The organism is Xenorhabdus indica (genome assembly GCF_014467235.1).
Classification (GTDB): Bacteria; Pseudomonadota; Gammaproteobacteria; order Enterobacterales; family Enterobacteriaceae; genus Xenorhabdus; species Xenorhabdus indica.
Map to the genome: position 1 here is coordinate 1 of NZ_NKHP01000025.1, position 56724 is coordinate 56724.

The following is a 56724-nucleotide window of genomic DNA, read 5'->3' on the forward strand; positions in this document are numbered from 1 at the left end:
TCAGTCCATTTTGGGATTTTTTTGATTTGGCGATTAATCAGATCGCAAAAATTGGACTGAGTTCCCTCCAAGTGATCTACTATTTTGAAAGCTTATTTATATCACAATGATCATGTTCATCATCAAGCTCATTAGTTTCCATTATTGAGCTGCTTTTAATATAACCACGTTATCATGATTACCCGCTAATAGATCCAGTCGCTCGCACCACTGGTTTAAAGCAACTCGTTTTTCTGGTAGGTATTGGCTCTTGTTGTATATCGCCATGACGCCCGGCAAGATATGGCCTAAAAGTTGATCTACGATATGTGGAGCTACTTTCATATCATTTAATTTTGTGGAAAAAGTGCGCCTTAAATCATGCAGAGACCATTTATCTACATGGCCTAATCTTCTCCATATCTTCGTTCCATACTCAGATACTGTTTCGGTGCTTTTAAGTTCTCCTAATAGGTAATCATTTTTATTATTTTGATAAACAAGGTTTTCTAAGAATGATTTCATACACTCAGGTATCGGGCGAATAATTCGTTCACCTGTCTTGCTATTTTCTTTTGGGACAATCCATAACATAGAATTCAAATTCCATTCTGAACATTTAGATAATCTGATCTCTCTCGTTCGGCAACCAAATACAATCAAAATTTTCAATAAATTATTATAATAGGGCAGGTAGCTTCCTGATCTTATAGATTCCCATAATTGACCAAGTTCATTATCTTCTAAATAACGCTGGCCTTTAGTTTGTTTTTTTCCGACATCAGAAATAGTCAAATCATCCAATACATGGCTAATTGCATATCTTCTTACACGGCAAAATTTTAGAGCTTGTTTGCATAATTGAAGCATCCCACCAGCAGCCACCGGCGCTTCCTTTTTCATTTTATCAAAGCATTGTAGCCAATATGTTATTTCACAGTCAGATAATGCCATTTCACCAATATAGAGATAAATATGCTTTTCTAATTGGCGAATGAGGGCATCAATATTGGCTCGATTGTCTCTGCCATAGTGTTCAATCCAATACTCAATGGCGTCTTTTACGGTGACTGGTTTTAATGATTCCTGCATCGTTAAATTAAATTGCAGCTTTGGATCTTTACCGGATGCCAACCAGTTACGGCATTTATCCCGTGTTTCACGGGCTTGCTTGAGGGGCATATCAGGGTAGCGCCCAATGGTGAGACGGTTTAACTTTTTACCATCAAGTCGGTAGGTAAAGACCCAACTAATACCACCAACTTTAGATGCTTTTGCACTCAATCCAGCGCCATCGGCAAAAAATTCAATTTTATTCCTTTCTTTTCCGTGTAGGGTTTTAAGTTTTTTATCACTGAGCTTGTTTAATTCGGCAGCCATGATCATTAAAGATATTTATATAATTGTTTATACATAGTGTGCTGCAAGAGAGGTAAAACGTCAATAAGCACTGGAACAATATACAGGTAGGTAAATAATTAATCATTTGATTTTAAAATAAAAACAATAATCATAGACAAACATCGAAACATTAAACTAATATATATTAGGTATATTCATTTCTGCTTTCATTCTGGTTAGTTTATGACGATAGGCAGTATATCTGTTAGTATCAATGAACGCATTTTCATATTGATTCCAAAATGAAAGTAGTGATTATTGTCATTGAACCAATTGCTTATTAAACAGGCTGGCTAACTATGGAAATTAGGCTATTTCGTCAAGAAGATTTTGAAGCCGTTATCACACTTTGGGAGCGTTGTGATTTGATTAATTCTGGCGATGATCCAGAACTCGATATTGAGCGTAAATTAACTCATGGTGCTGATTTATTTCTGGTTGCTGAAGTGGCAGGAGAGGTCGTTGGAACAGTGATGGGAGGGTATGACGGGCACCGTGGTCATGCTTATTATTTGGGTGTTCATCCTGAATTTAGAGGCAGAGGAATTGCCAATGCTTTAGTTTCCCGCCTTGAAAAGAAATTATTGGCGAGAGGTTGCCCCAGTATTTTAATCATGGTTACAGAGGAAAATGATGCAACAATTTGTATGTGTGAAAAAATGGAATATGATTATTGGGGACAAGAGCACACTGTTTTTAATAAACGTTTAATTATTGATTAAATGTTAAAGGTAAGTGGCTGAGAAAAGTTATTTCATTCGGCCATGAACCAAATTTATTTAAATGAATCTCTTTTTAAAAAATGTATTAGTTTTCTGGCCGCTTTTTTTATTAAGTGATGAAATTTCCTCTGGTATTTATTTTTTGTAATAAAGAGATCTTTTGACATTAAGAAAGAACGATGTCCAGTTACAGTAATAACTTTAACATTAATAACGCCATTTTTGTCTTTTGAAAAATAATAGTGATCGTGAATCTGTGATTCATTTTTACTTTCGAGTACCCTACAATTTTGTACGGAATAATTCTGTGCGGAATAAACGTGGGGTAAGTCTATTTGTTTATTTTTTATTACTGTATGGGAAGGGTTTTTCACATATTTCTGTACCTTGTTGATATTAGTCTGGGAAGCTAACTGATAGCATGGTGTTTTTGCAATAGTATCTATTACCATAACATCCGTTATAGTTGTAGAATTTAAAAAAATTACAAATACCGTAATCATTGTGGCTACCATGAATCTTTGCCATTGATTTCAATGTTTTTTATAATCCAGTTGTGTTTTGATATGATATCGACCTGTTTGTAAACAATTACACAATGATGTTTATATAGTTGTGCTAAATAATCAGACCAGAAAATAAGGTAAAAAAAAGTCATGAAAAGAAGTTTTATATTTAGTTTATTGTTTAAAAAGAGAGTTATGACAATCAGTGGCTTAATGAGTGGTTCATTATTATTGACTGCTTGTGCAGGAACATCTGAATTTTCATGGTCTTCCATATCACCTTTAAACTGGTTTTCGAGTCACTTCGAGGTATCTGACCAAGGTGTAGGGGGGATCAACCAGCAAACAGATATGAATTTATCTGCGATTCAACAGAGGTTGGAAGGCAAGTATCACCTGCGTAATGGCATGGAGATGCAGAATGGAAAACTAGTCAATATCGTACAGGGAATGGAAGGTAATCAAGTCAAAATTGAATTATCTGGTTTGAATAATGGCAAGGTAGATCATATTGATATCTTCGATGAAAACATTAAAACAGTCTGGGGAACAAAAATCGGAATACCTTTTTCTGAACTGTATGACAAAGCTTATGGTGCTTGTCAGCGTTCCGGCAGTTTAGCTATGCAACCGGCAGTTGTTTGCGTTGCACCACAAAGCCAGCATATCAGTTATATATTTACAGGATCATGGAATGGCCCAGAAGAGTTAATGCCTTCAGATGATGTACTGAGAACGTGGAAAATCTCTCGTATTATCTGGAAAGCTGAATGATAAATATAAAATAGAAAGTGTGGGGAAGAATTTTGCTGATAGTGATTGTTTAACATTATGCAACTAAGAGAGCTGTAAAGAGGAGCGCTTTCTATAGCTTATCTCGTTTCATCATTTCTCATAAAAATTCGGTATATAAAACAGAGGGCAGTAACCTATCCTGTTATAAATATTCTGGATACAGTATGGAGCAATCGTTGTTAAATGGTGTGACAGATAAGGTGTTGAATGAAGACAGTGGTAAATAAAAAGCTATGGAGCAGATTGTTTTCCGAATCACTATTTACTGTATCCCTTATAGGGAATTTCAACGCCTATATTGCCAATGCAGATATAGGCGTATTGCAGGAGCATTCGGGTGAAAACCTATGTCAACTTGGACAGTATGCTGGCTCAATCATTGATGGAAGGGCATGAGCCATGTTTGTTTCATCCAGTAAACGTGTATTACCCGGATTTGGGTTGAGTTTGGGCTGTAGCCTCTTTTATACCTGTCTGATCCTGTTATTGCCATTGAGCGCTCTGGTCATACAACTTTCCAGCATGAGTTGGGCAGAATATTGGCAGGTGATTGCAAATCCTCAGGTTGTTGCAGCCTATCAGGTCACTTTGTTGGCTGCTGCAATTGCCAGTCTGTTCAATATGGTTTTTGGCATGTTAATGGCCTGGATACTGACCCGCTATCGTTTTCCCGGACGCAATCTGCTTGATGGGTTGATAGATTTACCCTTTGCTTTACCAACCGCAGTTGCGGGGTTAACGCTGGCAACACTATTTTCTGCAACCGGATGGTATGGCTCCTGGCTTGGTAATTTTGATATTAAGGTCGCGAATACCTGGTTGGGTATTGCGGTTGCAATGGCATTCACTAGTCTGCCTTTCGTTGTCCGTACCGTTCAACCCGTACTCGAGGAATTAGGCCCGGAATATGAGGAAGCAGCCCAGACATTAGGAGCAAGTCGCTGGCAGACGTTCAGGCAAGTGATTTTGCCGGAACTCTCACCTGCATTGATAGCAGGCACGGTACTTTCTTTCACGCGAAGTCTGGGGGAATTTGGTGCGGTCATTTTTATTGCAGGCAACATCGCGTGGCAAACTGAGGTGGTTTCTCTGATGATCTTTGTACGATTGCAAGAATTTGATTATCCGGCAGCCAGTGCGATTGCTTCAATGATCCTGGCAGTATCACTGCTGTTGCTATTTAGCGTCAATTTATTGCAAAGCCGCTTTGGTAAACGGATCGGAGGGTATTAATGGCTGAATTTTTCGGATATACACTGATGCCGCGCTCCTCAATAAATTGGGGTAAATGGGTATTGATTAGTACGGGGATAATTGTTTCTGCCTTGTTATTGGTAATTCCGATAGCGTGGATTTTTCTGACCGCTTTTTCACAAGGGCTCGATATCCTCTCACTGAATCTTATTGATCCCGATATGCTCCATGCCATCTGGTTAACCGTATTGATTGCATTGATCACAGTACCCATCAATCTGGTTTTTGGTGTGGTAACAGCGTGGCTGGTAACCCGGTTCCAGTTTCCCGGCAGGCAATTATTACTGACATTAATCGATATTCCGTTTGCAGTTTCCCCTGTTGTAGCGGGATTACTTTATCTGCTGTTTTACGGTTCTAATGGCTGGATGGGTGAATGGCTTGGGACTTATGACATCCAGTTAATGTTTTCATGGACGGGTATGGTATTGGTTACGGTATTTGTGACGTGCCCGTTTGTTGTCCGTGAATTGGTGCCGGTGATGTTGAGTCAGGGTAATCAGGAAGATGAAGCCGCAATATTATTGGGGGCTTCTGGCTGGAAGATGTTCTGGCGTGTGACATTGCCGAATATTCGCTGGGCGTTGCTGTATGGCATTGTTTTGACTAATGCGCGAGCAATTGGTGAATTCGGGGCTGTGTCTGTGGTATCGGGTGCGATCAGAGGAGAAACCTACACATTGCCTTTGCAGGTTGAACTGCTGTATCAGGATTACAACACGGTTGGTGCATTTGTGGCGGCGGCTTTATTGGCAGTAATGGCGATTATTACGCTGATTGTCAAAAGTGCTTTGCAGTGGCGTTTAAGCCGTCAGTAAATGGGCGTCATAAGTGGAGGTCAATGGCAGAATATGAGTATTGAAATCAGCAAAATCAGTAAATCTTTTGGTCGGGTTCAAATACTGCATAATATTTCTCTGGATATTGAATCCGGTGAAATGATTGCTCTGCTTGGCCCGTCAGGCTCCGGTAAGACGACATTGTTGAGGATCATTGCAGGGCTTGAGCAGCAAAGTGCAGGGCAGTTGAAGTTTCATGGTCAGGATGTCAGCCTGGTACATGCAAAAGATCGGCGGGTGGGTTTTGTTTTTCAGCATTATGCCCTGTTTCGTCATATGAGCGTATTTGATAATGTTGCTTTTGGTCTGACGGTTCTTCCCCGCCGTCAGCGTCCCAGTGGCGAGACACTTCGCAGTAAGGTAATGTCTTTACTCGATATGGTTCAGTTATCTCATCTTGCAAAACGTTATCCATCACAACTTTCTGGTGGTCAAAAACAGCGAGTGGCTTTAGCTAGGGCATTGGCTGTTGAGCCACAAATTCTCTTATTAGATGAGCCTTTCGGTGCTTTGGATGCTCAGGTTCGGATGGAATTGCGTCGTTGGTTACGTGAGCTGCATGAAGAATTAAAATTTACCGGCGTATTTGTCACTCATGATCAGGAAGAAGCAATGGAAGTGGCGGATCGGGTTGTGGTGATGAATCAAGGTGCGATAGAGCAGGTTGGCACTCCACCGCAAATATGGAAAGAACCGGAAAGCCGTTTTGTACTGGAATTTATGGGCGAAGTGAATCAGTTACATGGTGAGATCAAAGGCTCACAGTTATGGGTTGGAGGAAAAATTTTCCCATTGGAGGTGATGCCATTACATCAAGGGAATGTTGATGTTTTCTTTCGTCCGTGGGAAATGCATCTAAGTACACAACAAACGTCATCTTGCCCTTTGCCGGTTAAGATTGTGGAAGTGAGTCCACGAGGACATTTTTCCCTGTTATCTGTTCAGCCTATAGGGTGGGGGGAAGAGAGTTTGTCGGTTGTCTGGCCGGATAATTCTTTGATTCCGGCGAGAGGAAGTCAATATTTTATTGGTGGAAAGAATGCCCGTTTGTATGAAGGTAATTCATCATTAAAGGTACTGAAACTTGCTGAGTCCGCCTGATTTTTTCATTACTCGCACACCCTGGGTTTCCCCTGTTGTCTTGAAGGATACAGGGGTTTTTTTGCTTAAGAGCTTGCGACAGTTTTCTGAATACGATTATTCTGTTGTTTATTCTCATATGATTCAGGTAGTGCTGTGGCAAGCTTAGAAAAATTTATCGGTAATACCCCGTTGGTTAAATTACAACGAATTACTGAAGGAGTAGATGCGGAGATTTGGGTAAAACTGGAAGGCAACAATCCTGCTGGCTCTGTAAAAGACAGAGCAGCACTCTCAATGATCCAGCAGGCGGAATTACGGGGAGAAATCTCACCGGGAGATGTGCTTATTGAAGCAACGAGCGGCAACACAGGCATTGCGTTGGCGATGATTGCTGCGGTAAAGGGTTATCGGCTTAAGTTGCTGATGCCTGAAAATATGAGCCTTGAACGTCAGGCGTCTATGCAAGCTTACGGCGCTGAACTGATTCTGGTCAGCCAAGCGTTGGGAATGGAAGGTGCACGGGATTTGGCGCAACAAATGGAACTGAATGGTGAAGGAAAAGTTCTTGATCAGTTTAATAATCCTGATAATACACTGGCGCATTTTAAGACAACAGGACCGGAAATTTGGCAGCAAACACAGGGGCGTATTACCCATTTTGTTTCCAGTATGGGAACAACCGGCACAATTACAGGTGTGAGCCGCTATCTGAAATCTCAATCAAATAAGGTACAGACGACGGGGCTACAGCCAACAGAAAACAGTCATATTCCCGGTATCCGCCGTTGGTCCCCTGCTTATATGCCGGGTATTTATCAGAAATATCTGGTGGATAAAATCTTAGATATTACGCAACAAGAAGCAGAAGCAATGATGCGATTACTGGCCCAGAAAGAAGGGATTTTTTGTGGTGTTAGCTCTGGAGGTGCTGTTTCTGGAGCACTGCGTATTGCGGCTGAAAATCCAGGTGCAGTTATTGTTGCGATCATTTGTGATCGTGGAGACAGGTATTTGTCTACCGGGGTATTTAGTTAGCTCTCTTTTCATCCTTTATCTTCTTCATCTATCTTTTTTTATACTCAAGCTGTAGTTTTGTGGGTCATGCTACAGCTTTAAATCAGTTGAACATTTTCCACGCCCCATCAATAACCTCTTATCAAGAAGAGTGAGAATGTAAGTGAGTTTTTATTAATGCGATAATGCTGATTAATTGTACTTTAAAATGATTGGATGCATAACGATATTAATTGCTCTTATTAATTTTTGTGTTGCCAAAAAACACGTTTAAATAGATTTTTTAGTGTTCAACTATTACCTTCTTATTAATAATGATTTAATTAATATTTTATATTATGGAAAAAGAGGTTCATTATTATTAACCTGCTTTTAACTGTCTGCTTTATTAGATGTATATTCTGGTTTTTTATTATTGGGGGTGATTACATTCCCGTGCGGTAGCTATAAATTTTATATTTAACCTGAAAATTAACCCATTACGTAAATCATCCAGATAAATATTACGAACCAAAGACTAATGAAGTGAAGCTTACAAAGGGAAGTCGTGATGAATGTATCTGAACGTAAGAAGTTATTATCTGAATATCGCTGTAAATTTTCGGGTAAGCAAGATCTGGGGGATAACGTTAATATTTTCAAAATTAAAGTCGAAATTGATTATCTTGATAATGCCAATTTTTTCCAGTATTGAAGCTGTCTGTAATTTCTTAGACAGAAAGGTGATAACAAATGTTTGATCGTTTTGTATCACTTGAACGGAAAGCGATCGCCCAAAATATGCGAACTCTTTTTTTTAATCAAAACGAGGGGTCACATCATGAATCATCGATCAATTTTTAGATTGGCCCGGTCACAACAGGCTATTTTCAAAATGGAGATGTATAACCTCTCCGGGTATCAATTTTATTTTGGCGGGCTTACTCGTTTACGGGGAGAAATTTCACTGCATCGGATTGCGTGTGCTGCTGAACACATCCGCAATACGCAAGATGTTTTTCGCATCGGATTTATTAATAAAGCATTGCATGGACAACAAACAGCAACCGACGCAACAGAAATGGAATGGTTCGGTATTCGGCACGATAGTCCCCAGGCAGAAGTAGAGAAAGCCGATTTCAGTAAATATCCCAATCCTAAGGAAGCGTTTGAATCTTGGGTAGAGCGCCAATTATTGATGGAAGAGGATTTATCACTCACACCAGTAAAGATCTTTGCTGTACGTTTTCAGCCTGATCAATCAGGTTGGTTTTTGAAAGCCCATCACGCTGCGCTGGATGGGATAGGTGTGGCTATGTTGCAGAGTTGTCTGATCAATGAATTGGAACAAGAAAACCCGGATTCAATAATCGGACAAACTGAATCCTTTTTATTCTCCACCAATGCTGAGGAAGAGCAAAATTATGAGCATTCCCGGCGTATTGAAAGAGATGCCGCGTATTGGCAGGGGCTTTTTGGAAAAACTTCGTCAATAGATGTTCGAAAAATATCTCGCCGTTATCCGATAGGTGATTATCGTGGGCTGGAGCCACGCTCCATGCGTATAAAAGCAACTGTGGCCCAATCGCAAAATGAAATATTACTCCGATTTAAAAACAGTGGTGGTTCTATTTTCAGGTTGTTTTTCACTGCGGTTGCTTATACGCAAATGGTGATTGAAGACAGCAATTGTGTGTTATTACAGGCACCTATTGGTAATCGTTGGAGCAGGGAAGAGAAACAGACTATCTCAATGGGAGTGGCTCCTATCCTGGTGCCTGTGTTTCGTCAGGATGGGCAGACAGCAGCAGATTGCTACCAGATCCTACAAAAACATTTGCAAAAAGCACTTATCCATTCACGTTATGCGCCCGCGACCCGTTGGGGAGAATTAGCCTCACCGGATTGGAAACGGATTATTCCCGCTTTTGGTGTTTCCTACCAAACAGGTAAATTTCAGAAAACCAGCAGTTATACAGAAACAATAATTGAACACCGCCAGGCCGTCGAATCTCTGTTTGCTTCCATCCATCTTCATGACCGCTTTGCAGATGGTTATTTAGCGATTGAAGCTGATTTCCGCAGAATATGGTCATCCGAACAATGCCATGCTTTTCTGCAAACTGTGCTTCATTATGCAGTAGATATTGCGGTTGAGGTTATAGCACAAGAACATACCGATCATCATCCGAAAGAGCATCATACCTCTGACAAATGTTCGGCGGAACCAATAGGTGTTCATTTACTTAAAGCATTTGAATGTCATACAAACAACGTTTTATTTAGGCTAAGTGGGGAAAATAGTGCGTTTACTTACCATGAGGGATTACAATGGATGCACCGTTTCAGTATGCGATTGCATGATATGTATACTGAGAATAAACCTGTACTCATTCTGGGCAGGCGTACCCCTGAAACAGTACTGGCTTATCTGGCATGTCTGATTAAAAACGTGACGGTTGTGCCTGTTTGCCCTACGACAACTCCAACAGAAAGATTATTAACCATCATTCGTAATTCCGGGGCTTCTTTGTGTATTTACACCGAAGCTGAGCAAAACTTAGCTGAAACACTGAGTTTACCTTTGTTGCGGGTTTCTTTATATAAGGAAGACAGTACTCAGAAAGGGATTGTTCAGGAACAGATTGCTTCGACGTTGTATTCTTCGACATCGTATTCTGAAGTTCAGCATACATCTTGTAACCCAGCTTATATTCTATATACCTCCGGTTCAACAGGAGAACCGAAAGGCGTTGCCATTTCTTCTGTTGCATTGGCTAACTATGTGCTGGCAGCGAAAGCAGCATATGCTGCTGAAATTCCATTTAACACGCCTCTGTTTACTTCCTTTGGGTTTGACCTGACGCAAACCGCTATCTTAGTGCCCATTTTGTCAGGGGGATTTATCCAACCTCATGAACAAGATATTCGTGATAATCCTGCATTGTTACGTACTCTGCTCGCTGATGAATCCCTGACAGGTGTTAAATGCACACCATCCCATCTGTCTTTGTTGATCGAACATGGCATCGGATCTACCAGACAACACTCGCTGACTTTTATTGTAGGCGGTGAAAACCTGCCAGCTTCACTGGTGAACAAAGCTTTGGATTGTTTGCCGTCAGGCAGTGAGATTATTAATGAATACGGGCCAACGGAGGCTACAGTTGGTTGCTGTATTTATTCAGTAAACGGTATTTATTCGAAAAACAATATCACTAAAAGTATTGAGGGAGAAAAAAACACGTCTGCTCTTATTACGCCGATTGGTACAGCATTGGGTAAAGCAGAAATATCGATCAGGGATAGCTGGGGCCAAATTATGCCCCGTGGTTTTCATGGGGAAATCTGGATTAGTGGGCCTGTACTGGCAGATGGCTATCTGAACGATAGTGTCCAGACAGAAGCAAAATTTGTGTTCAGTGCGGATAAACAATGCCGTTGGTATCGTACAGGGGATTTAGGGTTGCAGGATGAACAGGGTATATTCCATTGTCTCGGACGTATTGATGATGAATTTAAAGTACGTGGTCATCGTATCCATCCGGTGGAAATTGAAAAAGCCGTGGAAGATGTGCTGGTACAGCTTGGTCAATCAAAGGATCATAATCGGCAGTTGAAGGCATTGAAATTAGTCATTGATGAAACCGAAGGCATAACGGGTTATGAAACGATTGCCTTGTGCAGTAACCAACCAATTCCGCATGAAAGTCAGCAATTCCAAAATAAATTAAAAGAAAAAATAACTGAATCCTGGTTGCCGAATCTGTATTGTACTGTGCAACCCTGGCCAATAAACAGTAACGGTAAGGTTGATATAGCGTTGCTTACCTCCGCTGCTGAAACTTACCGCAGGTCATTTATTGATGTTACACATTGTGCCTTAACTGATAAGCAGGCAGCCGATAAAAAAACGCAGCAACAGGCCAAAAATTATAATCTGCCTTTATGGCTGAATGAGGAATTTCTCAGGCCAATTTGGCCTCAGTCTGTGGATCTGACGGCTTCATTTCTTGCACAAGGCGGAGATTCGATCAAAGCAATTCGCCTTGTCGCATTATTAGCGAAAAGAGGCGTTAAACTAGAAATCAAGAAATTGCTGACTTTGACAGCACTAGGTGCAGTATTGGAGGCGGCCTGTACTGAACAACTAGCAGATTGTGCAACAAATACCGCAGTATTGGAAAAACCATTAAACCAGAAATGATGTTATTCATGGCAACCACTGTCGCTATTCAATATATTGCGTCAGCATTGTGGATTAGTGGTTGGAGATTTTGAAGCAAACGGAAATCGCCCTGTTTTATCAGATATCGTTATTGCTTAACCCGATAAAACAGAGGCGATTCACATATAACTCATCAATGGCATTGTTACTTTTTGATGCGCATGATGACAGATTCACCGACAATCACAGAGCCATTCACTTTAGATAACTCTTTGATTTCATCCATATTAGAAATAACAACAGGAGTTAAGGTTGATTTAGCTCTTTCCTCCAGAAATGCCAAATCAAATTCTAAAACCAGATCACCTTTTTGCACACGTTGACCTTCTTCGGCAATACGTTTAAAACCCTCGCCTTTCAGTTCAACGGTATCAATACCGAAATGAACGAACAGTTCTATCCCACTATCGGATTCGATAGAAAAAGCGTGATTAGTTTCGAAGATTTTACCAATGGTGCCATCAACAGGAGAGACAATCTTATTGCCTGTAGGTTTAATGGCGATACCATCACCTACAATTTTTTCAGCAAAAACAACATCTGGAACATCTTCGATATTAACTATCTCACCTGATAACGGGGCGATAATTTCAATACTGCCGCTATTTTTTTTATCATCTGAAACCAAAGATTTCAGTTTATCAAGCAGACCCATAAATCTTCTCCTAATTGTTTTAATGGGACCGTGTTCTGGCTAACGTGCTATTTTGGTTAACATACTTAGCAGAGCGTTTTTTCTCTGATGAACGTGTCAACCAACTCCATCAATTCCTGTGCAGTTGGCTGAGCCAACGCTTGCTCTGCCAGTGCTTTTGCATCATCGTAATTTGCATTACGGATGATTTTCTTAATACGTGGAATTGATATTGCACTCATACTGAATTCATCCAATCCCATGCCTAAGAGCAATAGTGTAGCGCGTTCATCTCCAGCCAGCTCACCACACATGCCCGTCCATTTACCTTCTGCGTGTGAGGCGTCAATAACCTGTTTGATAAGACTCAACACTGCTGGTGACATTGGGTTATAAAGATGAGAGATCAGTTCATTACCACGGTCTACCGCAAGAGTATACTGAGTTAGATCGTTTGTCCCAATACTAAAAAAGTCAACTTCTTTTGCAAGATGTTTAGCAATGGTTGCAGCAGCAGGCGTTTCTACCATGATGCCGACTTCAATCGATTCATCAAACGCCTTATTTTCATTGCGTAACCGATCTTTGAGCAATATCAGTTCTGCTTTCAGCTCCCGGATTTCTTCAACGGAAATAATCATAGGGAACATGATGCGGAGTTTACCAAACGCAGAAGCTCGCAGGATAGCACGCAATTGAGAATGTAAGATTTCTTTACGATCAAGGCAAATTCGGATTGCACGCCAGCCAAGGAATGGGTTCTCTTCTTTGGGCAAATTCATGTAAGGCAGATCTTTATCACCACCGATATCCATAGTGCGGATAATAACCGCCTGATTACCAACGGTTTCTGCGACTGCTTTATAGGCTTCAAACTGCTCTTCTTCCGTCGGCAGAGAATCTCGATCCATAAACAAGAATTCAGTGCGGTATAAACCTACACCTTCTGCACCGTTGCGCTCTGCTCCTTTAGTATCGCGAACTGTACCAATATTGGCGCAAACTTCGACTTGATGACCATCCAGCGTGATAGCAGGCAGATCTTTCAGTTTTGCCAGCTCTGCTTTTTCTGACAGATATTCACTTTTGGTTTTTTTTAGTTGTTCAATTTCGGTGTCAGATGGATCTACGTAGATGTGATTATTGACAGCATCTAAGATAAGGTAATTACCATTTTTTATTTGGGTCGTAGCGTTAGTTGTTCCTACAATTGCGGGTAATTCCAACGAGCGTGCCATGATTGAGGTATGAGATGTGCGCCCACCTAAGTCAGTAATAAAACCTAGCACTTTATCCAGATTAAGTTGTGCGGTTTCTGAAGGTGTTAAATCATTGGCAACCAGAATAACTTCTTCTGTGATCGAGCCTAAGTCAATAATCGGCATATCCAGAATATTTTTCAGCAGGCGTTTACCGATATCACGAACATCGGCAGCACGCTCTTTCAAATATTCATCATCCAGCTCTTCCAGTGCTTTGGCCTGATCTTCGATCACTGAATAAACAGCGGCATCTGCTGTAGTCAGATTTTTCTTGATCAGGGTAATGATTTCCTGTTCCAGTTCTTCATCTTCCAGCAACATAATGTGGCCTTCGAAGATTTCAGCTTTTTCTGCCCCCAAATTTTTTTCTGCTGTATTTCTAATGACTTCTAATTGAGCAGAGGCTTTGTCGCGCCCTTGTTTAAAGCGTGAGATCTCTTGTTCGACTTGTTCAGGAATGATTTTTTTGTGATTGATAATAATGGGATCTTCTTTCAGTAATAATGCTTTACCGAAAGCAATACCTGGTGATACTAAGATGCCTGAAATCATATTATATGACCTTAACTGCGGGTGATTATATTTCTTCATTGCGCCTTTAGAGGGCAGGCTCTAAATATCCCCAGATTTTATTTTTCTGGGGATAGAACTGGAATGATATGAAATAGACTGGCTTTACAAGCAGATGATTATTCCAATTCACCCATCAGCTTAACTAAATGTTCAACAGCTTGTTGTTCATCTTCACCTTCAGCAGAGATTGTTACAACAGTTCCTTGAGTCAGTCCCAGAGTTTGCAACTTAAACAGACTTTTCGCACTGGCTGATTTGCCGCCGGAAGTAAGAGTGATATCGGAAGAAAAACCTTTTGCTTCTTTGACGAACTGTGCAGCAGGGCGGGTGTGAAGGCCATTTGGTGCAGTAATAGTAACTTCTTGCTGGAACATAGTATTTCCTCAATAACTTAAATTTTTGTTGATAAGCCAAGAGAATGCTAAAGCGAGTTTAGCCGGATTATTTCTGACTTGTACAACCGTTAAACCGATAATGATATATACCTTTTTCTTTCAAGTTGTTTCTTTGTTGTTGGTCGCATTCATTTACGACCTTGATACAACTCGAAATTTATTGGGTTAAAGTGTATTAAATCATTATCAAAAAATTAACAAACTTGATGCCATTCAATTGTTGATTGAATGTTAACACACGCCAACCGAATATGAGTTGAACCGAACAGAATTCTTTGTGGTTGTCTGCGATTAATTTCGTGCATCAAAATAATTACTGGTTAAATACTAAAGCTACTTGAATAAATCATCTAGGAAAGTTTTAAACTTTGATCTGATGCACAAAAAAGCACCCTCGTGGTGCTTTTTTATCAATAAAATTGAAAAAATAATGAGGTGATAAATTAGTCAGTGACCAAATCAGCAAATAGTGCTGTGCTCAGGTAACGCTCAGCAGAAGAAGGTAGGATGACAATAATATTTTTATCCTTGTATTCATCTTCTTGAGATAATTTGATGGCAGCGGCAACGGCAGCACCTGAAGATATACCAGAAAGAATTCCTTCTTTTTCAGTGAGTTCGCGTGCAACTTTAATTGCTTCCTCATTGCTGATTTTAAACACACGGTCAACTAATGTTAAATCCAGGTTATCAGGGATAAAACCTGCACCGATCCCCTGAATTTTGTGTGGGCCTGGTTTAAGTTCTTCGCCAGCAAGTTTTTGGCTGATCACAGGCGAATCTTCCGGCTCTACGGCAACAATAGTTACCTGTTTGCCCTGCGTATTTTTCAGATAACGGGCAACTCCTGTAATCGTGCCTCCTGTACCTACGCCAGCGACGAAAACATCGACATCACCATCGGTATCTTCCCAAATTTCTGGCCCGGTGGTTTTTTCGTGAATTTCAGGGTTTGCCGGGTTACTGAACTGTTGCAGCAGAACATAACGCTCCGGCGCATTGTCATGGATCTCATTCGCTTTATCGATAGCCCCTTTCATGCCTTTAGCCCCTTCGGTCAACACTAAGTTAGCCCCCAATGCTCTTAGCAGCTTACGACGTTCTAAGCTCATGGTTTCCGGCATCGTTAATGTCAGCTTATAGCCGCGGGCTGCTGCGACATAGGCAAGTGCAATACCTGTATTACCACTGGTTGGTTCGATAAGCTCTTTGCCTTTTGTCAGAATGCCACGCTTCTCTGCATCCCAAATCATGTTGGCGCCGATGCGGCATTTCACACTGAAACTTGGGTTACGAGACTCTACTTTTGCCAGAATGCGGCCATTCCCGAAATTTTTTAAGCGTACAAGTGGAGTGTGACCGATGGTTAACGAATTATCTTCATAAATTTTGCTCATTGTCCGATTGCCCCTAAGATACTCTTAACTTCTGATTAATTAACCATACGCGAACATCTTATTAATGGAAATAAGGTTTAAATCTATTCTTATTATATAAAAGAATATTTAGCAATTTATTGTATTACTCCCCTGTATTTTCATTCTATTTCGTTATTCCAGTTTATTTTTATATTAATAAATTATTGATGAGAAGAATGGTTATTCATAACATGTTGTGCGTGATAACGGTCAACCCACATAGCGGTAGCACCACAAACGGCAACAGGCATAATAAACAGATTAATGATCGGGATCATGGTTAATACACTGACTGCGGCCCCAAACTGGAGATTGTCAATTTTGTCTTGACGTAGGGTATTACGCATATTGGCAAAGCTGACTTTATGGTTATCAAACGGGTAATCACAGTATTGGATAGCCAGCATCCATGCACTGAAAATAAACCAGATAACCGGAGCCACAGTCTGTCCGATCCCCGGAATAAAGTACAACAATAAAAGGGCGATAGCGCGAGGAATGTAGTAGAGAATTTTGACTATTTCACGTTGCAGAATACGGGGCGTATCTTTTATTAGGTCAAAAACACCCGTGTCTGGCGCAGAAATACCCGTCAACTGAGATTCTAATTTTTCTGCTAATAATCCATTAAACGGAGAAGCGATAAAATTCGCCAATATACTGAAAAAGTAGGTAAAAATCAGTAGCACAGAAATAACAGCCAGTGGCCACAACAAATAACTGAGCCATTGCATCCAATCTGGTATTTTATTGAGCACCCATTGTATCCAGCCCTCCAGCCTTTGGTATAACCACCAGAAAGCGCTGCCGAATAGTAAGATATTAGCCAGTAGAGGCAATAAAACGAATCTCTTGATGCCAGGGCGGGTTATTAAATGCCAACCTTGTACAATATAATGAAATCCGCCTAAATGTTTTGGCAATTTTTTCGAATTCGTCATATTTTCTTATTCTCTCTTAGAGGATTGAGACGGTATGATATAGGCAGGATTTTCCACTGACCAGTAGTTTTGTGTGTGAAAAACACTCGAAAAAACAGGAGATACCTCTCTTTATGATAAGAAAAGTCTGTAGAGGCTTGCACTTGTGCTATTTGACAAATACTCTTATCTAAAGAATATTCCGCCGTGGTGGCAATTAATTTAAACAACAGAGATAGCAATGATGCAGGATTTGCGTCTGATATTAATCGTTGTTGGTGCGATAGCCATAATAGCTTTGCTATTACATGGGTTGTGGACCAGCCGTAAAGAGCGTTCGTCACTCTTTCGTGATCGCCCAGTGAAACCTCATAAACAGGAGCGTCGGGAAGGGTTAGAGGATAATGATGGCGATGAGCTGTTTAATAATTCGTCAAAATCACGTGTTCAAGAGCCAGTTAAGTCTCGTCATGAACATCGTGAAGAGCCGATTATTGAGCGCGATGCACCTGATTTATCAGAAGTCATATCTGATGATGGAGTTGATCCTTTACTTTCAAAGCAGCAACCTGAAACATCTGTGGCAAAGGTGAAAGCGATTGACGAAAGTCAGAAAGAATCACAACTTGGCCTGTTTGAATCTGTTGAGAAAAATGGTGCAGAAGGTGCGGAAACGGAAGCTGTTCAAGAGCAGTCGAAGTTGGAAAATGCAACGAAAGTTAAAACTGAGCAAACTAAAAAAGAGACTGTGTTGGTATTACATGTAGCTGCTCATCATGGTCAGGAACTAAATGGCGAAGTATTGCTTCAGAGCATTTTGCAATCAGGTTTCCGGTTTGGTGATATGAATATCTTCCATCGTCACTTAAACCCATCGGGTAGTGGTGCGGTACTGTTCAGTTTGGCTAATATGGTTAAGCCGGGGTCATTTGATCCAGAACGTATGGTAGATTTCAGCACTCCGGGGATCTCAATGTTTATGCTCGTACCTTCATATGGCGATTCTAATCAGAATTTCAAATTGATGTTGCAGGCAGCACAGCGTATTGCTTCTGATGTGGGTGGTGTGGTGTTAGATGCTGAGCGTAAAATGCTTACACCGCAAATGATCGAAACTTATAAGGCACGTATTCGTGATACGCTCAGTGTCCAAGAATAAATCCTCTTTTTAGTATTAAGCCCCCGCCTAGTCGGGGGTTTTTTCATCTCTGGTGAGAAGTCATGAAAAATATTATTCAAACAATCAACGAACTAAGAACAACATTGCGCCATCATGAGTATTTGTATCATGTTATGGATGCGCCAGAGATCCCTGATGTGGAATATGATCGCTTAATGCGTGAGTTGAAATCATTGGAAGAACAGCATCCAGAACTAGTTACAGCAGATTCTCCTACCCAACGGGTCGGGGCCGCGCCATTAACCGCATTTGAGCAAGTTCGTCACGAAATTCCGATGTTATCTCTGGATAATGTATTCGACGAAGAAAGTTATCTGGCGTTTGATAAACGTGTTCGTGATCGTCTGAAAGACAATCGGGAATTGGTATTCTGTTGTGAACTTAAACTCGATGGTCTGGCTGTCAGCCTGTTGTATGAAAATGGCGAATTAGTGCAGGCTGCGACTCGTGGAGATGGTACGACAGGAGAAAATATTACCGCCAACATTCGTACAATTCGCGCGATTCCTCTGCGTTTGAAAGGAGACAACATTCCTGCTCGTGTTGAGATTCGTGGTGAAGTCTTTATGAAACAAGTAGGTTTTGAAAAACTCAATGAAGAAGCGCGCCGTACAGGTAATAAAGTGTTTGCTAACCCTCGTAATGCAGCCGCAGGATCACTGCGCCAGCTCGACCCACGTATTACAGCCAAGCGTCCACTGACTTTTTATTGCTATGGTATTGGTGTGATTGAAGGTGGAGAATTGCCAGTAAGCCACTACGAGCGGCTGATGCAATTCAAACAATGGGGGCTGCCAGTTAGCGACAAAGTGAAATTATGTCAGGGAACCCAACAAGTATTGGATTTTTACCACGAGGTAGAACAACAGCGCCCGATTCTGGGTTTCGACATTGATGGTGTTGTTGTTAAAGTCGATTCCCTTGAGTTGCAGGAAACATTGGGATTTGTGGCCAGAGCTCCGCGTTGGGCAACCGCATTTAAGTTTCCTGCACAAGAACAGATAACTGTTGTACGTGATGTCGAATTTCAGGTAGGGCGTACAGGTGCGATTACACCAGTTGCACGTCTGGAGCCAGTACAGATTGCAGGTGTAACGGTCAGTAACGCTACATTACACAATGCAGATGAAATTGAACGTCTGGGGCTGCGTATAGGAGATACTGTCATTATTCGCCGGGCAGGTGATGTTATTCCGCAAGTTGTTGGTGTGGTGAAGGAACAAAGACCAACAGAAAGCCAGGAAATAGCTTTCCCACAGCATTGTCCTGTTTGTGGTTCTGATATCGAACGTATTGAAGGCGAGGCTGTAGCGCGTTGCACAGGTGGTTTATTTTGTGGGGCACAACGTAAAGAAGCGCTGAGACACTTTGTTTCCCGTCGTGCGATGGATGTGGATGGGATGGGAGAGAAAATTATTGAACAATTGGTTGATAAGGAATATGTCAAAACACCAGCCGATCTTTTCCGTTTAACCGCGGGGAAACTAACCGGCCTTGAACGAATGGGGCCAAAATCGGCTCAAAATGTAGTTAATGCTCTGGAAAAATCCAAGAAAACCACATTTGCCCGTTTCATCTATTCTTTAGGCATTCGTGAAGTTGGAGAAGCAACCGCGGTTAATTTAGTTGCACATTTTGGCACATTGGAAAAATTGCGTGCAGCGGATACGGAAGCATTAATTGCTGTACAAGATGTAGGTGGTGTGGTTGCCAGCCATGTAGTTAATTTCTTTAATGAACCACATAACCAGGCAGTAATTGATGATCTCGTCAATAATATTGGTATTTGTTGGGAAACAGCGGAAGTACCGCAACCAGAAGAAATCAATAGCCCATTTACGGGTAAGACCGTAGTTTTGACTGGCTCATTAAGCCGTTTATCCCGGGATGAGGCAAAAGATAAATTAGTTGCGTTGGGTGCAAAAGTCACGGGCAGTGTTTCCAAGAAAACAGATTTGGTGATTGCGGGTGAGGCCGCAGGATCTAAATTAGTCAAAGCAACAGAATTAGGCATAACTGTGATTGACGAAGAAGAAATGCTTCGTCTTTTAGATGAATAATAATAAACATACCTTTCATCTTTGTTGGCTGCGCTACTCTATTTTTTACAACTACTTTTTTACAACTACCCCCCCCCCCCGGTCACATAGTTTTCTATGCTACCGGGGATTAATGAGAGGCTCCTTCCTCTCACCGGAAGCCAGCTTTCGGCTGGACAAATTCGTTTTCTTGCCGCCGCGACGCAACTTGAAATTCATTGGGTGAAAAGAAAATATTCAGGAAAGAGTGAATTGGGGTTTTTGATCATAAACCTTAATAGTGCCTTTTAAATAAGATATTTTTGCATATTTAGTAGCCACGTTCCGGCTTAAAGTGTGATCAAGTTTGCTAAATAGGATTTTGTTGCCGCTCTATAGTCAATTAATGTGATAGTTATCACTATTTATTATCGTATGTTGCAAAAATGCGATTTTAAATTTGCATCTCGTCATGTTTGGAGTTCTTTTATGTCTCATATTTTTCATTTTGTTCTCGCTTTAGCGGTCATTGGCGGCTTGGCGATTTTTGCGAGTAATAACCGGAAAGATATTCGAATTCGGTATATTATTCAGTTAATTGCTATTGAACTTGTTCTGGCGTGGTTTTTCCTTAATTCTAATGCTGGATTAGGGATCGTCAAAGGGTTTGACAGTTTGTTTGTCCACCTGCTGTCTTATGCTGCGAAAGGTACTAGTTTTGTTTTTGGTGGTATGATCGAAGCAAATCTGGCATTTTTCTTCCTAAATGTACTTTGTCCTATCATCTTTATCTCTGCTTTGATCGGTATCCTGCAACATATAAAAATTCTGCCAATTATCATTCGTGCAATTGGTACTGTGTTGTCCAAAGTTAATGGTATGGGAAAACTGGAATCGTTCAATGCGGTTAGCTCATTGATTCTGGGGCAATCAGAGAATTTTATCGCTTATAAAGATGTATTGAACAAAATGTCTGAACGTCGGATGTACACAATGGCGGCAACCGCGATGTCTACAGTATCCATGTCTATCGTAGGTGCTTACATGACAATGCTGGATGCAAAATATGTGGTAGCAGCCTTGATACTTAACATGTTCAGTACCTTTATCGTTTTGTCTCTTATCAACCCTTACTCTGTTGAAAGTGAAGGGGATATCCATATGAACAATCTGCATGAAGGACAAAGTTTCTTTGAAATGCTGGGCGAGTACATTCTGGCTGGTTTTAAAGTCGCTTTGATTGTAGCGGCCATGCTGATCGGCTTTATTGCCTTGATTGCGGGTATCAATGCTGTTTTTGATATGGCATTTGGTATTTCTTTTCAGGAATGTCTGGGATATGTTTTCTATCCATTTGCCTGGATCATTGGCATCCCCAGTGATGAAGCACTGAAAGTAGGTAGTATCATGGCGACTAAACTGGTTTCTAATGAATTTGTTGCAATGCAGAGTTTACAGGAAATTGCAGGGCAATTGAGTGAGCGTTCAAAAGGTATCTTATCCGTATTTCTGGTTTCCTTTGCCAACTTCTCATCCATAGGAATTGTAGCTGGTGCTATTAAAGGTTTGAATGAAAAACAGGGGAATACTGTCGCACGTTTTGGACTGAAACTGCTGTTTGGTTCAACTTTGGTAAGTTTTCTGTCGGCTGCAATTACCGGACTGGTAATGAGTATTTAATTTTCTTAGCAATTTGAGTTTTAGAAAAAATGGTATCTGGGCAGATGCCATTTTATCTTTATATAAAAGCCAAAATGAAAATGGCTCAAGAGGTCGATATAATGAATAAAGAAAATTTGCTGGAGATCGCCAACACTGTCATGCCATTTGGTAAATACAAAGGACGGAAGTTAATCGATCTTCCTGAAGAGTATTTACTTTGGTTTGCCCGTAAAGAGGGATTTCCACAAGGAAAATTGGGGACATTAATGGAAATGACCCTTGCAATTAAAATTGAAGGGTTGGATTCATTGGTAAGGCCATTGAAAAAAAACGGTTAGCCGTAAAAGAATATACCTGAAGCAAATTTTATTATAGTCCATCTCTCTGAAAAAATTTTGTTATTGAGAGTAATAACTAAACTTCAGTGACTATCTTGTCTGGTGATAACTATTTTTCATTATCCAAAGGAAACAACTGTGACGACGGGCTTTATAACAAAGTTGATGTAGACTCAAATTATTCGGATGGAACTTTCAGTTTGAAAATAAAAAGTATTACGATGATTTGATGCTTTAAGAGATAGGTTGTTTTCACTATATTATCGTGTAGCCATAAGAAAAATCCCTGAAAACTTGCGCTTTCAGGGATCCAGAATCTTGGTGGAGCTAAGCGGGATCGAACCGCTGACCTCTTGCATGCCATGCAAGCGCTCTCCCGGCTGAGCTATAGCCCCACAATTGTGGTTCAGAATAAATATTTGGTGGAGCTAAGCGGGATCGAACCGCTGACCTCTTGCATGCCATGCAAGCGCTCTCCCAGCTGAGCTATAGCCCCAAATCAAAATCCTGTGGAACGGAGCGCATCATATGAAACCCGAAGAACTCTGTCAACGGATTCATTAATATTTACGGTGTAAACGTTGAAAAAGCCATCAATGCCTGGTTGGAAGAATAAAAAATAAAGGCACTACAATAAATTGTGTGCCTCTATAACTTATTTTGGCCGATTTTTTAATGCTGATTATTGTGCTTCACGCTGGGCAATATAAACCAGAGCCTTATCAATACGAGAGAGTGAACGTGCCTGATTAATAGCGTGAATAGTGACGTCAACACTCGGAGATTGACCAGCGCCAGTAACTGCAACACGTAGTGGCATACCCACTTTACCCATACCGATTTCCAATTCGTCAGCGGTTGACTGAATTGCATGGTGGATATTCTCTGGTGTCCATTCGGTAATAGCAGCTAGTTTTTCACGGACAACTTCTAATGGCTGACGAGCCACTGGTCGCAGATGTTTTTTCGCAGCATCTGCATCGAACTCAGTAAACTCTTCATAGAAATAACGACAAGCACTGGCCATTTCTTTCAATGTTTTGCAGCGTTCACCCAACAGTTTAATCAGTTCAACCAGTTCCGGGCCAGTATGTGTATCAATACCTTGTTGTTCAATATGCCACGCTAAATAAACAGCAACTTTTTCCGCAGGCAGGGTATTAATGTAATGATGGTTCAACCATTGCAGCTTTTCAGTGTTGAAGGCGCTGGCTGATTTGCTGATAGCGTCAAGGCTGAACAACTCTGTCATTTCTTCAACGCTGAAAATTTCTTGATCACCATGTGACCATCCTAAACGAACCAGATAGTTCAAAAGTGCTTCCGGCAGATAGCCATCATCACGATATTGCATCACGCTGACGGCACCATGACGTTTGGACAATTTTTTACCATCGTCACCGAGGATCATAGAAACATGAGCATATTCTGGTACTGGTGCGCCAAGCGCTTTCAGAATATTAATTTGACGCGGTGTGTTATTGATGTGATCTTCACCACGAATAACGTGAGTGATTTCCATATCCCAGTCATCAATGACAACACAGAAGTTATAAGTTGGTGAGCCATCAGTACGGCGAATAATCAAATCGTCTAACTCTTGGTTACTGAATTCAATCGGGCCACGGATGCTGTCATTAAAAATAACAGAGCCTTCTTGTGGGTTGCGGAAACGTACAACATGTGGCTCATCATGGCTATGTTGGCATTCACTATCACGACAACGACCGTCATAACGTGGTTTTTCGCTATTTGCCATCTGAGTTTCACGTAATTGTTCCAAGCGCTCTTTAGAACAATAGCAGCGATATGCTGTACCTTGTTCCAGCATTTCATCAATAACTTGATTATAACGGTCGAAACGTTTGGTCTGATAATAAGGGCCTTCATCCCAATTCAGATTTAACCAGTTCATTCCGTCCATAATCGCATCAATGGCTTCCTGAGTTGAACGTTCCAGATCAGTGTCTTCAATGCGCAGAACAAATTCACCTTTGTTATGACGGCTGTATAGCCAGGAATAAAGGGCAGTACGTGCGCCGCCAACGTGAAGATAGCCAGTAGGACTTGGCGCAAAACGGGTTTTTATTTTACTCATCGGGAATTGCCTTAATTACATTTCACTTTTCAGAGAACGTTTTGGATGATTGAAGTAACAATTTAAATAACAATAGTGGGGGTATTTTATCACTGGACTTCAATTCCTCAATGGCGTTAATGATAGGTTATTGGGAAAAGGTAAGATACATTGTCTAAATGATAACTTAATGTGACTATAATTGTTTCATTCTGTGTAATTTTGCGACGAACGGAAGTTTTAGTAATAAAAACCGTTGACTCACCTCGAACTATCCCTATAATGCGACTCCATCACGACGGGGCGATTAGCTCAGTTGGTAGAGCATCTCCCTTACAAGGAGGGGGCCATTGGTTCGAGTCCGATATCGCCCACCATTATCTCGTAGTGGTAAGCTAGAGAAAATGGCAACCGTAGTGATGAAAATGATTTTATGATTGGGCGATTAGCTCAGTTGGTAGAGCATCTCCCTTACAAGGAGGGGGTCATCAGTTCGAATCTGGTATCGCCCACCAATCATAAGTCGGTGATATTGATGTCGTTACAGTAACTTTTCAGTAATAGTCATCATGCAGTAATAGTCATCATGAAGTGGGCGATTAGCTCAGTTGGTAGAGCATCTCCCTTACAAGGAGGGGGTCATCAGTTCGAATCTGGTATCGCCCACCACTTCATTAGATTGTTCCGCAGTATCACAGTGATATTTACGATGGGTCGTTAGCTCAGTCGGTAGAGCAGTTGACTTTTAATCAATTGGTCGCAGGTTCGAATCCTGCACGACCCACCATTTTAAATATCAAAATCAAAATTATCTAATTGGGTCGTTAGCTCAGTCGGTAGAGCAGTTGACTTTTAATCAATTGGTCGCAGGTTCGAATCCTGCACGACCCACCATTTAGATGTCAAAATCAGAATTACCTAATTGGGTCGTTAGCTCAGTCGGTAGAGCAGTTGACTTTTAATCAATTGGTCGCAGGTTCGAATCCTGCACGACCCACCATTTAGGTGTCCACGATATTGAAGTGGGCGATTAGCTCAGTTGGTAGAGCATCTCCCTTACAAGGAGGGGGTCATCAGTTCGAATCTGGTATCGCCCACCACTTCATCCAGTTCCTTATAATCCAGTTATTGAGTGATATACAAACAAAATCCATGTTTGGTTTTTAATTAGGTTTTGTAAAAACAACATAGTCCCTCAATAAGATCAGAAAATGCTGCTTTTTCACTTTGTTACTGAGTTTTTAATCCGTAACTTTTAAATTTTGTCAAAATTTGTTGCATCTCTTCGGAAGGAAGTATCGGAATATTTTTTGTAACATTTCCAATATTATTTCCAACAACAGGCAGAATTTTTAAATAAAGTTTCGCCAGTATTTCCACTTCATTCGCCAGCCATAGCGCTTTTTCCAGATTGGCTTCCATCGCGAGCATGCCGTGATGTTGCATTAACAGTGCTTTACTGTGCTTAATTCCTTCTTTGACGCTCTTTGCCAGTTCAGGAGTCCCAAAGGTTGAATAGGGAATACAGGGAACATGGTCTGCCCCTGTCACCGCCACCATATAATGAATAGCAGGGATGGAATGATTGAGTATGGAAACTGCCGTTGCATTGACAGCATGGTTGTGCACAACGGCATTCAACTCAGGGCGTGCCTGATAGCAGGAGAGATGAAAATACCATTCACTTGATGGTACTTTATCCGGTTCAGCTTCCCCGTCATGCTTGATATAGACAATCTGATCTGGGGTCAATTGCTCATAAGGGACACCACTGGGAGTGATCAGAAAACCATCCTGATAGCGAGTACTGATATTTCCTGATGTTCCTTGATTTAAATCCAGTGCATTCATTTTAAGACAAGTTTCAATGATTGACTGGCAGATATGTTCTCTATTTACCATAAAAAATAGCCATTACGAATACTGTTGGTATAAATCGGGGAAAAGCATGCGCAATCCTGCCGCACTAGCATCACAGATCCCGCGTTCTGTAATTAATCCGGTAACTAATTCTGCTGGTGTGACATCAAAAGCATAATTTCTACAAAGTGTTCCTTGCGGAACGGTATTGACCCAATTGCGTTTTCCTTGCGAAGTGAGTCCATAGACATGTGATTGCTCTTCACCTGAACGTTGTTCAATAGGGATCTCTTTTACGCCATCCCAAACCGTAAAATCCAGTGTCGGTGATGGTAAAGCAACATAAAATGGCACTTGATTTGCTTTGGCTGCCAGAGCTTTAAGATAAGTACCAATCTTATTGCAAACATCCCCTCTAGCGGTTGTCCTGTCTGTACCAACAATACAAAGATCCACTTTCCCATGTTGCATCAAGTGGCCTCCTGCATTATCAGCGATTAAAGTATGTGGAACACCGTGTGAACCTAATTCAAAAGCCGTCAATCCCCCCTGATTGCGAGGACGAGTTTCATCAACCCAAACATGAACTTTAATACCTACATCATGTGCCATATAAATGGGTGATAATGCAGTACCCCAATCCACTGTTGCCAGCCATCCCGCGTTGCAGTGAGTCAATATATTTACGACTTCACCTGCTGGTTTATTCGCAGCGATCCCTTGTATGATTTTTAGGCCATTTTCACCAATCTTACGGCATAGTTCGACATCTTCATCAGCAATTTCGTTGGCAATACGATAAGCAGTCCCTTTACGCTGTAGAGGAAATGTATTTTCCAGTACTTGATATGAACGATCCAAAGCCCATTTTAAATTAATAGCAGTTGGTCGGGCCTTGACTAGCGTGTCATAAGCCAACCGCAAGTTCTCATTGCTGCTGTCCTGATGCATTGCCAGTGCCATACCATAAGCGGCAACAGCACCAATTAAAGGGGCGCCACGTACCCACATATCTTTAATCGCTGTTGCAGCATCCTGCATAGAGCTTAATTGAATGATTTGTAACTCAAAAGGTAGTTTGGTCTGATCGAAAATTTCGACGGTATATCCGTCGCCAGCAAGCCAAACAGATCGATAATGAATGCCATTAATTTTCATCTAAATCTCTTAAGCCTATATGATATAACGTTTAATTAGTGAAAAATCTTGGTGTTTATGCTTGTTGACAATTAACTCGTGTGCCAGTTTCAAGGCGTGTTTTTCACAAGTGGCGCGTAGTGTTGGATCTTCAATCTGTTTGAAATCAGCGACACAGGCAAAGCCAATAATACGGCGATTAATTTCAAGCCCGGCATAGACCAGAATTTCTTCAAATAAATTGGAGAAAAAATTATCTTGTGCTGCTTTAAGAAATAGTGAACTGAAAGCTCCCTGCTGGTAAATTTTGATAGGATAGGCTTCTCCGACACTCTTTTCATTCCATAGTTGACGAAAACGACGTACAAATATTGCCCATGTTGTTTCAATCTGTGTTAGAAGCCACGACTGATAATCAGTACATTGCTTTTTATTGTCTCGTAAAGCAGGTTGGGCAAAATAAGCTATAAACAGATTACCGATATAGTTGCCGATATCAAATGCCATTGGTCCCATGAAACTGAATTCTGGGTCTATTACTTTTGTGGAATCCGGCGTTACCATAATGGAGCCAGAGTGGAGATCACCGTGTAGTAAGGCTTGGGCTTCAGTCATGAATTTGTATTTATACTGCATCACAGTTTGGATCATTGCCTGATCCTGCCAAACAGCGTGGACGTCACTATCAAGTTGTGGAGAAGTCCAGTTGTTTCTTTCGGCATTAAAATATGGCTCTGTAAAAATCAGATCTTCGGTGATCTTACAAAGTTCGTGATTATTGGCAAAACGGCTTACCAGCTCTTTTTTTTCTTTACTGTCCATTCCGATATCAGAGGTATGGAATAGAGTATCAGCAAGAAAAATTCCAATATCTTCTGCAAGATAAGGGAGTCTCTGACCAGCGATCAACTGCTTACGCAAGATAATATGCTGATCTAAATACTCCATCACAAATAAAGACATTTCTTCATCGTAAAAATACACCTCGGGGACATACTGGCTGACAAATTTATTGATTTCTAGCAGGTTATGATATTCAAAATAGGTACGATCAAGAGAAAGTTGCCATGATTCTCCTGCTGCCCGCATATAAGGTAAGGCTTGTTTGACAACAACCGTTTTTTTAGCGCCAGAAACAATGAAAACTAAGTTGAGATTCCCATCACCCACTTCCTTTATTTGCCATGTTTCAGGCAATCCGCCGAGTGAGATTGTTGTTGGTAAATTTTTCGCAAGATAATGTGGTAAGGATTCACAAGTTTGTGGGATATATTCAGTAGGAACATAAGCAGACATTATTTTTCATCCTGATAATTTCATGAAGGGAAGTTCATAAGCTGTACAGTGATAACATATTCTGCGGTAATGGATTTTCACATTTGTTAACAATAAGTATACAAACGTAAAGTGTCTGTGATGGAAATAACGAATATAGCTTACGACGGCGAAAGTCATCAGGTTTTTGGCTCTGGCAGAGGGGGAAGGCCATAAGCAGCTCTGGCGCGATCACAGGCTTCATTGTAATCACCCGTTTCCCATGCGTGAGAAAATTCCTTACAAGGAGAAGGTCTTTTATCATAAATGGAACAGGAAACTGAGTAGCCAATTTCCCCTTGTAATTTTATACAGCGAGGATATAACTCATTCGTGCCTTTCATACAGCACATAAAGTTGTTCAGTTTTTCAGTGGCAGAGATGGGAACGGACCCTCCTCCATCTTCTGTTTCTGCCCAATAAAACGAAACACGAAAATATGCACAACAAGCGCCGCAGCTAATGCAAGGATTATTCAAAGATTGAGAATTTAACACTTGACTCATACCAGATGTCTCTATCTAATTTTTAAGATATTCACTTAGGTAAAATAGCTCTGATCTCAAGAGTTCATTTTTATATATCCTGAGTCTTTAAAGCTATAGCTTTGTTGGTTGTACTTTGAAATTCATAGGGCATATGGAAAGATTGCCTCTTTGAGAATAGATTATTTTTTTAGAGAATAGGGGATATCAAGAGAAATTTATTTTTCAAGTAAAGAAAAAATAGCATCAGTAATTTTAGCTAGAGCAATATTATTGACATTCTCTGGATCGTACAAGGTAATACACATATCTTCTGATGCAAGTGGTGACCAATTTTCAGGCTTGGTAACACCATAAAGAGCAACAATTTTTTTCTTTAATGCCGCTGATAAATGGCAAATACCTCCATCGCCAACTACAATCAAGGTCATATTATTTAATAATGCCAGAAAAGAGTTTAAAGAATTACACATAACAATCTGACTATTATCACCTATACGTGAAGTTAAATCTTCAGCTAAATACATATCATTGGGAAATGCTGAAATAATAAATCTTGCAGTAGGATATTTTTCTGAAATTTTACCAGCAATTAAATTAAGTTTTTCATTATTAATTAAGCTATGTTTTCTATTGTTGGAGACAGAAAATAAAATTAATGGTTCTTCTGAGAAAATCGAAGTTGATGTATTATGCAACGTTATTTCAGGGAATAAATCAAATGATAAAGATTGCACATTGGGTGAAAATGTACGTAATATCTTTAAAGCCTGATGGTAACCTTTTATGATTTCTTGATTGACTGGATAGTTAACTAATTTAGAATGCCATTTTTGATCTGTAACAACAGCATAGCGCTTTTTTGCTCCCAATAACCATAAAAATAAATTATTGAGTTTCATTGGACTTGGTTTGGCGGAGATAGCAATATCGAAATTCTTCTTGCGGAATTTTAGTGCGGTTTTTACTATAGAAAGATATTTGTTTCCTTGAGGAAGGACATTGATGCTTATATCAGGGCATATATACTTAGTAAGTTCATCATTACCTTGTTCTATAAACAGACTAATCTCTGCATTGGGGTATTTTTTCTGTAAAGATTTTATTAATGGCTGGGTACAGATAAGATCGCCAAACCCATTTCTGCGTAATATAGCTATTTTCATGTTGAATGATAAAAGAAAAATTTTTTTCAAATGGCAGATACTGCTTTTAAGAATAGAACATTTCTTTAATAGTTCAATGTATTATGTAAAAAATCGTTCAAACAATATTTTGCCTATGTGTTATTTGTAAAGACATATGAACATGTTTTTGCTTTTAATTCCTCAATGCTAGAAGGTTGGCTATAATTTTAGCTACTTCCAGTACGAAATGAGGAAAACCTAATGACTATGTTGAAAGAGAGACAACATATGATCATTCGCGCAATGAATGACCAGAATCATTTAATGCAGCCTATCAGTAAGGAAAAACTTCAATTCCTTGGAGAGGCTTTTGGATGGGATCAATTAGCTGACGATATAAACTATCTAATAAAAATTGGCTTAGTTAATCATGATGCTATTCATTTTGATGATGGTAGCTATGGTTTTAACCCTGATGCAATGGCTCTTACTGCTGCCGGCGTTGAATACGTCAATATGGATACAATTGATGATGAAATTACCATAAAGATCCATAAAAACACCCTTGAAAAGATTGAAACGATAATCAACAGAGCAAATCTTCCGAATGCTGAAAAAAAAGAAATTTTACAATTAGTTAAAGAGAAAGGTGTTGAGGTTGTGATCGGTAAATGTGTTGATATTCTATTTGTGAATACTAGCCTTGCTACGGCTGTACTCTCTGAATTAACTAAATAAAAATGATAACTATGTCACGTTGCTTTTCGAATTAAAAAGGCTTTGCACTAGCGGGACTTTTTGTTTTCTATCAGTTGTCAACTTAGCATTTACAACTCAATATTTGAATACATCAGAAAATATCACCTAATTAAACTGGCTATTCCTTATCTTTGGGTGTATCAGTATCACAATAATTATCTCCTTGGTGAGGATAGGATGTATGGGCTGGTATCGACATTATTTCAAAGACATTTACAGGCTATCCTTACAGGAAGCAGTAAAGGGTAGTGTTAAACTTGTGATCAGTCATGATGGGCAATACCATTACTTTTTAGATATACCAAAACGGCAACCAGGCCCTAGACTCAATATCTTTGGGCACGGGGATCCAAACAAAGCCCTTTTTCAAGGGCATTCTGTGGATCGCCCTTTATCTGGCACCGAGGTGACTGGCTTTCCTTGTAGGGAAAGGCTACCTCAAGCTCATTCTTTATCACCAAGTGATCTTGCAGAAAGCATAAAGCCGCTAATCTCGATATATTGCATACGGAGTATCCGGTTGGTTGCGTGTTATACCGGGAAAACAGGCTTTGCTAGAGCTTTGGCTTATTTAACGAGTTTGCCTGTTAAAGCTCCAATACATCATATTGATGTAATGGAATTTGTTACTACTGGTCGTTACTGGATAATCAAGCCACAAGAAGAGGAGTTAAAGGAAATGGAACGAAATTTCCGGTGGTTTGGTCTTAGCCAATAATCACTGCAATGCATCACAAATTCAGGTGCGGAATTATATTCGGCTCCCCCTGTTACTACTGCATATCGCCATACCTCCCCACAGCGTTGACGTACTTTTCTGAGCTTTTCGGTTGCTCCCCCGATCATTCAGTCTTGATAAAACAGCCATAAGTTCCATTGGTGTTATTTCGGCAATAGGTTTGCCGCCTATATAAGGAAAAACATCTTTTGAAAAATTGTAGAGATTTAGGAAGATGCCGCGAGACTTCAAGAGATGAGGCAAGCAGTGAATATATTGATTTTAGTGGAATTAATTGATTCTCATAGATCATGAGAGAAGTTGATTTCCCATGCATGAATAGAACTTGATTATTAATTAATTTATTTTAAATAATAATATTTTTTATATTTTTAAATCTATACAAATTTCTATACAACTTACATTATGCTAAGGCATCTCACCAGCTTCATTGTATAGCTGATATGTTTTTGGCCCGTGATCTGGTATCCCCACACTCAATAAAACGAGGTCAGTACGTTTAAAGTACCAACCTTGTTAAGAGGTTGCGACGAAATTCGTCGTCACCTATGGAACGATAGAAGAGATCGCCAACTGATAGCCCTGCCAGTAAGAAGCTTTCCCCGTAACCGTGATCTCCTGACCTTTGCGCAATAGCATGACCGATAGTGCTACTTCATCAAAGCCCACGACACGTAACGGATAATCACTGCGCTTCTCGCTTTGTACCTGCATATTAGCGACGGCCATTACTTTACCTGTCTGTCACTTGATGCGCTTCGGGGCTACGGTGATCTTACCTGTGACCGTGGCGATGGTAGCGGGTGCGTTCTTCTGCTTTCTTCGTGCCATATTCCACCGTCTATAGATGATTGTTTTTTTCAATCATGATAATAATCAGTTAGTTAAATCACTGAGAACGTAATACATATTCAGTTTCTGAGTTACATACGGGAAAATCCCGCATGTATATAGATAAAGGTATAGAGGAAATCACAATACCCAAGATGGGATATCTCACCTTTAATTCAGCACGCTTCCGTTTGAAACGGAAGTGTGAAATTAACTGTAGGGATTCCTTAGATTAAGAAGTCACCGATTTGGAAGGCCTCTCACTTTACTAAGCATGAGGACTACGAGACTTATTTGGAAAATTCCAAAAAAGCTCGTCTGAGAACTGAGTACCCTAATTGATGTTGTTAAGTGGGCAATGATGAGCAGCCGTGAGATAGCGGAACTGACAAATAAAACGATATCACATATCCATGTTGATATTTGGAACATGTTGGAGCAGCTTTACTACATCAAAAAAGATGATCGGAATTTCGATCATAATAAAAATCAACAAGTTAACTTGGTTAAAGGTGTAATAGCAGTTATCGACAATCGCGGGTACGTATCTGAGTTCTTACTCGACCGCCGCCACACTGAAATTCTTATCACTACCGACGAAATTCGTCGTCAGTCACAGCGTACATTTTTGTGCCAAGAACACTAAACTCATTTTCATAATTTCTTTTCTCTTTATATAAGTTAAGCAAACGGTGTTGTCTCAGTTGCCTCGGTTGTCTCAACCGACTTAATATATTGTTTTATAATGATTAATATCTAAAAATTGAGACAACCAAGCCTATTTTATGTTGTCTCAATTTTATCTTTTTTATCGCAAATAATTTTTATGTTTTTGATAAATAAATATTTAATCTTGGATTTGATGTTGTCTCAATGAATAACCTTAGAACACCTATCTACCCAATAAACTATAATGGATACGTGATCTTATCGACAGCATATTTATCGACGGATCTAAATTCTTTACCGCCGAACCGGCATCATCAACTGCACACTGAGAGACGAGACATGAGTAAGAAAAACGAATTAGTAACTATCGACTCAAATGAACTCCCAGTAATCGAATGGCAAGGCGTCCGCGTTGTTACCACGGAAACATTGGCGGCTGGGTATGGCACAGAGGCGACAAACGTTCGCTCCAATATTGCTAACCATCGCAGTCGTTTTATTGAGGGTGTTCATGTATTCACCCTTAAAGGTGATGATTTTCGAGCATTTAAGAACCAAGTCAATAACATTGACTTGGTTAATAAACACACAAATCAAGTCACTCTTTTTACAGAGATCGGTGATTTTATAATCAACGAGTGCTAAGATTGGAATAAGATAATCATTAACTCAGAACGCGGAGGGATTACAGCATGGGCGTAGTTATCACAAGACTTGAGTCTTTTGTTGTCAATGTTATCCATGATGACATGTGGATTGCTGAGTGTGATGAGCTTGGATTGGTTACAGAAGCCAAAACTTATGATGAATTGATAGAGAAAGTTTGGGAAATAGCACCTGAGCTTTATGAGATTAACGGTCTGGGCGACCAGTCTGAGGTCATTCGCCTTAAGTTTGTCCAAGAGCAATCATCTGATTCAAGGGTGGTACTCTAATGGGATCGGGTTTATATCCACAACTCAAAGTTATTTTACTGGCACATGGCTGTTACTTTGTCAGGCAAGGCAAAGGTAGTCATGAAATATGGCGTAGCGATATAACCAACAAAGCATTCAGCGTGCCATACACTATAGTTTCCAGACATACCGCCAATGCAATTCTACGACAGGCGGGTATTAAAGAGAAAATTTGATAATTGTCACTCTACCCAAGAATAAGCCCCATCACGGGGCTTTTTTTTGACCTGCGGAATATGACCTCGTTAGTTAAGCCTGATCTAAGCCCAAATTCGGGCTTTGCTGTCATTATCCAGCACCTGTGTCCAAGTAACCTATTGAAAATACGTAGATTTATTGCTTTTGCCCAGTACCATAAATCAACCGTAGGGATTTCCGCAACGGTTGATTAAGTCATTGATTTTTCCGAGGCCGTCACTTTGACCGTTTGGGACATCTCAATATTATCGGTGTCTAAATTACGACCAGACTGCATATTTGCAGCTTGATTAAATATCAATGGGTTAAACCACCCCGAAATAATCGGGGAGCCCCCCAAATTGAGGACTGCGGTATTCTTCGAGGTCACTGAGCTAATGACCTCGACAACAGGACTCCTTAAGCCAAAGGAATTCCTGTAGTTAATTTCCCCAGAATAAAGTTAACAAGTGCACTGCTGCGATTTCAAATGACGGCAGTGAACGGTATCTAATCGCTCCGTTTGAAACGGAAGGATTCCAAAAGGCGGGAAATCCCACCTTTATCTAAGTCGTTGATTTTACTTATTTCCGGCACAGGAAAGGAAATCAATTAAATCAATTAGTTACGTAAGAATAGTTTTTAATTTATTGATTTAACATGATTTTATCAAAGGAGCGGAAATTAAGGGGATCGGGGAGGTGGGGAATGGTGCTTGAATGGAAAACCTGCCCCGCGCAGGTTTAGGGTTAATTTATCAGTCTCTTGATAAGCCAGCAGAAAGAATCTCTTTACAACTAAGAGTTCCTTTACACAGAGAATGAAATGTTTTATGGTCCATGCCAGCTTGCTTGGCCATTGATTTTATTAGATCTCGTGAAAATGGCGCATGGTGCTTATCAACCGTAACCACCCATTTATACCCATATTCTTTTTTGATCCACTGTTCGTGGGAAGTTCCTTTCTTTGGTTTCATTTCAAAACCTAAAGCCGCCAAGGCTGCTACAACTTCTTTATATTTGAGCGGGGTTAGTCTATAAAGAATCATGTCGCGCCATACCTCTTATCAGGCTGGCTTGCGTTGTTCGTCAAACAATCTAAATGAATCAGTATGTTGACGTAAAAGACCTATGACTTTCAAAACAAAGAAAACAGAACGATACAGCCGATATCTTAACCGCATTGATAGAGGTGCTTTCCGATTTAGAAGCTGCTTAGCATATTCAGGCTCGGAATCAATCTCTTCTAGATAATCATCAACCTGAGATTCAAGTTTGCTGATCGCATCATCAATCGAGTCAGCCTGCGCTGCCAGTGACAAATCTAGGCAGGCAGCAACATATATATCGCCCTGTCTATAAGCCATGCAACGTAATCTCATTTTTTCATCTCCAGTAGGGATATCAAAACACAGCTATCAAATAGACAAATATTCCTTGCGGTAATACTAGACCGTTTGAACCTAGTGTTCAACACAGTAAACTGTACTTCTTTTGTTTCGTTGATGATTAAAATGTATCAACCTGTTTCAATTTTCAGCCCTCCGTGGCCTAAATTCATTGTCAGTGAGTCAATACCTCCAACACTTCCCCACGGCAAGTAAGAGTTTCAGTTACCCACAATTAACATTGAATTAACTCATAATTAACGCCAATGTCCCTTTGTGCCCACCCCCTCACTTCGGCGGTTCGGGCCATGCGATATCGGGGGCAGTGGAACAGTCTACCCGGTTGAGCAGGACGCGGTATTTTTTCCAGACGACAAGAGCCGCTTTCTCTTCCTTCGTGGCCATGTCGAGGTCAACGGCGTCCTGTAACGGGGCAATGGTATTTGCCGCCTGTGACATGCGATAACGCTTCTTTGATTCGGCCTGTTGCTGTCGTTCCTCCGGTGTCGGCGGGGGAATATCTCCCCATACAGGTAATCCGTCATCACCCGCTATGCACCTTTTCCCCGCAGGTGGCGCCATGAATTTGCGATAAATCTTATCACTGACCTCAACCCCGTCATCCGGCCACGTTCCCGCATCAATATACAATTGCTGCCAATCAATGGGGTAGAATGCGTTATTTTTTGCACTATAAACGTACCTCTTTCACCTCAATAGCCAATCGCCATCCACGAACAATGCAAGGAAACATTCGTCAGAAATCGGTCTCCTACGGAAACAATACTCCCCACTATAAACTCATTGAGTGAGACGGGATAGCTGAGGGCTATTTCCACGTGAGGTGTATCATTAGGGTTCGCACTTATCGTCACCGAACACACTGATCGGGGAAAAGGGGCGGGGAAATTTAACTAATTGACCATCACTGTATATTCCATTGCCCCACTGAATAATGACCCCGTTCACGGTGTCCCGATACCATCCATTTGTTTCTAACAACGCCTCGGTCGGTGGATTATTCGGACTATAAACCCGGACTCCACCCGCTTCATAAATACCGTTTCCTGACACATTGCCTGTCACATCAACATTTCCATTGATGACGCCGCCTGTTTTGGGGTAAGCATTTTGCGCCTGATTGACCGTGTCCCGTAAGCCCAGATTGTCCACAAACGCCCCCTTATCCGGAATATCCGCCCCGTTCTGCGCTTTGTCGAGGCGGCGGTTGGCGTTGTCGTTGGCATGGGTGGCTAATTTCTGACTGGCCGCTAATGTACTGGATTGACCGAAGCTGTCAGTCAGCGCCACCTGAGAATCAGAGACCATCTTTTTTATTGCCTCAGATAACTGGGCGTCATTGGTCTTGTCTGGATTCATTCCGGCTTTCAGTAATACATTAATCATTTCCCGCTGCACGGTGGTAAACCACGGCGCTTCTAATTTCGTCGGCGGAATACCCGCTGCCACATTCCCATTGGTGAATTCACCGTTACTGTCCGCGGTGTTCGTAATATCACCGATTTTTTGCATGATTGATCCTCACTGAGTAAAAGTGATAAAAATGACATTGAAATTTATGAGGGTTACTGTCTGTAGCCGAACTGAAGAATTGTGTGAGACGGGCTTATTCGCTGAAACTGGCATTCGAGTTTTTTATTGCCCCACGAACGCAACGGATCACCGCAATAACTGCCGCCTGCTACAGCGTAGTTTATTGTGGTTGCCGGGGCATTAATTCGCCAGACAAACGGCCAGTCACCACCATTCAATGCGTCCCCGCACGCAGACATGCCTGCTCTGGCCTGCCGGAATTCAGTTATAGTAATGTGGAATCCCAGTTCTGCCGCCAGTCCGATAAAATAGGACCTGGACTGACCCCCTGTACGTAATAACTTTGAGACCACGGATTTTTGCCGCAATGAGATACTGTCAATTTCCCCAATCGCGCAGTCATCCGGCAGCCCTAACGATTTTTCCCACTCCGGTAACATGATCGTCGCGGTTGCCGGGAAGCTGCCTTCCAGTAATAAATGCGCATCCTGATCACTGCGATGATAGCTACGGGCAAGCGCCCGAATGACCTTACTGATAGCCGATTTCGGGTGCCGCGTCCATGCCATCCCGGCAGGTAACAGACTATTTAATGCCATGGTATAATTCACTTCGCTGTACTGTTTCATGTATATTTCACCTCGCCCCGTACGGGTAAGTGACCAACTGGCAAGGCAATATTCTCTGCCGGTGATGTGATCACAAATCCTGTTGTGCCCGGTATGCCCGCAATGGCATATTGCAGTTCGGATATGAATATGCGCCCGGAACCATCCGGATTACCGTTTTCAAACAGTACGTTATCAATCGCCTCATTAATACGCGCCGTCACATCGGTGCTGACATGAGACAGGCCGTGGAGGGTAAAATCAATCCGGTATTTTATCGGCGATAACACCCAGACTAAGGCCGTGACCGGTTGTAAGGCATAAAGAGCGTCAGCCACCCTCAGTTGATCTCCAGTGGCATGCACAGCATACGGTTCATGGGATGAAACGCCGTCTGTCCCGATGGGAAAACCGCCCTGTGCATTGTTATCACACATAATATAGACGCCAACCGTTCCGGCTCCGGCCGCTCTTGGTCTGACCCAGACACGGGTGATGCCCGGTACGGATAGCGCCCACTGTTTATAATCGTCACTGGAACCACCCTGTGGTGTACCCTGATAGGCGAGTAACATACGAGAGCGAAAATCCGCTTCTTTCTCAATATCTGCCCCGCCTGTTATAGGTGCAATCGCTGTGCCTTCAACATCGACCCCTGCCAGACTCTGATCCAGCGTTAGTACCGTACCCGATGGCGCATTTCCTGCCGCACCGCCACCCGAATCATCCTCTGTACTTTCCGGTAATAACGCAATCAGGCTAACGGTTCCCTGTCCATTGGCATTAATACGAGTCTCAGTCAGGGTCTGGTACTGATAGCCATCCCCCCGGTTAAGTCTTGTCCCGGCAGGGATGATAGCCCCTGCCATCCCTGTAAACTGATATTGTTCACAGTGAGCCGCTGTTGCCGGTTTGCGAAAAATCTTCTTTAACGCAGCCCACCCAGACAGCCATTCATCCGTAGCCGTAAACGGGGTAGTCTGTCTGGCGATATAATCAAGGTAGCCGTAATGCAGATGCGCCATACCTGCGTCCATATCAGCCAGCACACCCATATTGGAAAAGCGTAATAACGGACCCGTTTCCTGTAATTCTGACTGTAAATAACTGCGGTTCTGCGCCCGAAGTTCAGTGAGTGTTTTTCGTTTAAAGGGCATTTTCTCGCTCCCAGACCCAGAAAAAGCGTAAATCCTCGTTATCCCGCCCCGGACGCTGATAACGGATTATCATGTTCAATCGATTAGGCCAGACAATTTGTGTGCGAATATCAATCGCCGCGACCACGCCATCGTCCAGCATCCATTGCAGCGCCTCACGGGCATAATCCTCAGCCGCCAATGCGACAGGGGTAGTGAGTTTCTGCCGATGCAACAACCACAACCGGGAACCTATTTGATAGTCAGCCCCGCTATCACCCCACCAGCCGCGACGATCTGCACCCTCTATATCATCATCAGGACGCGCCTGACGATCCGTAAATAAGCTGATAATGATGGCAGTTTGCAGGTCATTACCGGTTACCAAATCCCCGTGCCCTACCAACCAGTCAGCATGAATATTTTTGACATCCCACCAGGAAGTAATATCACTCATTTGACGGTTTCCCCGGTTATCTGACTGGTGACTGTTGCATCGCCGGATTTCACACCCGGCACTGGATGCGTATGACGGTTATAGGTATCGCGCAACTGTTTCATGGTCGTAGTGTTACTGTTGCAGTTATCAATGACATCGCCGGTCACTTTTAGTACCGGGGTATTCAATAACACTTCGGTGGACGCATTGACGGTGACTTTCGACGCATTATTGACAGTCACCGGTTGCTCTTTCGCTTCAATGGTGATCCCCGATGCTGTCAGTAAGATATGCAGCCCCCATTGGTTATACACCACCACTTCACCGGGGCTTAACCCTTTGTGCCGGTATTGTTGATGATTGCTGCCAATCACCACCGCGTTAGAGCGGTCACCGCCTAAGAACGCCAGTACGACATCGGTATCAGCAGGTAACCCGGATGAAAAACCAAACTCAGCGATCCGGTGGGTATTGTCCCGGACTTCCATTGCAGTTTGATACTGTACTTGCTGGATAACCCCCTTATCATTACAGGTAGTTACCCGGCCTAAACCGAGCATCATCATGGCGCGGCGATATAAATTTTTAGCGGCTTCCATCACGTGAATAACCTCCGTTACGCAGTTCTATGATGGCATCGTAAAATTCATACGGTTGCACAGTAAACGCTGCCGGTGGCATCAAGGTCAGCTCTGCCCGTGTGCCGTCATCTTTATTACGAACATAAGACACTTCCGATAACAGCCATTGTTCGGACTCCAGCCCGAACACCGGTAAATGGATCGGGATCAGGGTATTGGGTGTCCATAATGTCCCGCTGACATCCCGCCAGCTATCAACCAAGACTTTTAGCACCTTAGAACGTCCATAACGGCGGTTCATTTCCCAGTTAATCGCATCTTGTTGTTTTCCCCATGTATGCAAGGTACTTTCGATAATGGTGACGTAATTGCGATAGCGCATCTTTTCCGCCTCCGGGTCTTTTGCTGTGGCAATTGTTACCACTTCATAACCTTTTCCTGCCGACAGTTCAGTTAACCCGCTGACATTCATAGACAGACCGATGTACTCAGAGAACCGTTCATTCATGGAGGACTGGTAATCGGCCATCTCAATATTTTTTCCCTGTGCTACACCACTGGCAGCCACTTTGTCACTGACACGGGTCAGAAATAAATGACCGTCCGGGGTGTCGTAATACAGCAGGGCAGACCAGCGGGTGATGCGGTCAATGATTTCCTGTGAAGATTCCCCCCAGTTCAGGGTGAATTGCGGCACGGCTTCCATATCAGTCACATCCGATTTCACTTCAATGCCGTACCATTGCGCCAGTTTTTGAGCAATTTGTAATGCCGTCGCCGAAGTAATTACGTTCTGCGGCCATTTTGCCGAACAATCAACCAAATCCTGACATTTACCGCGTCCGGTCACCCGTATCTGGTGAGTGCTTTTGTTAATCGACGAATTCCAGATGTCTATATATCCCGTCATCACCGGATCACTTCCCAGTAATATCTGGCAGGGCTGACCCGCTTCTACCAGTTGTTTCTCATCGCTGCCGGGATAATAGTCCATCAGCATCAGTTCAAAATCAGACGGCAACCGTTCAATGCCTCGTGTGACACGAACGCTGTCCCAACCATAAATGGCCTTACCGCCAATTACCAATGACAGTTCATCGTTTTTTTTCATTGTCTCAGCGCCTTAAATCGGGTAGGCATAAAAGCCGGATGACGGGGATTAGTCGCCTGTATCAGTTCATTGCTGCGTCCGGCATCCTGATAAATCCGGTTAGCCACCGTCAGGGCTGGCAACACAGCGGGCAGACTGAACTGAGCCAACCGTCCAGCTTCTGCGCCTTTCAATGCTGAACTGGTCATAAACTCATCCCGCAATGACATCAGGGACTGATAAATGTCATCCATGCTTAAATCACCGGCCATCACTAATGCGGTATCCAGTGCATGACACACCCTGTTCTGTAAATCATGGGCTTCCTGATTGTTTGCCGGGGTAAATTCACTGGCGACCTGAGCCATTGCGCCCGCCGACAACACGACCAACAACAGAACGGTCATTTCTGTGACATACCGGTCAACCGTGCCTTGCTGGTAGCGGGCATTCTGAAAGGCAGCCAGATGTTCAAAGATAGCCACTTTTTCATCGGTACTGCCGGCTGACTGGATAATCGACATCACCACACTGCCGGCTGACTCAGTAAACATTTCCACGGTCGGGGCAGTGCTCAGGGCTTCAAGGCTGCGGGCAATGGCTTTACGACCCATCACCACTTCGGCAGTGGTTTTCTTCACTGTCTCAGCCTCATCACGGCTTCCGTCATCCCGTGACCGAAGCCCCGTTGCTCCTGATACCGTACCGCCAATGGTCCCGCGCTGATAACGGCCGTAACGCTCACTGCCGAAAGTGGTCTTCAACATGTCGCTGAGGTTGGTCACTTCATCCACCGAGCGATTCACCATACCCACCCATTGATTGGCGGTCTGCTTGATGATCCGCATCCCCTGCACCACTGAGCGGATTTCCCCTCTCACCATTGAGATATATTTCGCCAGTGTGGTGGTGTAGGTTTTCAGCCAGTTTTTCTTCACCTCAGTAGCGGACTTGGTACTGTTGGTGACCGCAAAGACTTTCAGGCCCGATTCAATCACCGTTAACGTGAACTCAAACACCCGGCCCGATTCCATGCTTTCAGTCATACGCAGACCGCTTTCTGTCACACTGACGGTCAGTTCACCCAGTGTCGGGTGAACCAATGTCCCCGTTGTTCCGGTTTCACAGGCCGCAACCAGATTCTTACGCTGTGTGATAACATCCGGGGCATCATAAACGGCACTATTCTGAATGATAAACCCCCGGATCGTTATCCTCCGGGTTGCCCGGCCTAAATCTTCCAGCCAGGCAGTATCACGGTACGGGTATTCATGCACGGCCTGACGGCGTCCAAAAACACTTTCCCCGGACACCACAGCAAACGGCACCCCGCGAAAAGAAGCCGGGTGCAAATGTTCCGCCCATTTCCATGACGCATCATTGCCGCCGCCCAACAAAGAAGAAAGGGCATCTTTTATCAAGGCCATGTCATAACCTCTTTTTGGATACAAAAAAACCGCATCAGGCGGTGTTAGAAGTGAAAAACCCGCACGAAGCGGGTTATTTATGATTGATTAAAATATTACAAACCAAGCTCTGAGTGAGAACCAAGACGGACAAGACGTAATATATCAGCATTGGGCTTCTGATAAATTAGTATCAAATCAGGTCTAATGTGACAGTCCCGAAAATCTTTCCACTCCCCTGAAAGGGCATGATCGCAATATTTCGGTTCCAGCAAGCTATCGGAGGACAATAATTCAATTACTGTAGTCAGTGCATCATCAAGAATTTCCCGATAACGACCTTTCTTCTCTCTTTTGTAGTCTCTCCTAAACTGGCTTGTGTAGTCAGTCGTCCGCATTGAGATCAGCCATCAAATCTTTAACTGTGGAAAATGACTTGCCGCCACCTTTGCGAGACTCTTTCATTGCCGCTATTGTTGTCTCATTCGGTATCAAAGGTTCAAACGGCAACGCTTTCTCTCTTGCTACCCGCGTTAACATCATACGAACAGCATCGGATACAGTCAGGCCCATTGCTGCCAAAACAGCAGTAGCTTCTTCCTTAATCTCACCGTCGATACGAGCCTGAATTAACTGGTTTGCAGCCATGATAAAACTCCTCAATGAATTACAATGTAATTCAATTGTAGTTCAATGAATGCCTATTATCAACTTTAATGGGTAAAAAATAGCCACCAGAAAAGGGAATGATGTTTTACGGAACGGTTGTAAAAATCAACTAATGAACAACAAAAAAGCCCAAGGGACTATTTTATGCACTGCTGATCGGAAAGAAGGTAATTTTTGCTATCATCCAGTTTGCAAATTTCTTTGCCATCCTTGTTCAACAATACATTTACCTCATAACGCCCTGTTTTTGGCGATACATAGGACTTACTCACAGATACATTCCCGGAGTCACCGACCCAGAATCCAGAGCCATGAGTAAATAATTTAACTTCTGCTCTTGGTGCAATTATGGTAGGTGGCGCATCGAATTGGTACGCTGTTATATTTGTCGCATTTCGAAGATTAAAATATATTCGATTAAATCTGTTTTTTAACTTCGCTGTACCAAAAATACTAAAGGAGCCATCAGGATCTGCGTTTGGAATATCTCTATCTTTATCTATTAGTCTTGAAGAGCCTCGTATTTTCCCATCATTGTCTATGGCAACCATTTCTATAACCGCAGCACCAGTATTGTCATTGTATAGAGCAACATACATCATTTCGTAGTCTTTTAGTTTCCATACGGAAGTAATTTGAAGTCCATCACCTGCCAATCCTTTTTTGCCTGATTGCTCAGCTAAAGTTTGAGTATAATCAACACCTTTGTAGCAAATGGCATAATTTCCATCATTGTTTGGCTTTATAGGTGCTGTCAGTACATTAAAATACCGCTTCGATGCGCTGCCACGACATTCATAATCTACATTTTGCGTAACAGGTTTTTCGTGCTCTTCATATAATTTTTGGGCAAGCTTATAGGTATCATATGGAGCTACCTTTAATTGGTTATCCTCTGTATAAATAATGTGACTCTCCTTGTCTTTTGGATAAACAAGGGCTTTATCCTTATCCAAAATAACAGACTTAGTGATAGCTACCACGTTATCACCATCTTTGTTTGTTAGATTTTTGATTTCTTTTTTGCCATAACAAAGTGCTCCTTTGCTTTCATAAAAGCCATCAGTTTTAACTTCACAAGTAGACTCTGAACCAAAGAAAAAGAACGCAAAAATAACCAACATTAAAAGACCAATACCACCAAACAATGAAGCTACCACCGTTGCGATTGATCTATACCATGTTGGTTTTGATGACTTGGCGATAATTAGCGAGACAACAAATACTGCAAGAGCAGACCAGATTAAATTCATTTCATCCATTGTTTCCTGTCCAGTTTTTTATGATTCATTCATAACATAATAGACAATATTAATGGGTAAATTATAAGCTATTTCAAGGATAGCGCATAGAAGTTGTGACTTTTCCGGCAGAATTCGACTGGAGTTTTTGCCGTTCTCCGGTTTTCTCATTGACCAGAATGACTTCGAACTGGAACGGTTTGCCAGCGATAGCTTCTTGGAATGCCTTTGCCATACTCTGCACGATATCCATCTCAGACTCGGTCTCTTTTTTCTGTCCGTAGAGTGATGGGTATAGCTGTTCTTGTTCACCAGAACCGTATTGCAGACGCTGCTCTCTAAGTATTTGAGGATTTCTCATCCCCCTCCATCGATCATCATGAATAGCGTCATTAATCCCTGCGTTCATCTGCTCATCACTGTATGGGTTTGACTTATTTTCAACCACAATCATCGCACCCATTACTTTTTTTAACTCTTTCGGATCATGCATATTTATAGGCTGGTGAGGTCCGTAGCCAATCTGTTTAGAAACTGAATCAATATAAGCAGGCGTGTTATTACCAGCTCTTGGGGGGGCGTATTTATACAATAGCGACGTAATGTTATTTAGACCTCTCTCTGCATCCAGCATTAATTGGCGTGCCATAGCCGATAAACCATCATGCGCTGTGTCAAATTTCACATAAACGTGATTATTGCCATAATCTTTACCTACGTTATTTGGTGCAGCCGTTAAATTTCCGGGATTGTTGTTGCGAATGCCTCTCGGTATCCTTCCTTTTACCGGATTGGGGTAAATAGGCGCTTCCACAGCGGGAATATCGGGTACTTTCTCCCCGACATGCTCTGGCTTTTTATGAGGCCATTTCTGATACTTCTCCCTGACACTGTCGGTCATGATACCAAAATCAATCGCTGTTTTTTCATCCCAACTCAGTGAATTATAAAATTCAGGTGTTTTGCTCGCCCATCGCAATTGCTCTGCTTCCTTGCCCCGTGTCACACCCAATGCTTTCATGTAGGCGAATCGGTCATTGTGCTCAAATACCTGACTAATACCGTCAAGACCATCGTTAATCGAATCATCAGATAGGGCAAAATCCGTGACTGAATGACCGGCACGTTGCTTAAACCCTTCCCATGAGGCATTCAGCTTATTTATCGTGCCATTTAAATTAGTTAACTTCTGGTTTAACTCATTAGGAACAGTCAAGCCTAGCGCGTCTGACTGGGTTAATAACTGCTTGAATTTTGCACCCTCGCGTAATAACGCTAACGTATGATCATCGAAACCTAATGTTTCTTTGATAGTTCTTTGTAAGGCTGGGGAATAAGTGGGAAAAACGTCAGCCAGATTCTCCATTGTTCTTATGACATCAGCGGTGCCGTCTTCCTTGCGAACAATGGACACACCCATGCTATTAAGCTGCGCTAATGTTGCATTGTTCCTTGCCTGTAGTGGATCGTTAAAGATTTTATACAGCCCATCAACAGACTCTTTTGCTTTGTCTGCATCCGTGCCTAATATCACCATCGCACCCGACAACCGGGAAAACTCTTCGACGGTCATATTGTTATTTTTTGCCATGACATCCAGATCATAGGCTTCCTTACTTTGTTCGTTCAGCTTTTGCCCCATTTTGGTGATACCGTAACCGATGGCACCGATACCCCCCAGTTTTAAGCCCTTGTCCAGATATTTCCCTGACAGCTCACCGAACATTTTTAGCGGGGGGATCATGTCGCCGATATTTTGCACGTTATCCTGTGCATGGCGTGACATGTCCCTCAACCGGTTGCTTAATGACCCGGTATTTTCCAGCGTCTCACTGCCCCCGAACCGCAAGGCTTCACGTGTCGAATCCAGCAACGGGTTCAGTTGCTTAATTCTGGCTTCAATCTCTGCCAGCGCTTTTGTAGCGTTGTCATCCGCATGTAATTCAAAATCAAAGGCATTACCCATTACCCGACCTCGCTTGATTGATCCGTTCTGCCTGTTCACCCCACCAATTTAGCCGCGACCGACTCAGGAGCCACGCATCTTGTGGCCCCCAACGATAAAAATAGGTGATATCTGCGGCTAGTTGCTGCCACTGTTGGAGGGGGCATAGACCAAAAAACTGGTCAAAAACTCCCGGCAGATATTGAAATCACTGATCGCCATTTTTTTCAATACCGTTTCAGGGATTCCCGACACTAAGGCAATCAGTAATCTCATAGCGGGTAAAATGCTGTGACTGTTTTTACTTTGCGCCTCATAAAATTGCTCAACCTCAATCAGGGCAGGTTCGCGCAAATGAATTTCTTCGTAAACTTCTTTGCCGCCGTTGCTTTCAATCGGTTTGCTCAACTGGACTATTTTGGTCTTTTCCACGTTAACTCCTTAGTTTTCTGTCACTGAAATGCCTTCCCAACGAACTTCGAACTCCGCATCTTCGCTGCGCACTTCCTGCGTGTTTACGGTCCACATGCCTTCACCAATAATGGTCTTGCCGTTCGCCAGTTCGGCCACAATGGTCACGTTGGTCTGGTTGTTAAAATCCGCGACGGTCGTCCCGCCGCTGTCACGCACCCGGCAGGAAATAAAGCACGGACTGGGTTTTTCTTTGTACCCGTGCACGTAATCCATCCCGGTTAAGGTCTCGCGGGTGACAGATGAGGGGCTGTAGGTAAAGTCCCCCACCACCATAATACTGACACCATCCACCGTGACATAGGCTGTCCCCGCCAGCCTTCTCGTTGTGTTTCCCATGAGGTTTCCTTATGACGTCGGTTGCAGACGGAATTGATTCAGAAGCGCGAAGACACGCAACTGGTTGATCAGCGTGCCGGTCCAGAGGACATCCAGCCGGTTAGGGTTATGGGCGTTAACCTCGACCTTTAAGCCGGCGGCAAACGCCTTGGCATCCTGTACGTAACCGTTAAATTCCAGTGTCTTGTATTGGGCGATCAGTTCTGCCCGCACAATATTGGGGGTCACAATGGCCGAGCCGGGCGCAAAGCGGGTCCCGTCTTTCGCCAGTTTCATCCGCCCCAGTTTTGAGGTGATTTGCGTACGGATATAACGCGAGACGTACATCAGCAAAAACAGTGTTTCTATCTGAAGGTAGCTGTCGTCATTATCACCGTACGGGTTTTTCTGGTAGGTGCTGATCAGGTTCTCTATCTGTACCGTGCCGTCATCCGCCACTGTGAAGGTGGAAATTCCACTGTGCAACAGGTTATTGCGATCAATCAGGTCGAGCTGATTCTCAGCCGCCGGGGATAACACACCCGCTACCGGTAAGGTTTGTAATGGTCTGCCCGGATCATTTCTCAGACTCGGTGCAGCCGCACCGGTGATGGCCGCGGCCCAAACGTAGTCGGGGGTCGGGGATTTCGTGACCCCTAACAGGGTTTCGTGTTGATTGTTTCGGCGCTCGCCCATATCCGCCAGTTCGCCATACACACCACTGACCACACTGAACACGTGACCGTACAATTGCTGCTCCCATGACCAGCGTCCGCCGGTATCGGACAAAAAGGCCTTGAGTTCATCCAGTGAAACCGTATCGGTGTACGGGTTGACGATAAAATCAAAGGCCCGGTCACTGAGGTTGGCGAGACTGCTTTTTAATTCCGGTGCACCTGCGCCGCCTGTCATTTGAGTGATACGTAACTCCATGCCTGCCGGGGTTTCTTCACCACCGGCTTGCCCCCGGTAGTTAAGGCTGATATCAATACCATTGCCGTGAGCACCTTTGTTTTTTGCGGTCAATGTCACTGTGTGATCCGTTGCCATTGCCGTGACAGGCAGGGTAATTCTGCGGTTAATGGCCGCCGCCAGTGACGCCGCAATCTGCGTCAATTTATCGGTCGCCATCACGGTCACCTGCACACGCTGCCCGGCGATATACAGGGAAATCACCCCGGCGCGGGTCGGCAGGGATACTATTTCTACTATCCCTTTGGCGGTCAGCAGGTTATCGCTGTCTTTCAGGGGTAACGCCCACAGTTCCGCCGCAGGATCATTCGCCAGATACGCGGCGGTCATGCCATGCAGCAGGGAACCATGACCAAACTGGGAAGCCGCCTGTTCGGCGGAAGAAATGCGCACCGGAATATCGGGGGACGCAATGGCCTTATCCAGCATCTGACCGAGGATCAGCGAGCGTTGGGTTGCTGTGGCACTGTTTGCCATTGAGTTATCGAATTCCACAAAAAACAGCGGCGTTCTGAGATTATTGGGAATACGGGAAAAAGGGATAGCCATTATTCAGTCTCCTGCGCACCTTTTTTGGCGAGTTTGGTTTCAGTTACGGGCTGACAGAGTTCAACGTCACCGTCTCTTACACGACGATGCCAAAACAGCGTGTCGGGGACTTCTGTACAACCTTCAGGCAAATGCGTGCCTTTAGCCGGATCGCGCACACTGCGCCCGGCAACGGGTTTGACAAACATAGTGATTACTCCAGATTAATGCGGATATGAGGTTCGGGGGTGTGTTCCGGCATCGCAATAGTGACGTCAATGCCCTCCAGCGGGTTGGCTTCAATCGGGTAAAAGTCCTCCGGGCCCTGATAGTATTCAATGTCAATATCCATCAGAAGCTGAGCCAAATGCCCTTCCCCACTGGCGTCAATATCAATCTGTGACCGGATTTCCGCAAATTGCTGTATTTCCTTCGTGAGTGCATAACTGTTTATTACAGCGCGTTCGATTTGTTCCCGCAAAGCCTCCAGTGCCAGTTCGGCCTGCTCCGCGCCGTTTCCCGACTCACTGTCAAATGCCTCCAGGCGCCCGGTGACTCTGACCGTTGTTATGGTGTCAAACTGCGGCGCATTACGGCCATGTGACTTTTTATGATCAAACGGGGTTTGTACCAGTATGCACGGATAATCATCACTCCGTGTTGACCAGTCGCGCGGGGAATAGACACGGGATTGCGCATCTGTCTTTCCTGTCAACGCCTGAACCACCAGGTGACGCACGGTTGATGCGTTCATTATTTCACCTTATTGAGTTGTAAGTGCGTACCGCCGTGACTGTCCGGCTGTACATCGCTTACAATGAATTCGGTATTGACGCGGTACACAAACACCCTGTCACCCTGTTTGGGGGGCGCGTTGAATACGGCATCACGGACTCCCAACAGGGGTTTAGTGGTATTGATGTCGCTGTCCCCGTCAAGGGATCCCACCTGTTGGGTATAGGCGCGATCAAACACGCCCATAATGTCGTAAGACTCGCCATGCTTAGGCCGCCAGTTCACCCGCTCAGCAAATTGTTTATGCAGCGGGGCCAGTAAGTGCTTATCCCAGTCAATCGGCATGCGTCCCCCGCTGAATATTAATCCCGCCCTGAACGGTCACGGGATTGCTGGACAAAAGTTGCGCTCTCAGGTCATCCAGTCTCATGATAACGCCCAGCTGAATCAGGCGGCTGGCATCATCACCGAAAACTTCAATCACGGTATTTTCCGGGTAATCAGTCCCGTTATGCCGGACAGTGTGACCTTTAGCAACGACAAATTCGGGCGTGTTTTCGCCTGTTGTTTTCTCATTTTCATCACCGGAATATTGTTGGGGTTCAGTGCGCGTCTGCAATTTTTGAGCGTCTGTTTCGACCTGCAATTCGGGCGGTAATCCGCCCGGTTCCTGCTGTGTTTTCTTTGCCATATCACACCACCATTGCGCACAATGCCGCGTTCACCCGGCTTGGAATCACCAGCGGCGCAGACTGCATCAGTAAATAACGCTGTGCCGGATCTTCCTGCAACCAGGATTTCGGGGCATACGCCATCGGACCATAATTGAATGCCGGATCTTTAATCGCCCCAAAGGCACGTGTTCCCATCAAATCTGCGCCCGACATCAACACGGCGCCATCCGGTATCATGGGTTTTTCAACGTTATCCAGATCATCAATAAACCAGTCGTTATACAGCCACAGGTCGTAATTCCCCCAACGCCCTTTGTAAACAGCACCCGTAGCCACACGGGGGGCAATATCAACCTGCCTGTCAGCAGGATTGAGGGCCGGATAAATTATTGCGCCTTTCTCAATCGATGTGTCCTTACAAAAGGCCTGCCAGGATTTGTTGGTGAAAACGATATCCGTGGGGGCAGAACCGGTGATCCTGAGGATACGTAACCCCCACTCTTCGATATCTTCGGCGGGTTTAGTGTTGGTTTTTCCCGCATCCACCTTCAGCGGCCATTTGTCACTGCCGCTCAGGGTAACCGTGAGTTCCGAAGAACGGCCAAAATCAATTACCGCTGTTGGGAAGCCTGTCCCTGCAACGGTGATTTTACCAAAAACCATCGCATTGGCCGCCATCCATTCCTGACGGCGGTTAATCATGTCGACCTGGTCAGCCATTTCAAATTGCAGGTTTACCATTTCACGCTCACCGGCGCTGAGTTCCCCACCGATACGTTCCCCAATCTGACGGCGAACCGGTTTAAATAAGTCGGGGGCGCGCTTGTCCTTGATATAAGCGGGCTTAAAGCTGTTGGTCTGGTAGGTACGGCTTTCGACCAGTTTTCCAGCCACCAACGGCGAGACAAACGGTGACATACGGCGCTTGCCGATATCTACGTCAATGGATACTTCCTCTTTGTCTTCGGTGATAACGTTGGGAAAGAAGCGGTCCAGTAACCAGTTTTGACTGGTGATCAGATTAGGTACTAAACCAACCAGTACGTTAGTATCGTAAATATTCATGCAGTTTCTCTACAGTAAGGCCAGCGACATCATCGCCAGCCTGAAAATGAAAACGAGCGCAGCCCTGCCAGATAACGGCATCAGGTGCAGTCAGAAAAAGGAGGGGGGTTTAAAAGCCCGGCGTGCTGTCTTTCAGGAAAATACTGAAAGATCGCAGGGCAGTTTTGAGTTCGGCTAATGTCCAGCTCTTATCAAAGATAATCCGGTGCGCATTAAATTCCCCCATCAGGTACACACCTGCGGTCTGGCTGCTGACGGTGGTATCTACCGTATCCACCAGAATAGCGGCGGGTTTCTCGCTGCCATCGGTCGCGGTTTTCACGCTCAACACATATTCCCCGGATTTGTTCATGCCAAGTACGGTGCCGCGCTTCAATACACCGAATTTAGCCATCGTCACGGTATCGGTGACTACCTGTAACTGGCCGGCAATGAGCTGATCAGGAATAAACATGCTCGACGTCATGCCGGGGGCGAAAGGGTTAGGACCTATATTCTCCATTATTGCTTACCTTTTACTCGGTTATACAACGCGGTCGCCGCAGCGATCGCAGCCTCGGCGCTGCCCGCTGCCGGAGCCTGAGCGTCCGGGCCTAACCGCACCTGTTTTTCGTTACGCATCCGTTCATCCAATGACAACCTGGATTTTGCCGGTGACGGGGTGACTAATCCCATGACTGACAACGTGTTAATGGCTTCACGCACGGACAAGCTGGTGTTAAAGGCTAAATGTGCCGCCATATCAGGACGGCCCGCCGCATATTTGCTGCCAAAGATGTTGGCACAACGTTTGCGTTCGGCGCGGCGGCCTTTTTTGACGTCCTCGTTCTCATCGGCGTCAGCATCATCTTTATCCTCTTCCGCATCCGGATCGTCATCATCGCCTTCTGACTTCGCCTTCTTGGCTTTTTTCGCTTTTTTACCTTCCTTTTTGCCGTCCTGCTCTTCGGCGTCTTCACGATTTTCATCGTCTTCCGCGTTTTCGTCACGCTCCTCTTCCTCGGCGTGACGGCCTTTTGCTTTACCGGCTTTTTCGTCTTCCTCATGCTCATCAGAGGCGCGCGCTTTGATTCCTAACAAATGGGCAAATTTATACATCGTTAAATCACTCCAGATTTTTTCATTAGTGTTTGAAATGCGACATCCGGGGAAGCGACTTCATCCGCTAACCCAATCTGTACGCCCTCATCTGCCAGATAACAGGCAGCTTGTGTATTGCGGATGTTCTCTTCCGAGAGTCCGCGGTTACGGGAAACAGTGCGGACAAAAAGACGCCCCATTTCATCAACATCATGTTGGATAGCGGATTTCGCCTCCTTGCTCATCGGTACATAAGGATTACCTTCTGCCTTGCGCTCCCCGTAAGTGATGATGGTCACTTTCAGGCCGTCTTCTTTAATGCGCTGCGACCAGTCACAGTGAATCACAATCACCCCGATCGAACCGACGCCACCCGTGCGCGGCACAGTGATTTTGTCGGCTGCACTGGCAATCGCATACGCGGCAGAATAGGCATACTCACTCAGAATAGCGTGAATGGGTTTCTCTCCCCGTGACTGATAAATCAGGTCTGCCAAATCAAAGCAACCGGCCACTTCACCGCCGGGGGAATCGATATCAAGGCAAATTCCTTTCACTTCCGGGTCATTGAGTGCCGTCAGAAACGCCTGACGAATGCCGTCATAACCCGTCATGCCACTGTAAGGCCGTAGTGTGCCCAGTTTTTGTACCAATGTACCCTGCACCGGAATAACAGCAATGCCCTCTAAGACGTCATAGCCGTTGTCAGATTTACCCTCACGGGTGAAACTGTCATCGTCATCCCAATACATGCCCGCCTGAACCTGCGTAATACCAAAGCGGTCAGTCAGCGCTGCCATCACTACCTCGGCTTTGCGCGGGTGTATCGCCAGCGGTACATTAAACAACCGTTGCGCCAGATGCGGTAAATTCATGGGGATACCTCCTTTTTACCATCGGCAGTCAGACGGGATTGCACCCAGCTCGGCAACGGTAATCCGCGCGCCTGACGCGCCTCTATTTCGTGCGCCTGCTGATCCATAAATTCTTCCCAGTCTCCGCCTGCGTTTTCCGCAATTTCGATTTCCAGTGTGGACAGTCCAGCTTCCAGCCCCATAATCGCCCCTTCTTTTTCAGCCACAGGATCCACCCATCCCCGCCCCGGACCAATCCAGCGGGCACGGCAATACGCAGCCCGTGCGTCCAGAAAATCCGGGGCATCTTTGGGTAAGGGCAATTCTTCGGTCTCGTGAAGTTCCTCGACAAAGGCACTTAATATCGGCTGGGCGAATCCCACTGAAAAATCATCCCGCCGCCGAGTCAGCGTCTTCCATGCCTCCAGCATCGCTGCACGGGCAGAGCTGTAGTTCACATCTGACCAGTCCTGTGTGACCTGCTGGGGTGATAATCCGGTTGCCGAAGAAATATTGCGCAGCACGGCACTTTCGAATATCTCAAAATTGCTGTGTGGCCGCGCGGCATTCACCGTGTTGATTTTCTCACCCGGATACAAAATTGGCATACGCGCCCCATTTTGCAGGGATAACCGGCGTTCATGATGAAATTCCACCCGGCCGCTTTGGTAATAACCCAGATTCGGATCATCACTCATGCCGGTATCCCCCAATGCCGCCTCCACCATCGCCGGGTCATACGGTGATTCGATATAGGCGGCAAAGATGGAATTTAAGATAGCGGACTCCAGTTCACTCTGATCGTATTTAATCAGCATTTTCAGGCGCTGAACAATCGGGGTTAACATGCCATTACCCCGGTGTTGTGCCCCCCGATCATAGTCATAATCGTGTACCACATGCGGACGGCCCCACGCGGTTTCACGGGGAATGCGTTCCCACGTCATGGTTTTTTTGCCGCTGTACCAGTCGCCGATATGCGCTTCCCGGATATGGTAAGCAATGGGGGCGCCATCGCTGTCTATCTCGACGCCGCCGCGAACATACTCTAAATCGGCACGTTCCTGTGGATTACTGAGGCGGTCAGGATCCACTATCTGGACGGTGGTTGCATAACGTCCGCGGCCTTTACCTAACCGGTCAGTCCGGTATTGCAGCACCGCTAAAGCATCGCCGTCGATTAACTTGTGACGGAAAGCCAGCCGCATCATCTGCGAGACAGTTTGTTTGCGTTCCACATCACAGTAACGCCCCGGATCATCGGCCCATGAACGCCAGTGGGCTTCAATGACTTTGCGGTACTCTGCGGCCCATGTCACATCAAAGGCGTTATTCCCCGTCAGTAACGCCAGCATCCGGTAATCGGGTTTCAGGATGGGACGAAAGCTAGCCCCGATAGCGTTATCTAATACGCGGGTGATAGACCCTGCGGCCCAGCCATCATTACGGGCCAGATCACGTACCCGTGACACAATGCGGTCGCGGTAAATATTGATTTCATTATCCGGTGACCCTAATGCCGGTTGCCAGTTCGCCAGCTGATCACTGAACGAATCTGCCGCATCATAGGGAACCCGGCTGCCGCCCGTCAGCATCGAATAACGCGGGCGGGAAGGTGCTAACGGTTTGCCATCCGGCCCCAATATTTGAACTGTCATCAGAATCTAAACCTCGCAGGGCGGCGTGTACTGATACCTAACTGCCCCTGTATCATCTGGATCAGCGCCAGTAAGTGCCCTAAATCCGTCTGTTGGTAGGACACTGACCGCGTGCCGTCGCCCTGAGAATAGGAAAACGACACGCCTTTGCTACCGGTGGCTAAATCAATGTAAGCGGCTTGCGCAGTTTCCAACGCAGCCAAAAGCTGCTCGCGGCTCATGCCTGCCAGCAAGCTGGTATTGCGATTAAGCATAATTTTTTCCTAGGGCAACAGTTGTGAGATGGGTTTGCGTGTCTGCGGTTTATCCGGTTCCTGAATCACCACACCGGGGTATTGCAGGTTGATTTTAGTTTCCGGCTCTTCGGGCGGAGGTTGCAGCCTGCCGGGGTTGGCTTCAATCGCATTCGCCAGCAAATTGAGTTTCAGACCCAGATACAACAGACCACATAACGCCGCGTAGCTGTAGACCCGGCAATCCAGCGCCTCGTTGGCACGACCGGGGATCTGCTCCCAGATACGGTAACGCTGACCGCCTGAAATCTTAATCACCGAGCGTTCAGCCAGTAACTGACTAAAATAATTTAACTCACGGTCAACCGGGAAATGCATATACGCCGGAGCCGGTTCGCCCGCGTCGGGCGGCTCAATATGCAGCCGGGCACGGATTGCATCTTTGGCCGCATTGACGCCAATAATAATCGGTTTGAAACTGGATTTACTGCGGGGCGTTGGGCGTTTAGTCGGCCAAATTGGTGAGCGCGCACCGCCCCGTGCCGACTCCCCTTTAATCGCCCAAATCCGCCTGCCTAGCCGTTCGCGGGCAAAATCATACACCCGCTGGGTATGGTGACCGCCGGAATCCATGCAGGCCGCCATAATGGTAAATCCGTAACCATCGGCACGCCGCCAGATCTGCTTTAAGTAAGCATCCAGACGACGCCATGGCTCATCCGTTTCTAAATCGCCTTCAATGACATCATGAGCAATCGACCAGCTTTCTTCATTACGTCCCCAGCCAACCACTTCAATCTCAAAACGGCCGTCCTGAGTATCAATGCCGGCAGTGAGCAACGCCACACCATCCGGGACTTCCGCCGCCCAGACTTCGCAACGTTCCAGCAGCTTACGTTCACTGAGGGCTTTTTCCCCCCGATCTTCATAAGGTTCACCGAGGACAAGGTTAATAAAGGTCTGGCGCATCAGGGGGTCATCTTTCACCCGTAACCATTCCGCCACCAGATTTTTCCATGCGGCATTGGGAAACAGGCTATAGCCTGCCCAGATATGAAAGCCCGCATGACCCCGGAACGGCTGACTGGCCCGCCATTCACCCCGCTTAATCATGCCGGGCTTATCGCTGTCCTGAATCACACAACCATGATGCCGGCAGACGTAATAGGCGGTTTCGGGCAACCCGTTGTTGTGTTCGTCTTTTTCCCACTTGATGCCATAAGGGGTCTCAGGCCCGCCCCATTCCAGCACCTGATACTCATTACAATGCGGACAGGGCACGTAGTAGTAACGCTGGTCACTGTCCTTAAAGGCTTTTTCTATCCGGCTGGTTTCTTTAACAGTGGGGGTTGACCCCAGCACAATCTTACGGTTCCAGAACGTCTCAGAGCGTTTGATACCCAATGCTATCTGATCACCTTCCGCCCCTGCACCGCCCGAAGGGTAGCCGTCCACTTCATCAAACAGGATGATGCGGCAGGTGATACGACGGAATCCGCCTGGCGAGTTTGCCCCGACCAGTGTCAGGTTCGCCCCGTTGGAAAAGGTCTTTTTCAGAATAGTCTGGTTTGAATCTTTGGCTTTCGCTTCACCCGCAATCGCTTTTAATTCCGGGGTGTCGCGCAACATCGGGGCGATTTCGGTTTTACTGTAGTCTTCCGCATCTTCCACGCGGGGCTGTACAACTAATATCGGAGCCGGGTCATGCGACAGGTAATAGCCAATCACATGATCCAGTATTTTGGTATA

The 56724-nt window shown here is 44.0% G+C and carries 62 protein-coding genes, 9 tRNA genes and 1 pseudogene (1 of these 72 only partly in view); 26 read left to right on the plus strand and 46 right to left on the minus strand.

The window, feature by feature from the left end:
* Window positions 1-141 precede the first annotated feature (141 nt).
* Complete coding sequence (locus Xind_RS16045; protein WP_187650450.1) at window positions 142-1359, minus strand: tyrosine-type recombinase/integrase; 1218 nt, start codon at window positions 1357-1359, stop codon at window positions 142-144.
* A gap of 320 nt (window positions 1360-1679) precedes the next feature.
* Between Xind_RS16045 and Xind_RS16050 the strand changes: the two genes are divergently transcribed.
* Complete coding sequence (locus Xind_RS16050; RefSeq protein WP_187650451.1) at window positions 1680-2102, plus strand: GNAT family acetyltransferase; 423 nt, start codon at window positions 1680-1682, stop codon at window positions 2100-2102.
* A gap of 53 nt (window positions 2103-2155) precedes the next feature.
* Here Xind_RS16050 and Xind_RS16055 read toward each other — a convergent pair whose 3' ends face one another.
* Window positions 2156-2617, minus strand: coding sequence for a hypothetical protein (locus Xind_RS16055; protein WP_187650452.1), 462 nt, complete (start codon window positions 2615-2617; stop codon window positions 2156-2158).
* 186 nt (window positions 2618-2803) lie between these two features.
* On the opposite strand from Xind_RS16055, the gene Xind_RS16060 reads away from it, so the two are divergent.
* From Xind_RS16060 to Xind_RS16095, 8 genes are all read left to right on the plus strand, one after another.
* Window positions 2804-3382 carry an RpoE-regulated lipoprotein gene (locus Xind_RS16060; RefSeq protein WP_047683131.1) on the plus strand — a complete coding sequence of 193 codons (579 nt, stop codon included), beginning with the start codon at window positions 2804-2806 and terminating at the stop codon, window positions 3380-3382.
* Between the two features lie 228 nt (window positions 3383-3610).
* Window positions 3611-3799, plus strand: a complete 189-nt coding sequence (locus Xind_RS16065; RefSeq protein WP_187650453.1) for a hypothetical protein — start codon at window positions 3611-3613, stop codon at window positions 3797-3799.
* 3 nt (window positions 3800-3802) lie between these two features.
* Window positions 3803-4636, plus strand: coding sequence for a sulfate/thiosulfate ABC transporter permease CysT (cysT, locus tag Xind_RS16070; RefSeq protein WP_187650454.1), 834 nt, complete (start codon window positions 3803-3805; stop codon window positions 4634-4636).
* Window positions 4636-5475, plus strand: coding sequence for a sulfate/thiosulfate ABC transporter permease CysW (gene cysW / locus Xind_RS16075; protein ID WP_047683105.1), 840 nt, complete (start codon window positions 4636-4638; stop codon window positions 5473-5475). The genes cysT and cysW overlap by 1 nt, the downstream gene beginning before the upstream one ends.
* Window positions 5476-5508: 33 nt before the next feature.
* A complete protein-coding gene (gene cysA / locus Xind_RS16080) occupies window positions 5509-6597 on the plus strand; it encodes a sulfate/thiosulfate ABC transporter ATP-binding protein CysA (RefSeq protein ID WP_047683133.1) in 1089 nt (362 codons plus the stop codon).
* Window positions 6598-6732: 135 nt separating this feature from the next.
* Window positions 6733-7614, plus strand: a complete 882-nt coding sequence (cysM, locus tag Xind_RS16085; protein WP_047683107.1) for a cysteine synthase CysM — start codon at window positions 6733-6735, stop codon at window positions 7612-7614.
* A 529-nt stretch (window positions 7615-8143) separates the two neighbouring features.
* Entirely contained in the window at window positions 8144-8287 is a 144-nt protein-coding gene (locus Xind_RS16090; protein ID WP_197056391.1) for a hypothetical protein, read from the plus strand.
* A 126-nt stretch (window positions 8288-8413) separates the two neighbouring features.
* A complete protein-coding gene (locus tag Xind_RS16095) occupies window positions 8414-11779 on the plus strand; it encodes an AMP-binding protein (protein ID WP_187650455.1) in 3366 nt (1121 codons plus the stop codon).
* A 166-nt stretch (window positions 11780-11945) separates the two neighbouring features.
* Here the strand turns inward: Xind_RS16095 and crr are convergent, their stop codons facing one another.
* From crr to cysZ, 5 genes are all read right to left on the minus strand, one after another.
* Entirely contained in the window at window positions 11946-12455 is a 510-nt protein-coding gene (gene crr, locus Xind_RS16100; RefSeq protein ID WP_047683109.1) for a PTS glucose transporter subunit IIA, read from the minus strand.
* Between the two features lie 65 nt (window positions 12456-12520).
* Window positions 12521-14248: a phosphoenolpyruvate-protein phosphotransferase PtsI gene (gene ptsI / locus Xind_RS16105; RefSeq protein WP_047683111.1), complete on the minus strand. Its 1728-nt coding sequence runs from the start codon at window positions 14246-14248 to the stop codon at window positions 12521-12523.
* A 137-nt stretch (window positions 14249-14385) separates the two neighbouring features.
* Window positions 14386-14643: a phosphocarrier protein Hpr gene (gene ptsH, locus Xind_RS16110; protein WP_038262654.1), complete on the minus strand. Its 258-nt coding sequence runs from the start codon at window positions 14641-14643 to the stop codon at window positions 14386-14388.
* A gap of 464 nt (window positions 14644-15107) precedes the next feature.
* Entirely contained in the window at window positions 15108-16061 is a 954-nt protein-coding gene (gene cysK, locus Xind_RS16115; RefSeq protein WP_187650456.1) for a cysteine synthase A, read from the minus strand.
* Between the two features lie 182 nt (window positions 16062-16243).
* Window positions 16244-17023 carry a sulfate transporter CysZ gene (gene cysZ, locus Xind_RS16120; RefSeq protein ID WP_047683115.1) on the minus strand — a complete coding sequence of 260 codons (780 nt, stop codon included), beginning with the start codon at window positions 17021-17023 and terminating at the stop codon, window positions 16244-16246.
* 220 nt (window positions 17024-17243) lie between these two features.
* On the opposite strand from cysZ, the gene zipA reads away from it, so the two are divergent.
* The 4 genes from zipA to Xind_RS16140 all read left to right on the plus strand — a co-directional run bounded on the left by zipA (window position 17244) and on the right by Xind_RS16140 (window position 22200).
* Window positions 17244-18161 carry a cell division protein ZipA gene (gene zipA / locus Xind_RS16125; protein ID WP_047683117.1) on the plus strand — a complete coding sequence of 306 codons (918 nt, stop codon included), beginning with the start codon at window positions 17244-17246 and terminating at the stop codon, window positions 18159-18161.
* A 62-nt stretch (window positions 18162-18223) separates the two neighbouring features.
* The gene (ligA, locus tag Xind_RS16130) at window positions 18224-20242 is read left to right on the plus strand and encodes an NAD-dependent DNA ligase LigA (RefSeq protein WP_047683119.1); all 2019 of its coding nucleotides are present in this window, start codon (window positions 18224-18226) and stop codon (window positions 20240-20242) included.
* A 447-nt stretch (window positions 20243-20689) separates the two neighbouring features.
* Window positions 20690-21880: a NupC/NupG family nucleoside CNT transporter gene (locus Xind_RS16135; RefSeq protein WP_047683121.1), complete on the plus strand. Its 1191-nt coding sequence runs from the start codon at window positions 20690-20692 to the stop codon at window positions 21878-21880.
* Between the two features lie 101 nt (window positions 21881-21981).
* Window positions 21982-22200 (plus strand): DUF3820 family protein, encoded by a 219-nt coding sequence (locus Xind_RS16140; RefSeq protein WP_047683137.1) that lies wholly within the window; start codon window positions 21982-21984, stop codon window positions 22198-22200.
* A 319-nt stretch (window positions 22201-22519) separates the two neighbouring features.
* On the opposite strand, the gene Xind_RS16145 is transcribed toward Xind_RS16140, so the two are convergent.
* The 3 genes from Xind_RS16145 to gltX form a co-directional block, all read right to left on the minus strand.
* Window positions 22520-22595, minus strand: a tRNA-Ala gene (locus Xind_RS16145).
* Window positions 22596-22620: 25 nt separating this feature from the next.
* Window positions 22621-22696: transfer RNA gene (locus Xind_RS16150), tRNA-Ala, on the minus strand.
* 186 nt (window positions 22697-22882) lie between these two features.
* Window positions 22883-24298 carry a glutamate--tRNA ligase gene (gltX, locus tag Xind_RS16155; RefSeq protein ID WP_187650457.1) on the minus strand — a complete coding sequence of 472 codons (1416 nt, stop codon included), beginning with the start codon at window positions 24296-24298 and terminating at the stop codon, window positions 22883-22885.
* 280 nt (window positions 24299-24578) lie between these two features.
* Between gltX and Xind_RS16160 the strand changes: the two genes are divergently transcribed.
* The 7 genes from Xind_RS16160 to Xind_RS16190 all read left to right on the plus strand — a co-directional run bounded on the left by Xind_RS16160 (window position 24579) and on the right by Xind_RS16190 (window position 25377).
* A tRNA-Val gene (locus tag Xind_RS16160) sits at window positions 24579-24654 on the plus strand.
* 62 nt (window positions 24655-24716) lie between these two features.
* Window positions 24717-24792, plus strand: a tRNA-Val gene (locus Xind_RS16165).
* Window positions 24793-24870: 78 nt separating this feature from the next.
* A tRNA-Val gene (locus tag Xind_RS16170) sits at window positions 24871-24946 on the plus strand.
* Window positions 24947-24988: 42 nt separating this feature from the next.
* Window positions 24989-25064 (plus strand) — tRNA-Lys (locus tag Xind_RS16175).
* A 31-nt stretch (window positions 25065-25095) separates the two neighbouring features.
* A tRNA-Lys gene (locus tag Xind_RS16180) sits at window positions 25096-25171 on the plus strand.
* Between the two features lie 30 nt (window positions 25172-25201).
* A tRNA-Lys gene (locus tag Xind_RS16185) sits at window positions 25202-25277 on the plus strand.
* Window positions 25278-25301: 24 nt separating this feature from the next.
* A tRNA-Val gene (locus tag Xind_RS16190) sits at window positions 25302-25377 on the plus strand.
* A gap of 130 nt (window positions 25378-25507) precedes the next feature.
* Here the strand turns inward: Xind_RS16190 and Xind_RS16195 are convergent.
* From Xind_RS16195 to Xind_RS16215, 5 genes are all read right to left on the minus strand, one after another.
* Window positions 25508-26179, minus strand: a complete 672-nt coding sequence (locus tag Xind_RS16195) for an L-fuculose-phosphate aldolase (protein ID WP_187650458.1) — start codon at window positions 26177-26179, stop codon at window positions 25508-25510.
* A gap of 12 nt (window positions 26180-26191) precedes the next feature.
* Window positions 26192-27295, minus strand: a complete 1104-nt coding sequence (gene mtnA / locus Xind_RS16200) for an S-methyl-5-thioribose-1-phosphate isomerase (RefSeq protein ID WP_187650459.1) — start codon at window positions 27293-27295, stop codon at window positions 26192-26194.
* A 15-nt stretch (window positions 27296-27310) separates the two neighbouring features.
* The gene (mtnK, locus tag Xind_RS16205; protein WP_047681009.1) at window positions 27311-28570 is read right to left on the minus strand and encodes an S-methyl-5-thioribose kinase; all 1260 of its coding nucleotides are present in this window, start codon (window positions 28568-28570) and stop codon (window positions 27311-27313) included.
* Window positions 28571-28728: 158 nt separating this feature from the next.
* A complete protein-coding gene (locus tag Xind_RS16210; RefSeq protein WP_187650460.1) occupies window positions 28729-29094 on the minus strand; it encodes a YkgJ family cysteine cluster protein in 366 nt (121 codons plus the stop codon).
* 197 nt (window positions 29095-29291) lie between these two features.
* A complete protein-coding gene (locus Xind_RS16215) occupies window positions 29292-30269 on the minus strand; it encodes a glycosyltransferase family 9 protein (protein ID WP_047681003.1) in 978 nt (325 codons plus the stop codon).
* Window positions 30270-30461: 192 nt separating this feature from the next.
* Here Xind_RS16215 and Xind_RS16220 point away from each other — a divergent pair, with 192 nt between their 5' ends.
* Window positions 30462-30938, plus strand: coding sequence for a hypothetical protein (locus Xind_RS16220; protein WP_187650461.1), 477 nt, complete (start codon window positions 30462-30464; stop codon window positions 30936-30938).
* A 202-nt stretch (window positions 30939-31140) separates the two neighbouring features.
* On the plus strand, window positions 31141-31677 hold the full coding sequence (locus tag Xind_RS16225; protein ID WP_047680998.1) for a hypothetical protein: 537 nt from the start codon (window positions 31141-31143) through the stop codon (window positions 31675-31677).
* 20 nt (window positions 31678-31697) lie between these two features.
* Here Xind_RS16225 and Xind_RS21805 read toward each other — a convergent pair.
* Window positions 31698-31893, minus strand: a pseudogene (locus Xind_RS21805) (phage integrase central domain-containing protein); the annotation flags it as partial.
* Between the two features lie 351 nt (window positions 31894-32244).
* Entirely contained in the window at window positions 32245-32427 is a 183-nt protein-coding gene (locus Xind_RS21810) for a single stranded DNA-binding domain-containing protein (protein WP_231571398.1), read from the minus strand.
* Window positions 32428-32887: 460 nt separating this feature from the next.
* Between Xind_RS21810 and Xind_RS16235 the strand changes: the two genes are divergently transcribed.
* The 4 genes from Xind_RS16235 (at window position 32888) to Xind_RS16250 (ending at window position 34330) form a co-directional block, all read left to right on the plus strand.
* Window positions 32888-33175: a Rha family transcriptional regulator gene (locus Xind_RS16235; protein WP_156115350.1), complete on the plus strand. Its 288-nt coding sequence runs from the start codon at window positions 32888-32890 to the stop codon at window positions 33173-33175.
* Between the two features lie 362 nt (window positions 33176-33537).
* Window positions 33538-33843 (plus strand): ORF6N domain-containing protein, encoded by a 306-nt coding sequence (locus tag Xind_RS16240; protein WP_187650462.1) that lies wholly within the window; start codon window positions 33538-33540, stop codon window positions 33841-33843.
* A gap of 47 nt (window positions 33844-33890) precedes the next feature.
* Window positions 33891-34133: a DUF1902 domain-containing protein gene (locus tag Xind_RS16245; protein WP_047680996.1), complete on the plus strand. Its 243-nt coding sequence runs from the start codon at window positions 33891-33893 to the stop codon at window positions 34131-34133.
* A complete protein-coding gene (locus Xind_RS16250) occupies window positions 34133-34330 on the plus strand; it encodes a type II toxin-antitoxin system HicA family toxin (RefSeq protein WP_047680994.1) in 198 nt (65 codons plus the stop codon). Before Xind_RS16245 ends, Xind_RS16250 begins: the two co-directional genes overlap by 1 nt.
* A gap of 758 nt (window positions 34331-35088) precedes the next feature.
* On the opposite strand, the gene Xind_RS16255 is transcribed toward Xind_RS16250, so the two are convergent.
* The 29 genes from Xind_RS16255 to Xind_RS16390 all read right to left on the minus strand — a co-directional run.
* Window positions 35089-35379, minus strand: coding sequence for a type II toxin-antitoxin system HicA family toxin (locus Xind_RS16255; RefSeq protein WP_187650463.1), 291 nt, complete (start codon window positions 35377-35379; stop codon window positions 35089-35091).
* An 18-nt stretch (window positions 35380-35397) separates the two neighbouring features.
* Window positions 35398-35712, minus strand: a complete 315-nt coding sequence (locus Xind_RS16260) for a DUF1902 domain-containing protein (RefSeq protein ID WP_187650464.1) — start codon at window positions 35710-35712, stop codon at window positions 35398-35400.
* Between the two features lie 294 nt (window positions 35713-36006).
* The gene (locus tag Xind_RS16265) at window positions 36007-36369 is read right to left on the minus strand and encodes a tail fiber assembly protein (protein ID WP_222941836.1); all 363 of its coding nucleotides are present in this window, start codon (window positions 36367-36369) and stop codon (window positions 36007-36009) included.
* A gap of 62 nt (window positions 36370-36431) precedes the next feature.
* Window positions 36432-36602, minus strand: coding sequence for a hypothetical protein (locus Xind_RS24630; RefSeq protein ID WP_420856077.1), 171 nt, complete (start codon window positions 36600-36602; stop codon window positions 36432-36434).
* Window positions 36571-37251 (minus strand): hypothetical protein, encoded by a 681-nt coding sequence (locus Xind_RS16270; protein WP_222941837.1) that lies wholly within the window; start codon window positions 37249-37251, stop codon window positions 36571-36573. The genes Xind_RS24630 and Xind_RS16270 overlap by 32 nt, the downstream gene beginning before the upstream one ends.
* Before the next feature lie 53 nt (window positions 37252-37304).
* Complete coding sequence (locus Xind_RS16275; RefSeq protein WP_187650465.1) at window positions 37305-37901, minus strand: YmfQ family protein; 597 nt, start codon at window positions 37899-37901, stop codon at window positions 37305-37307.
* Window positions 37898-39037, minus strand: coding sequence for a baseplate J/gp47 family protein (locus tag Xind_RS16280; protein WP_187650466.1), 1140 nt, complete (start codon window positions 39035-39037; stop codon window positions 37898-37900). The genes Xind_RS16275 and Xind_RS16280 overlap by 4 nt, the downstream gene beginning before the upstream one ends.
* Window positions 39027-39473: a phage GP46 family protein gene (locus Xind_RS16285; RefSeq protein WP_187650467.1), complete on the minus strand. Its 447-nt coding sequence runs from the start codon at window positions 39471-39473 to the stop codon at window positions 39027-39029. Before Xind_RS16285 ends, Xind_RS16280 begins: the two co-directional genes overlap by 11 nt.
* Window positions 39470-40054, minus strand: coding sequence for a phage baseplate assembly protein domain-containing protein (locus Xind_RS16290; RefSeq protein WP_246432579.1), 585 nt, complete (start codon window positions 40052-40054; stop codon window positions 39470-39472). The genes Xind_RS16285 and Xind_RS16290 overlap by 4 nt, the downstream gene beginning before the upstream one ends.
* Window positions 40041-41147: a phage baseplate assembly protein gene (locus tag Xind_RS16295; protein WP_187650468.1), complete on the minus strand. Its 1107-nt coding sequence runs from the start codon at window positions 41145-41147 to the stop codon at window positions 40041-40043. Before Xind_RS16295 ends, Xind_RS16290 begins: the two co-directional genes overlap by 14 nt.
* Complete coding sequence (locus Xind_RS16300; protein ID WP_187650469.1) at window positions 41144-42553, minus strand: DNA circularization protein; 1410 nt, start codon at window positions 42551-42553, stop codon at window positions 41144-41146. Before Xind_RS16300 ends, Xind_RS16295 begins: the two co-directional genes overlap by 4 nt.
* A gap of 95 nt (window positions 42554-42648) precedes the next feature.
* Complete coding sequence (locus Xind_RS16305; protein ID WP_187650470.1) at window positions 42649-42930, minus strand: type II toxin-antitoxin system YafQ family toxin; 282 nt, start codon at window positions 42928-42930, stop codon at window positions 42649-42651.
* Window positions 42917-43180 carry a type II toxin-antitoxin system RelB/DinJ family antitoxin gene (locus Xind_RS16310; protein ID WP_187650471.1) on the minus strand — a complete coding sequence of 88 codons (264 nt, stop codon included), beginning with the start codon at window positions 43178-43180 and terminating at the stop codon, window positions 42917-42919. Before Xind_RS16310 ends, Xind_RS16305 begins: the two co-directional genes overlap by 14 nt.
* A gap of 158 nt (window positions 43181-43338) precedes the next feature.
* A complete protein-coding gene (locus Xind_RS21815; protein ID WP_246432580.1) occupies window positions 43339-44463 on the minus strand; it encodes an ABC transporter permease in 1125 nt (374 codons plus the stop codon).
* 73 nt (window positions 44464-44536) lie between these two features.
* A complete protein-coding gene (locus tag Xind_RS16320; RefSeq protein WP_187650473.1) occupies window positions 44537-46408 on the minus strand; it encodes a hypothetical protein in 1872 nt (623 codons plus the stop codon).
* A gap of 117 nt (window positions 46409-46525) precedes the next feature.
* Entirely contained in the window at window positions 46526-46819 is a 294-nt protein-coding gene (locus Xind_RS16325; protein WP_187650474.1) for a phage tail assembly protein, read from the minus strand.
* Window positions 46820-46828: 9 nt separating this feature from the next.
* Complete coding sequence (locus tag Xind_RS16330; RefSeq protein WP_187650475.1) at window positions 46829-47197, minus strand: phage tail tube protein; 369 nt, start codon at window positions 47195-47197, stop codon at window positions 46829-46831.
* A 9-nt stretch (window positions 47198-47206) separates the two neighbouring features.
* Window positions 47207-48697: a phage tail sheath subtilisin-like domain-containing protein gene (locus Xind_RS16335; RefSeq protein WP_187650476.1), complete on the minus strand. Its 1491-nt coding sequence runs from the start codon at window positions 48695-48697 to the stop codon at window positions 47207-47209.
* The gene (locus Xind_RS16340) at window positions 48697-48885 is read right to left on the minus strand and encodes a DUF2635 domain-containing protein (RefSeq protein ID WP_187650477.1); all 189 of its coding nucleotides are present in this window, start codon (window positions 48883-48885) and stop codon (window positions 48697-48699) included. The genes Xind_RS16335 and Xind_RS16340 overlap by 1 nt, the downstream gene beginning before the upstream one ends.
* Before the next feature lie 5 nt (window positions 48886-48890).
* A complete protein-coding gene (locus Xind_RS16345; protein ID WP_187650478.1) occupies window positions 48891-49430 on the minus strand; it encodes an ATP-binding protein in 540 nt (179 codons plus the stop codon).
* On the minus strand, window positions 49430-49756 hold the full coding sequence (locus Xind_RS16350) for a head-tail joining protein (RefSeq protein WP_187650479.1): 327 nt from the start codon (window positions 49754-49756) through the stop codon (window positions 49430-49432). The genes Xind_RS16345 and Xind_RS16350 overlap by 1 nt, the downstream gene beginning before the upstream one ends.
* Window positions 49746-50102, minus strand: coding sequence for a hypothetical protein (locus Xind_RS16355; RefSeq protein WP_187650480.1), 357 nt, complete (start codon window positions 50100-50102; stop codon window positions 49746-49748). Before Xind_RS16355 ends, Xind_RS16350 begins: the two co-directional genes overlap by 11 nt.
* 1 nt (window position 50103) lies before the next feature.
* Complete coding sequence (locus tag Xind_RS16360; RefSeq protein ID WP_187650481.1) at window positions 50104-51150, minus strand: major capsid protein; 1047 nt, start codon at window positions 51148-51150, stop codon at window positions 50104-50106.
* Between the two features lie 109 nt (window positions 51151-51259).
* Window positions 51260-51652, minus strand: a complete 393-nt coding sequence (locus tag Xind_RS16365) for a head decoration protein (protein ID WP_187650482.1) — start codon at window positions 51650-51652, stop codon at window positions 51260-51262.
* Window positions 51652-52248, minus strand: a complete 597-nt coding sequence (locus tag Xind_RS16370; protein WP_187650483.1) for a hypothetical protein — start codon at window positions 52246-52248, stop codon at window positions 51652-51654. Before Xind_RS16370 ends, Xind_RS16365 begins: the two co-directional genes overlap by 1 nt.
* A 2-nt stretch (window positions 52249-52250) precedes the next feature.
* On the minus strand, window positions 52251-53105 hold the full coding sequence (locus Xind_RS16375; protein ID WP_187650484.1) for a S49 family peptidase: 855 nt from the start codon (window positions 53103-53105) through the stop codon (window positions 52251-52253).
* Window positions 53102-54745 (minus strand): phage portal protein, encoded by a 1644-nt coding sequence (locus Xind_RS16380; RefSeq protein ID WP_246432581.1) that lies wholly within the window; start codon window positions 54743-54745, stop codon window positions 53102-53104. Before Xind_RS16380 ends, Xind_RS16375 begins: the two co-directional genes overlap by 4 nt.
* Entirely contained in the window at window positions 54742-54996 is a 255-nt protein-coding gene (gene gpW, locus Xind_RS16385; RefSeq protein WP_187650486.1) for a gpW family head-tail joining protein, read from the minus strand. The genes Xind_RS16380 and gpW overlap by 4 nt, the downstream gene beginning before the upstream one ends.
* Window positions 54997-55005: 9 nt before the next feature.
* Window positions 55006-56724, minus strand: partial view of a phage terminase large subunit family protein gene (locus tag Xind_RS16390; protein ID WP_187650487.1) — the 3' portion only. Its footprint extends 252 nt past the window's final position; 1719 of the gene's 1971 nt are visible here — the last part of the coding sequence; its start codon lies beyond the right edge, outside the window; its stop codon occupies window positions 55006-55008.

Bases quoted from the DNA above. Each gene is read 5' to 3' on its own strand.
- crr (WP_047683109.1), bottom strand. From the start codon at position 12,455: ATGGGTCTGCTTGATAAACTGAAATCTTTGGTTTCAGATGATAAAAAA.
- cysK (WP_187650456.1), bottom strand. From the start codon at position 16,061: ATGAGCAAAATTTATGAAGATAATTCGTTAACCATCGGTCACACTCCA.
- Xind_RS16050 (WP_187650451.1), top strand. From the start codon at position 1,680: ATGGAAATTAGGCTATTTCGTCAAGAAGATTTTGAAGCCGTTATCACA.
- Xind_RS16235 (WP_156115350.1), top strand. From the start codon at position 32,888: ATGATGAGCAGCCGTGAGATAGCGGAACTGACAAATAAAACGATATCA.
- Xind_RS16330 (WP_187650475.1), bottom strand. From the start codon at position 47,197: ATGGGAAACACAACGAGAAGGCTGGCGGGGACAGCCTATGTCACGGTG.
- Xind_RS16195 (WP_187650458.1), bottom strand. From the start codon at position 26,179: ATGGTAAATAGAGAACATATCTGCCAGTCAATCATTGAAACTTGTCTT.
- ptsI (WP_047683111.1), bottom strand. From the start codon at position 14,248: ATGATTTCAGGCATCTTAGTATCACCAGGTATTGCTTTCGGTAAAGCA.
- cysA (WP_047683133.1), top strand. From the start codon at position 5,509: ATGAGTATTGAAATCAGCAAAATCAGTAAATCTTTTGGTCGGGTTCAA.
- Xind_RS16375 (WP_187650484.1), bottom strand. From the start codon at position 53,105: ATGAATTTACCGCATCTGGCGCAACGGTTGTTTAATGTACCGCTGGCG.
- gpW (WP_187650486.1), bottom strand. From the start codon at position 54,996: ATGCTTAATCGCAATACCAGCTTGCTGGCAGGCATGAGCCGCGAGCAG.
- Xind_RS16300 (WP_187650469.1), bottom strand. From the start codon at position 42,553: ATGGCCTTGATAAAAGATGCCCTTTCTTCTTTGTTGGGCGGCGGCAAT.
- Xind_RS21810 (WP_231571398.1), bottom strand. From the start codon at position 32,427: ATGGCCGTCGCTAATATGCAGGTACAAAGCGAGAAGCGCAGTGATTAT.
- zipA (WP_047683117.1), top strand. From the start codon at position 17,244: ATGATGCAGGATTTGCGTCTGATATTAATCGTTGTTGGTGCGATAGCC.
- Xind_RS16250 (WP_047680994.1), top strand. From the start codon at position 34,133: ATGGGATCGGGTTTATATCCACAACTCAAAGTTATTTTACTGGCACAT.
- ligA (WP_047683119.1), top strand. From the start codon at position 18,224: ATGAAAAATATTATTCAAACAATCAACGAACTAAGAACAACATTGCGC.
- Xind_RS16055 (WP_187650452.1), bottom strand. From the start codon at position 2,617: ATGGTAGCCACAATGATTACGGTATTTGTAATTTTTTTAAATTCTACA.
- Xind_RS16340 (WP_187650477.1), bottom strand. From the start codon at position 48,885: ATGTTTGTCAAACCCGTTGCCGGGCGCAGTGTGCGCGATCCGGCTAAA.
- mtnK (WP_047681009.1), bottom strand. From the start codon at position 28,570: ATGTCTGCTTATGTTCCTACTGAATATATCCCACAAACTTGTGAATCC.
- gltX (WP_187650457.1), bottom strand. From the start codon at position 24,298: ATGAGTAAAATAAAAACCCGTTTTGCGCCAAGTCCTACTGGCTATCTT.
- ptsH (WP_038262654.1), bottom strand. From the start codon at position 14,643: ATGTTCCAGCAAGAAGTTACTATTACTGCACCAAATGGCCTTCACACC.
- Xind_RS16245 (WP_047680996.1), top strand. From the start codon at position 33,891: ATGGGCGTAGTTATCACAAGACTTGAGTCTTTTGTTGTCAATGTTATC.
- cysT (WP_187650454.1), top strand. From the start codon at position 3,803: ATGTTTGTTTCATCCAGTAAACGTGTATTACCCGGATTTGGGTTGAGT.
- Xind_RS16095 (WP_187650455.1), top strand. From the start codon at position 8,414: ATGAATCATCGATCAATTTTTAGATTGGCCCGGTCACAACAGGCTATT.
- Xind_RS16210 (WP_187650460.1), bottom strand. From the start codon at position 29,094: ATGAGTCAAGTGTTAAATTCTCAATCTTTGAATAATCCTTGCATTAGC.
- cysW (WP_047683105.1), top strand. From the start codon at position 4,636: ATGGCTGAATTTTTCGGATATACACTGATGCCGCGCTCCTCAATAAAT.
- Xind_RS16290 (WP_246432579.1), bottom strand. From the start codon at position 40,054: ATGGAAGCCGCTAAAAATTTATATCGCCGCGCCATGATGATGCTCGGT.
- Xind_RS16275 (WP_187650465.1), bottom strand. From the start codon at position 37,901: ATGAAACAGTACAGCGAAGTGAATTATACCATGGCATTAAATAGTCTG.
- Xind_RS16350 (WP_187650479.1), bottom strand. From the start codon at position 49,756: ATGCCGATTGACTGGGATAAGCACTTACTGGCCCCGCTGCATAAACAA.
- Xind_RS16045 (WP_187650450.1), bottom strand. From the start codon at position 1,359: ATGGCTGCCGAATTAAACAAGCTCAGTGATAAAAAACTTAAAACCCTA.
- Xind_RS16255 (WP_187650463.1), bottom strand. From the start codon at position 35,379: ATGATTCTTTATAGACTAACCCCGCTCAAATATAAAGAAGTTGTAGCA.
- Xind_RS16365 (WP_187650482.1), bottom strand. From the start codon at position 51,652: ATGGAGAATATAGGTCCTAACCCTTTCGCCCCCGGCATGACGTCGAGC.
- Xind_RS16270 (WP_222941837.1), bottom strand. From the start codon at position 37,251: ATGCAAAAAATCGGTGATATTACGAACACCGCGGACAGTAACGGTGAA.
- Xind_RS16345 (WP_187650478.1), bottom strand. From the start codon at position 49,430: ATGAACGCATCAACCGTGCGTCACCTGGTGGTTCAGGCGTTGACAGGA.
- Xind_RS21815 (WP_246432580.1), bottom strand. From the start codon at position 44,463: ATGGATGAAATGAATTTAATCTGGTCTGCTCTTGCAGTATTTGTTGTC.
- Xind_RS16280 (WP_187650466.1), bottom strand. From the start codon at position 39,037: ATGCCCTTTAAACGAAAAACACTCACTGAACTTCGGGCGCAGAACCGC.
- Xind_RS16260 (WP_187650464.1), bottom strand. From the start codon at position 35,712: ATGAGATTACGTTGCATGGCTTATAGACAGGGCGATATATATGTTGCT.
- Xind_RS16135 (WP_047683121.1), top strand. From the start codon at position 20,690: ATGTCTCATATTTTTCATTTTGTTCTCGCTTTAGCGGTCATTGGCGGC.
- Xind_RS16370 (WP_187650483.1), bottom strand. From the start codon at position 52,248: ATGTATAAATTTGCCCATTTGTTAGGAATCAAAGCGCGCGCCTCTGAT.
- Xind_RS16320 (WP_187650473.1), bottom strand. From the start codon at position 46,408: ATGGGTAATGCCTTTGATTTTGAATTACATGCGGATGACAACGCTACA.
- Xind_RS16285 (WP_187650467.1), bottom strand. From the start codon at position 39,473: ATGAGTGATATTACTTCCTGGTGGGATGTCAAAAATATTCATGCTGAC.
- Xind_RS16065 (WP_187650453.1), top strand. From the start codon at position 3,611: ATGAAGACAGTGGTAAATAAAAAGCTATGGAGCAGATTGTTTTCCGAA.
- Xind_RS16140 (WP_047683137.1), top strand. From the start codon at position 21,982: ATGAATAAAGAAAATTTGCTGGAGATCGCCAACACTGTCATGCCATTT.
- Xind_RS16240 (WP_187650462.1), top strand. From the start codon at position 33,538: ATGAGTAAGAAAAACGAATTAGTAACTATCGACTCAAATGAACTCCCA.
- Xind_RS16220 (WP_187650461.1), top strand. From the start codon at position 30,462: ATGACTATGTTGAAAGAGAGACAACATATGATCATTCGCGCAATGAAT.
- mtnA (WP_187650459.1), bottom strand. From the start codon at position 27,295: ATGAAAATTAATGGCATTCATTATCGATCTGTTTGGCTTGCTGGCGAC.
- Xind_RS16090 (WP_197056391.1), top strand. From the start codon at position 8,144: ATGAATGTATCTGAACGTAAGAAGTTATTATCTGAATATCGCTGTAAA.
- Xind_RS16335 (WP_187650476.1), bottom strand. From the start codon at position 48,697: ATGGCTATCCCTTTTTCCCGTATTCCCAATAATCTCAGAACGCCGCTG.
- Xind_RS16310 (WP_187650471.1), bottom strand. From the start codon at position 43,180: ATGGCTGCAAACCAGTTAATTCAGGCTCGTATCGACGGTGAGATTAAG.
- Xind_RS16295 (WP_187650468.1), bottom strand. From the start codon at position 41,147: ATGAAAAAAAACGATGAACTGTCATTGGTAATTGGCGGTAAGGCCATT.
- Xind_RS16360 (WP_187650481.1), bottom strand. From the start codon at position 51,150: ATGAATATTTACGATACTAACGTACTGGTTGGTTTAGTACCTAATCTG.
- cysZ (WP_047683115.1), bottom strand. From the start codon at position 17,023: ATGACGAATTCGAAAAAATTGCCAAAACATTTAGGCGGATTTCATTAT.
- Xind_RS16355 (WP_187650480.1), bottom strand. From the start codon at position 50,102: ATGGCAAAGAAAACACAGCAGGAACCGGGCGGATTACCGCCCGAATTG.
- Xind_RS16305 (WP_187650470.1), bottom strand. From the start codon at position 42,930: ATGCGGACGACTGACTACACAAGCCAGTTTAGGAGAGACTACAAAAGA.
- Xind_RS16225 (WP_047680998.1), top strand. From the start codon at position 31,141: ATGGGCTGGTATCGACATTATTTCAAAGACATTTACAGGCTATCCTTA.
- Xind_RS16060 (WP_047683131.1), top strand. From the start codon at position 2,804: ATGACAATCAGTGGCTTAATGAGTGGTTCATTATTATTGACTGCTTGT.